Origin of the sequence: Pseudomonas koreensis, from assembly GCF_025447595.1 — a bacterium.
Lineage (GTDB): Bacteria > Pseudomonadota > Gammaproteobacteria > Pseudomonadales > Pseudomonadaceae > Aquipseudomonas > Aquipseudomonas koreensis_H.
The window spans coordinates 1-54859 of the sequence record NZ_JAOEJU010000021.1; the positions used below are offsets into that span (position 1 = coordinate 1).

Genomic DNA, 54859 nt, shown 5'->3' on the forward strand with positions numbered 1-54859 from the left:
GTGGATCAGTCGCCATCACCGCTAATTGACACACCGCCTTCGCGAGCAAGCTCGCTCCCGCAAAAAAAGCTTCATCTGCACCGGTCAGTCCATCACCAAGGAGCCTCACATGAACACCCCCTTCAACGCCCCGACCCCGAACACCAAAATCCCGGTCACCATCCTCACCGGGTTCCTCGGTGCCGGCAAAACCACCCTGCTCAATTACATCCTCAAGGAAAACCACGGCCGCAAGATCGCGGTGATCGAAAACGAGTTCGGCGAAGTCGGCATCGACGGCGATCTGGTGCTCAGCTCCGAGACCGAAGAAATCTACGAAATGGTCAACGGCTGCGTCTGCTGCACCGCCGAAGTCCGCGAGGACCTGGTGCGGATCGTCCGCGAACTGGTGGCGCGCCCGGTGCGGCTCGACCACATCCTGATCGAGACCAGCGGCCTGGCCGACCCGTACCCGGTGGCCCAGAGCTTTTTCATCAACGACCCGATTGCCGAAGAAGTCGAACTCGACGCCATCGTGACCATGGTCGATGCCAAGCACATCGCCCAGCACCTGGAAGACCTGCAACTGGACGGCGTCGACAATCAGGCGGTGGATCAGATCGTCTGCGCCGACCGCATCGTCATCAACAAGGTCGATCTGGTCAGCGCTGAAGAGGTGGAAACCCTGCGCGGCAAGATCCGTGGATTGAATGCCACGGCGGATCTGGTGACCTCGACCCACGCACAGATCGACCTGTCGAAGATCATCGGCATCGGTGCCTTCGAATGCACGCAGAAGCTGATGGAAATCGGCGCGGATCAGCACGATCACGATCACCACGACCACGACCATGACCATCACACTGAAGAGCCCGACCACGAGCACGACCCGAGCGTTTCGTCTGTGGGAATCGCCGTGGACGGCGCCGTCAACCTGATGGCGTTCCACCGCTGGATCAGCGAGTTGCGCAGTGCTCAGGCCGACAACCTGTACCGCATGAAAGGCGTGCTGGCGGTGGCCAACGAAGACCAGCGCTACGTGCTGCAAGGCGTGCACAGCCTGGTGGAGTTCCGCGCCTCGACCGCGTGGGGTTCCGAGCCGCGCTCGAGCAAGATCGTGTTCATTGGCCGCGACCTGGATCGGGCGGCGCTGAATCAGGGCTTCGCCGCCTGCCTGGCCGGCTGAAACCCGGCATCGGAGCCGGTGGATGGCGGTTCCGGGCACACAGAACGAATGACTGATGCACGCCATGGGAATAACACAAAACCCTGTGGGAGCGAGCTTGCTCGCGAAGAGGTCGGCACACTCAACCCCTCAGTTGACTGACCTGCCGCTTTCGCGAGCAAGCTCGCTCCCACAAGGTTCCACAGTGTTCTCGAGCCAAGCGGCATCAGACGAATACCCCTCTGTACCAATTAACAACAGCTAGAGGTGATTCCCCATGTCGTCAGCCAGTTCCTCCTCCACCGTCCACCCTGTCGACCGCGTCTTGCCGGTGCGACAGATGCTCACCCTCGGCCTGCAGCACATGGCCGTCTCGTACATCGGCGCCATCGCCGTGCCGTTGATTGTCGCCAGTGCCCTGAAGATGTCCCACGCCGACACGGTGGTGCTGATCAGCACCACGCTGTTCTGCTCCGGCATCGCCACCCTGTTGCAGACCGTCGGTTTCTGGAAGTTCGGCGTGCGCCTGCCGATCCTGCAAGGCGTGGCGTTCAGCAGCGTCGGGCCGGTGATCGCCATCGGCAGCAACCCGGAGGTGGGATTTGCCGGGGTGTGCGGGGCGGTGATCGGCGCGGGGATTTTCACCATGCTCATCGCCCCGTTCGTGGGCCGCTTGCGACGGTTTTTCCCGCCGGTGGTGACCGGCTGCATCGTCACGGTGATCGGTCTGCAGCTGTTCCCGATTGCCTATGAGTGGGTCGGCGGCGGGCGCAACGCGAGCAACTTCGGTGCGCCGGCGTTTCTCGCCGTGGCCGTGGTGGTGTTGCTGACCATCCTGCTGGTCAACCGCTATGGCAGCCCGTTGCTGCGCAACATGGCGGTGCTGGTGGGGATGCTGGTGGGTGCCGGTCTGGCTTACGGCCTGGGCATGGGCAACTTTCACAGCGTCGAGGACGCGCCGTGGCTGACCGTGCCCTACCCGTTCTATTTCGGTTTGCCGACCTTCAGCCTGATCCCCATCGCCACCATGGTGGTGGTGATGATCGTGCAGATGGTGGAGTCCATGGGGCTGTTCGTGGCCATTGGCGATATCGTCGACAAACCGGTGGAAGACAAACAAGTCATCAATGGCCTGCGCGCCAATGGCCTGGCCAGCACCATCGCCGGGATGTTCGCCGCGTTTCCGTTCATTGCCTTCATGGAGAACGTCGGGCTGGTGATCCTGACTGGCGTGCGCAGCCGCTGGGTGGTGGCGATCAGCGGTCTGCTGATGTGCTCGATTGCGCTGGTGCCCAAGGCCGGGGCGATCATTGCCTCGATGCCGACCGCCGCGCTGGGCGGTGCCGGCATCGCCATGTTCGGCGTGGTTGCGGCGGCCGGGATCCAGACCCTGGCCAAAGTCGATTACGAGCGCAATCGCTACAACGTGCTGATCGTCGGTTTCACCATCGCCGCCGCCCTGGTGCCGGTGCTCGCCCCGACCCTGTTCAAACAATTGCCCGAGTGGTCACAGCCGTTCCTGCACAGCAGCGTGGTCATCGCCTGCCTGGTGTCGGTGCTGCTCAACGCGGCGCTCAATGGCGTCAGCGTGCCAGAAACCACACCCGGCAAATCCGCCTCGCACATCCTCTGACTGGAGCTGCCCATGACTCAACTTCAAAACATCCTGATCAAGCACCCGGTGGCGGTGATGACCGGCCTGCGCGGCCCCCGTGCCCGGGCCGGCGCCGTGGACATCCGCGTGGTCAACGGCCGGATCGCGGAGATGGCCGCCAACCTTGAGCCGCAACCCGGTGAGCGGGTGATCGACGCCCGCAATTCGGTGGTCTATCCGGGCTGGATCAACACCCACCATCACCTGTTCCAGAACCTGCTCAAAGCGGTGCCCGAAGGCTTGAATCAGGACTTGCAAGGCTGGCTGGCGAGCGTGCCCTACCCGCGCCTGAACCGCTTCACCCCGCAACTGGCACGGATCGCCGCACGGTTGGGGATGGTCGAGCTGCTGCTGTCCGGCGTCACCACCTGCGCCGATCACCATTACCTCTACCACGCCCACGGCAGCACCGAGACCGGCGACTTGCTGTTCGACCTCGCCGAGGAATTCGGCCTGCGTTTCGTGCTCTGCCGTGGCGGTGCGCTGGAGTCTGCCAGCGCACATCCGGGCTTCTCGAAAACCGCGCTGCAACCGGAATCCCTGGAGCAAATGGTCGGTGACATCGAACGGCTGAAATCGCGCTACCACCAGGACACCCCAGATGCGCTGCGCCGGGTGGTCGTGGCGCCAACCACGCCGACCTTCTCGCTGCCGCCAACCCTGCTGCGCGAACTGGCGCACACCGCCCGAGGCATGGGGTTGCGCCTGCACACGCACCTGTCGGAGACCCAGAACTACGTGAATTTCTGCCGCGACAAATACAACTGCCTGCCGGTGGAATTCGTCGCCGAACACGAATGGCTCGGCTCCGACGTGTGGTTCGCCCACGCCGTGCACCTGCAACCGGGAGAAATCCGCATGCTCGCCCAGACCGGTACCGGCGTCTCCCACTGCCCGGTGAGCAACGCCCGGCTGGGCAGCGGCGTCGCACCGATTCCGCAAATGTACGAGGCCGGCGTGCCGATCTCCCTCGGCGTCGACGGCGTGGCCTCCAACGAATCCGGAAGCATGGTCGGCGAAGCCAACACCGCCTGGCTGATCCACCGCGCCGAACAAGGCGCCTCGGCCACCACCGCCGAAGACGTCATTCACTGGGGCACGGCCGGCGGCGCACAAGTACTCGGCCTCGGCGCGGTCGGCACGCTGGAAATCGGACAGGCAGCGGATCTGGTGATCTACAGCCTCGACCATCCACGGTTCTACGGCTTCCACGACAGCGCTGTCGCACCGGTCGTCGCGGGTGAGCCGATTGCCGTGAAGTACAGCCTGGTGGGTGGGCGGATCGTCGTCGACAACGGGGTGATTCCGGGGCTGGATGTCGAGCGGATGCGGGCCGAGGCCTGGGAGGGTGTGCAGGCGATGATGAAGGTCGACGATTGACTCGCTGGCGAGAAAAAAATTGTGGGAGCGAGCCTGCTCGCGAAAGCGGAGTATCAGACACAGATTTGTTGACTGATCCACTTCGTTCGCGAGCAGGCTCGCTCCCACAGGAATCGCGGTGCATTGGCGAACTCGGAAGCTGTCGACTAACGTTAGTACCTCATCGGATTGAGCCCCTGCCAGCAACACCGGGCTCTTGATCAAGGAGAGACTGATGACATCCAACCGCCTCATCGAACAGACCTATCGCACCTGGTCCAGCCCCATCCTGCTGGAGCTGAAAAAGCGCGAGCACGAGATGGCGCCGGCCGAACGCCAGGCGCTTGAAAAGGTACTGGTGGAAAGACGATTGCTGGACGTTGGCAACCCGAACGGCAGTGACCGCCGCAAAGGTTCGGCGAACATCAACGAAAGACCTGGGTAGTCGCAAGCCAATGTACAGAAACTGTGGGAGCAAGCTCGCTCCCACAGGTAAAACTTTGCCTGGCAATAGAATGTTTTGCCGACTCATCCAGCTCTGTCCCTGTTCACGCCGCCCGTTGCCCTCCCGCCACCGCCGCCGAAGCCGCCAGCATTGCCCGCAACAACACCGCACAGCCAGCCGCCAGATCATCCGGCGCGGCGTTTTCGATTTCGTTGTGGCTGATGCCGCCTTCGCACGGTACGAAGATCATCCCGGCCGGGCCGAGTTCGGCGAGGAAGATTGCGTCATGACCGGCGCCGCTGACGATGTCCATGTGCGACAGGCCCAGACCTTTGGCGGCGCCGCGCACGGCTTCGACGCAGCCTTTTTCAAAGTACAGCGGCGGGAAGTCGGCGGTCGGGGTCAGTTCATAGGTCAGGCCGTGTTCTTCGCAGGTCGCTTCGATGACTTGCTTGACCTCGGCGATCATCGCGTCGAGGCGTGCCGGTTCAAGATGCCGAAAGTCGAGGGTCATGCGCACTTCGCCGGGGATGACGTTGCGCGAGCCGGGATAGGCTTGCAGGCAACCGACGGTGCCGCAGGCGTGGGGTTGATGACCGAGCGCCGCGCGATTGACCGCGCCGACGATCACCGAGGCGCCGACCAGAGCATCCTTGCGCAGGTGCATCGGGGTCGGGCCGGCGTGGGCTTCGACGCCGCGCAGTTTCAGGTCGAACCACTTCTGCCCCAGAGCGCCGAGTACCACGCCGATGATTTTCTGTTCGTCCTCAAGGATCGGGCCTTGTTCGATGTGCGCCTCGAAATAGGCGCCGACCTTGTGCCCGCTGACTTTGCGCGGTCCGGCGTAGCCGATGGCGTTCAGTGCTTCGCCGACCGTGACGCCATCGGCATCGACCTTGGCCAGGGTTTCTTCGAGGGTGAATTTTTCCGCGAACACGCCGGAGCCCATCATGCACGGGGCGAAGCGCGAGCCTTCTTCGTTGGTCCAGACCACCACTTCCAGCGGCGCCTCGGTTTCCACGCCCAGGTCGTTGAGGGTGCGCAGCACTTCGACCCCGGCCAGCACGCCGAAGCAGCCGTCGAACTTGCCGCCGGTGGGCTGGGTGTCGATGTGGCTGCCGGTCATCACCGGCGGCAGGTTCGGATTGCGGCCGGGACGGCGAGCGAAGATGTTGCCGACTTCATCGACCGTGACGCTGCAACCGGCGTCCTTGCACCACTGCACAAACAGGTCGCGGGCCTGGCGGTCGAGATCGGTCAGGGCCAGGCGACAGACCCCGCCCTTGACCGTGGCGCCGAGTTTCGCCAGTTCCATGAGCGACGCCCACAAGCGGTCGCGGTTGATGTGCTGGTGGGTCGATTGCAGAACGTCTACGGCTGCGTTCATGGGGATCTCCTCAGGCAGTTCTTATGGATATTGCTGCGGTGACTGTCTGGCCGCCATCGCTGGCAAGCCAGCTCCCACAGGGAATGCAGTCGTACACAAATGCTGTGTCCACCGGAAAACCTGTGGGAGCGAGCCTGCTCGCGATGAGGCCCTCCTCTACACCGGTGATTTCACGGCAGAAGGCTGCGCACGCATCGCGCACAACCCGTAATAGATCAACCCGCCCAGCGCCGAGCCGGTGAACCAGCCATAGCTGTAGAACCAGCTGAATGCGCTGCTGCCCAGGGACAGCAATGTCAGCACCACCGGCACGCCGAACGCGATGAACCCGGACCAGTTCCACGCCGGGTACACGTCGTCCCGGTAGAGGCCGGCCAGGTCCAGTTGCTGTTTTTTGATCAGGAAATAGTCCACCACCATGATCCCGGCAATCGGCCCGAGCAGGCTGGAATAGCCCAGCAACCAGTTCGAATACACGGTTTCCAGGCTGACATCGGAGACGATCAGCCCGAGCTTCTTCAGCAGCTCATGGCCCATCAGCGCCAGACCGACGAACCCGGTGAGGATCACCGCCTTGGTGCGGTTGATCACCTTGGGCGCGATGTTCTGGAAGTCGTTGGTCGGCGAGACGATGTTGGCGGCGGTGTTGGTCGACAGCGTGGCGATGATGATCAGCGCCATGGCCACCGCGACCCACACCGGGCTCTGAATGTGGCCGATCAAAGTCACCGGATCGGAAACGCTGACACCCACCAGTTTCACCGACGCGGCGGTCATCACCACGCCCAGTGCGGCGAACAGGAACATGGTCAGCGGCAGGCCGAAAATCTGCCCGAGGATCTGATCCTTCTGGCTGCGGGCATAACGGCTGAAGTCGGGAATGTTCAGCGACAGCGTGGCCCAGAAGCCGACCATCGCCGTCAGCCCGGCGGCGAAGTAACTGACCACGCTTGCGCCCTCGGGACGCTTCGGCGGAATCGCCAGCAGTTCGGTCATCGACACATTGGGCATGGCCCACACCAGCAGCCCGATGCCGACCGCCACCAGCAGCGGCGCCGACAGGGTTTCCAGCCATTTGATCGACTCGGCGCCACGGATCACCACCCACAGGTTGAGCGCCCAGAAGATCATGAAACCGATCACCTCCCCCGTCCCGCCGAGGGATTTCCAGCCCTCGAACACAGAGCCGAGAAACAGGTGAATCGCCAGCCCGCCGAACATGGTCTGGATGCCGAACCAGCCGCACGCCACCAGCGCGCGGATCAGGCACGGCACGTTGGAGCCGAGAATCCCGAACGACGAGCGCAGCAGCACCGGAAACGGAATCCCGTACTTGGTGCCAGGAAACGCGTTGAGTGTGAGGGGAATCAGGACGATGACGTTGGCAAACAGAATCGCCAGCAAGGCCTCGCCGACGCTCAGGCCAAAATACGCGGTGAGGACGCCACCGAGGGTGTAGGTCGGCACGCAGATCGACATGCCGACCCACAGCGCGGTGATGTGCCATTTGTTCCAGGTTCGTTCGCGCACCTTGGTCGGTGCCATGTCGTGGTTGTAACGGGGACTGTCGAGGACGTCGCTGCCGGCTTCGAGTTCGAACAAGCCGTCGCGCTCGGTCACTTGCGATCTGTTCTGTTGCATGGCCGCTCCACTGTTCTTCTGATTATTTTTTGCTCATCAGGCGGCTGCACACGCAGGTGCGAGCCGGACGATGGCCGGAGGAACTGACAACTTTCTTGCACCGGCCATGGTGTCAGCGGCGGCATCAATAAACGTGCCGGGTGCCCCGCTTGCGCATCGGGCCGTGCTTTTAAAGCTTTGTAACTGACTGATGTTGATCAGCTTTAATTATTCACCTGGTGAGGCCGCGAAAACTTGACTGAACACTCAGGCTAAATGCCAGGCAAGTTGTTCGAATTGTCAGGACTCAATCTGGTGCACTGCATTATTTTTCTTTAGAACGCATCACCCGCAGCTCAACTTCAAGCGGCTGATTTCACATAGGAAATCTTGCTCATATTTCCAACCTGTCAAGTGCGTCAAAATGGTGAAGCGCCTCACCATTTTGGTGATTTTGTATTTTTATCTATATTTATCAGCTACTTAAAACAGTCATAAGCTTATAAAAAATAATCTTGATCAATTGCAGAACTGCGACTAGCGTCTATTCCTGACAGCGCTGACAAGATTATGCATTTGGCGCTGCAAACAATAAAACACTAGAACCGGCACAAGTCGGTCATGCCTGCGAGGAACTCGGAATGTCTCTGTTGATCCGTGGCGCCACCGTTGTTACCCATGATGAAAGTTACCGCGCCGATGTCTATTGCGCTGACGGCGTGATCAAAGCCATTGGTGAAAACCTGGATGTTCCCGCCGGCGCCGAAGTGCTCGACGGCAGCGGCCAATATCTGATGCCCGGCGGCATCGATCCACACACCCACATGCAACTCCCGTTCATGGGCACCGTGGCCAGCGAAGACTTCTACAGCGGCACCGCCGCAGGCCTGGCCGGCGGCACCACCTCGATCATCGATTTCGTGATTCCCAACCCGCAGCAATCGCTGCTCGAAGCCTTTCACCAGTGGCGTGGCTGGGCAGAAAAGTCCGCGTCGGACTACGGCTTCCACGTCGCGATCACCTGGTGGAGTGAACAGGTGCGCGAGGAAATGGCCGAGCTGGTCAGCCATCACGGGATCAACAGCTTCAAGCATTTCATGGCCTACAAAAACGCGATCATGGCCGCCGACGACACGCTGGTGGCGAGCTTCGAGCGCTGCCTGGAACTCGGCGCGGTACCGACCGTGCACGCGGAAAACGGCGAGCTGGTCTATCACCTGCAACGCAAGTTGATGGCCCAGGGCATCACCGGGCCGGAAGCACATCCGCTGTCGAGGCCCTCACAGGTTGAAGGCGAAGCCGCGAGCCGGGCGATCCGTATCGCTGAAACCATCGGCACGCCGCTGTACCTGGTGCACGTCTCGACCAAGGAGGCCCTCGACGAAATCACCTACGCCCGCAGCAAGGGCCAACCGGTCTACGGCGAAGTGCTGGCCGGGCATCTGCTGCTGGACGACAGCGTCTACCAGCACCCGGACTGGCAGACCGCCGCCGGTTACGTGATGAGCCCGCCGTTCCGTCCGCGCGGGCATCAGGAGGCGCTGTGGCATGGCTTGCAAAGCGGCAATCTGCACACCACCGCCACCGACCATTGCTGCTTCTGCGCCGAGCAGAAAGCCGCGGGGCGCGACGACTTCAGCAAGATCCCCAACGGCACCGCCGGCATCGAAGACCGCATGGCGGTGTTGTGGGATGAAGGTGTTAACTCGGGACGCTTGTCGATGCAGGACTTCGTCGCCCTCACCTCCACCAACACCGCGAAGATCTTCAACCTCTACCCGCGCAAGGGCGCGATCCGTGTCGGCGCCGATGCCGACCTGGTGCTGTGGGACCCGCAAGGCACCCGCACCATCTCCGCCAAGACCCACCATCAGCAGGTGGACTTCAACATCTTCGAAGGCAAGACCGTGACCGGCGTACCGAGTCATACCGTCAGCCAGGGCCGGGTGGTCTGGGCTGATGGCGACCTGCGCGCCGAACGTGGGGCGGGCCGCTATATCGAACGGCCAGCGTATCCGGCGGTGTTTGATTTGCTGAGCAAGCGGGCTGAGTTGCACAGGCCAGTTGCGGTTAAACGCTGAAATCCAGGCCTTCGGCCTTCGCTAGCAAGCTAGCTCCCACAGGGAAGTGCATTCCAAATGTGGGAGCGAGCTTGCTCGCGAAGAGGTCCGCATAGACACCACAAAAAACCACTGCCCGACAGAGGCAGAAAACCTCAATTAACCGTGAGGCAAAAAACCGTGATCGAGACCCTGAACCATCTCCCGCACCCGCACGAAAGTGCGGCCGCCCTCGCCGGCCATTTCACCGATCTGGCGCCGCCACTCAACGACCGTCAGGCGCATCTGGAAGCCTCGCGCTGCCTGTATTGCTACGACGCGCCGTGCGTGAATGCGTGCCCGAGCGAGATCGACATTCCGTCGTTCATCCGCAATATCCATCAGGACAACGTGCCCGGTGCGGCGCAGAAAATCCTCTCGGCGAATATCCTCGGCGGCAGTTGCGCTCGAGTCTGTCCGACCGAAATCCTTTGCCAGCAAGCCTGCGTGCGCAACAACGCCCACGAATGCGCGCCGGTGCTGATCGGCCTGCTGCAACGCTACGCCGTGGACAACGCGCACTTCAGCGAGCACCCGTTCCAGCGCGCCGCCGCCACCGGCAAACGCATCGCGGTGGTCGGTGCCGGCCCGGCGGGATTGTCCTGTGCCCATCGCAGTGCGATGCACGGGCATGATGTGGTGATTTTCGAAGCGCGGGAAAAGGCTGGCGGGCTCAACGAATACGGGATCGCCAAGTACAAACTGGTCGACGACTACGCGCAGAAGGAACTGGATTTCCTCCTGCAAATCGGCGGCATCGAAATCCGTCACGGCCAGAAACTCGGTGAGAATCTGACCCTCAGCGAACTGCATCAACAGTTCGACGCAGTGTTCCTCGGCCTCGGCCTGAACGCCAGCAAGCAACTCGGCCTGGCCCACGAAGACGCGCCCGGCCTGCTCGCCGCCACCGACTACATCCGCGAACTGCGCCAGGCCGATGACCTGTCGCAACTGCCGCTGGCCGAACACTGCATCGTCCTCGGCGCCGGCAACACCGCCATCGACATGGCCGTGCAAATGGCCCGCCTCGGTGCCCGCGACGTCAATCTGGTCTATCGCCGTGGTGCGGCGGACATGGGTGCCACCGGCCACGAACAGGACATCGCCAAGGCCAATCAAGTGCGGCTGCTGACCTGGGCGCAACCGGATGAAGTGCTGCTCGACGCTCAAGGCAAGGTGCGCGGCATGCGCTTCGCCCGCACGCATCTGGTGGAAGGTCGCCTGCAAACCACTGGCGAAACGTTCGAGCTGGCCGCCGATGCGATCTTCAAAGCCATCGGCCAGGCCTTCGACGGCAGCGCCCTCGCCGACCCGCTGGCCCGCGAGCTGAAGCGTCAGGGCGAACGCATCCAGGTCGATGAAAACCTGCGCACCAGCATCCCCGGCGTGTATGCCGGCGGTGACTGCACCAGCCTCGATCAGGACCTGACCGTGCAAGCGGTGCAACACGGCAAACGCGCCGCCGAGGCGATCAACGCTCAACTGATGCTCAACGTGGAGGCTGCGTAAATGGCCGATCTCTCGATTGTCTTCGCCGGCATCAAAGCCCCCAACCCGTTCTGGCTGGCCTCCGCGCCGCCGACCGACAAGGCCTACAACGTGGTGCGCGCCTTTGAGGCTGGTTGGGGCGGCGTGGTCTGGAAAACCCTGGGTGAAGACCCGGCGGCGGTCAACGTGTCGTCGCGCTACTCGGCGCACTACGGCAACAACCGCGAAGTGCTGGGTATCAACAACATCGAACTGATCACCGACCGCTCGCTGGAGATCAACCTGCGGGAAATCACTCAGGTGAAGAAGGACTGGCCGGATCGCGCGCTGATCGTGTCGCTGATGGTGCCGTGCGTCGAAGAGTCGTGGAAACACATCCTGCCGCTGGTGGAAGCCACCGGCGCTGACGGCATCGAGCTGAATTTCGGCTGCCCCCACGGCATGCCCGAGCGCGGTATGGGCGCGGCGGTCGGTCAGGTGCCGGAGTACGTCGAACAGGTCACGCGCTGGTGCAAGACCTATTGCTCGCTGCCGGTGATCGTCAAACTGACGCCGAACATCACCGACATCCGCGTCGCTGCCCGCGCTGCTCACCGGGGCGGCGCCGATGCGGTGTCGCTGATCAACACCATCAACTCGATCACCAGCGTCGACCTCGAACACATGGTCGCCCTGCCCACCGTCGGCAGCAAAAGCACCCACGGCGGTTATTGCGGTTCGGCGGTCAAGCCGATCGCGCTGAACATGGTCGCGGAAATCGCCCGTGATCCGCAGACCCAGGGCCTGCCGATCTGCGGCATCGGCGGCATTGGCAGCTGGCGTGATGCGGCGGAGTTCATCGCACTGGGCAGCGGCGCGGTGCAGGTGTGCACGGCGGCGATGCTCCACGGTTTCAGGATTGTCGATGAGATGAAGGATGGTTTGTCGCGGTGGATGGACAGTCAGGGTTACGCCAGCATCGCCGAGTTTTCCGGGCGCGCGGTGGGCAACACCACCGACTGGAAGTACCTGGACATCAACTATCAGGTGATTGCGAAGATCGATCAGGAAGCGTGTATCGGTTGCGGGCGTTGCCACATTGCCTGCGAGGACACCTCACATCAGGCGATCAGCAGTCTGAAACAGGCCGATGGCACGCATCAATATGAAGTGATCGACGATGAGTGTGTGGGGTGCAATCTGTGTCAGATCACCTGCCCGGTGGCGGATTGCATCGAGATGGTGCCGATGGAAACGGGCAAGCCGTTTCTGGACTGGAATCATGATCCGAGGAATCCGTATCACGTCTCACCTTGAGGCATGCGGCGTCTGAGCTGACGCTTTCGCGGGCAAGCCCGCTCCCACAGGGTTCTCTGGTGTACATGACACTTGAGGACAACTCGAAAACCTGTGGGAGCGGGCTGCCCGCGAAGGCGTCGGCAGTCACAACACATGGCTCAAGGTTCTAATCCAATCCCCCGCAAAATCACGCTAGTCACCGTCTGCACCGCCCGCTCGAACTGCATGTCCGACAGCGGCTGGTGCTCATTCAAAATATTCACCTGATGATCGAAGTCCGCATAGTGCTGCGTCGACGCCCAGATCATATACAGCAGGCTAGACGGCTCCACCGGCAAAATCCGCTTGTCCTCGACCCACTGCCGGATCTTCGCCTCCTTCATCTTGGCCCAGTCATACAGGCTCACATCCAGCGCCTCACCGAGGGTCGGCGCGCCGTGGATGATTTCGTTGGCCCAGACTTTCGAACCGTAGGGCCGGCTGCGCGAGTGGTTCATCTTGGCGCGGATGTAGCTGCTGAGCACCACGCGCGGATCGTCGAACATCTCGAAGCACAGCGCGTCCTGCTTCCATACTTCCAGCAGGTCGAACAGCACCGCGCTGTACAGCTCGCTCTTGGTTGAAAAGTAGTAATGCAGGTTGGATCGGGGCAACTGAACTTCAGCGGCAATGTCCGCCATGGCGGTGCCGCCGAAGCCTTTTTCGGCGAAGACTTTTTCCGCCGCCAGCAGGATCTTGTCGACGTTGGTGCGGCGGATTTCGATCTTGTGATTGCCCATGAGGGCTCCCTGAAGACAACGTTGTTGAAGACTAGCATCCGCTCTGGGCAAGGGGCGACAGTCAAGAACGATTCTTCACACACTTGGGCTTTTTTCTGGTTTAGGATCGCCCTCCTTCTCCCCGCCAGACACTGAAGGCTCTTGTCCATGACCATTCGAAAGCGCATCGCTGCGGATGATCCGCAGCTCGCCGCATTGTGGGAGCGCTCGGTCCGCGCCACCCACGATTTTCTTCCGGAAGACGACATTCACCGACTGTTCCCGCTGGTGCGTGACACCTACCTGCCCGCGCTGAATGTGCAGGTCTTCGAGAACCCCGACCACTCCCCGGCAGGCTTCATCGCCACCGACGACGACACCGTGCAGATGCTGTTCATCGACCCGGCCCGGCGTGGCCAGGGCATCGGCCGGCGCCTGCTCGACCACGTCCGCCGTCCGTTGCTGAAGGTCGACGTCAACGAACAGAACCCGCAGGCACACGGTTTCTACCGACACTACGGATTCGAAGACATCGGCCGCTCGGCACTCGACGGCGAAGGCCGGCCCTTTCCGGTCATTCACATGCGCCTGAAAGCCCTGTGATGCACGTTCTATACTCAGCCCGCCATTTCACTGAAAGGAATCTTTCCATGCCGATGAAAAAACTGTTCACCGCTGGCGCGCTGCTGGCTTCGCTGGTCGTCACTTCCCAGGCGTTCGCCCACGCCCATCTGAAAAGCCAGACCCCGGCTGCCGACAGCACCGTTGCCGCGCCGGCCGATCTGCGCCTGGTGTTTTCCGAAGGCGTCGAAGCCAGCTTCACCAAAGTCACCGTGACCCGCGATGGTGCCCCGGTGGCGGTCAAACCGCTGACCACCGAAGGTGACAAGAAAACCCTGATCGTCACCCCCGAAGCCCCGCTGACCGCTGGCGAATACAAGGTCGAATGGCACGCGGTGTCGGTCGATACGCACAAAAGCGAAGGCGCTTATCAGTTCAAGGTTGGCCAGTAATTCATGAGTGAAGCGCTGGTGCTGTGCCGGTTCCTGCATTTCATCGTGGTGTTGATGCTGTTCGGGGCCTGGCTGTTCAGGCCACTGCTGCTCAAGGGTGAAGCGCCGCTTCTGGATCGGCACCTCGCGCGACTGACCCGCTGGCTGGCGGCGATTGCCTTGGCCAGCGGCGTCATCTGGGCTTTGTTGATCACCGCCAGCATGGCCGGTTCGGCGGCGGCCGCGTTTGATCCGGCCACCGTCGAGCTGGTACTCGGCCATACGTTTTTCGGCCAGGTCTGGCGCTGGCATCTGCTGATCAATGCCCTGTTGCTGGCGTTGCTGCTTACGCCGTTGCGTTCGAACCGGCCATTGCGGCTGGGCCTGAGCGCGTTGTTGCTGATGACGCTGGCGCCGGTCGGTCACGGCGCAATGCTCGATGGCTTCAGCGGGCAGATGCTGATCCTCAATCAGGTCATTCATCTGACTTGCGTCGGCGCGTGGCTCGGTGGGTTGCTGATGCTGGTGATGATCCTGCGACAACCTGACCAGACCGTACGCGAAATCTTGCAGCGATTCAGCGGGCTCGGTTACGGGCTGGTCGCCGGCCTGCTGGTCACCGGTTTGATCAACGTCCGCGTGCTCACCGGCCAGTGGTGGCCGACTCCATTGTTCTCGGGGTTTGCCCTGATCCTGTTGATCAAGGCGCTGCTGGTGTTCGGCATGCTTGCACTGGCGCTGTTCAATCGCCTGCGGATCAACGATTGCGAACAGCGAATCGACACCCTCAAACGCAGCGTGATGCTCGAATGGCTGCTGGGGATCGGCGCCGTGGCGGCGGTTTCCGTGCTCGGCACCCTGCCGCCAATGATCGCCGCCTGAAGGATCACCACACATCCGAGTGGGAGCGAGCCTGCTCGCGATGAGGTCAACATTTGCGGCATTGTGCTGACCGACACTCCGCAATCGCGAGCAGGCTCGCTCCCACAAAATATTGGCAGGCATCAGTGGGGTTGCGTATCACCCGCCGCCGTATCAATGCTGACCACCACCGACATCCCCGGCCGCAGGCGTTCGCTTTCTTGCTGATCCGGGTCAATGGTGACGCGCACCGGCACCCGCTGGGCGATTTTCACGAAGTTGCCGGTCGCGTTGTCAGCCTGCAATAACGCGAATTCGGAACCGGTGCCCGGCGAGATGTGCTGCACACGTCCGGTAAACTTGCGATGGTTCAGGCTATCGACAGTGAAGCTCACTGGTTGCCCGACGCGCACGTTATCCATCTGGGTTTCTTTCATGTTGGCGATCACCCATTTCTGGTCCGGCACCAGCGCCATCAACTGCGCCCCGGAATTGACGTAAGCGCCCAGGCGCACACCGATCTGCCCGAGCTGACCGTCACGAGGGGCGATGATCCGGGTGTTGGACAGATCGATCCGCGCCAGTTGTACCGCCGCCTCGGCACTGGCCACCGCTGCCTCAAGCGAACCGCGATTGACGATCACCGTTTGCAGATCCTGCCGGGCGATTTCCAGGTTGGCCCTGGCCTGCGCCACCGCCGCAATGCCTTGCGCGTTGGCGGCCAGCGCCACGTCCACCTCGCGCAGGGACACGGAGCCGTCATTGACCAGCGCCTTGTTGCGCCGCAGGTCTGCCTCGCTCTTGCGTAACTGCGCTTCGCTGTCGGCCACCACCGCCTGCCGCAACTTGATCGTCGCTTCGGCGCTGTTGCGCTGCTGCACGACGTTGGCCAACGAGGCCTTTTGCACCGCCAGTTGCGCCAGCGACTGGTCGAGGCGTTGCTGATAAATGCGGTCATCGAGGCGCACCAGCAAATCGCCCGCCTTCACAAACTGGAAGTCCTGCACCGGCACCTCGAACACGTAACCACTGAGCTGCGGCCCGATGATCGTCACCTGCCCGCGCACCAAGGCGTTTTCGGTGGTTTCGACCGCGCTGCTGAACGGCGGCAACTGCCAGGCGTAAAGCACGATCAAAACGCCGACGATGGCAATCGCAGCAAATCCCAGCGACGAGATGATCCGCACCCGCAGCGAGCGCGGTTCGGTGTTCGGCGATGACGGCGGTGCGACACCTTCGGGGGTGGCGGCGATGGCATTGGTAGTCGTGGTAGTCGGTTCGGTCATGAAGAAGTGGCACCGCTGGAAGGTACGGAAGGTGTCGGGGCGACAGTTTTGGTCGTGCTGATCAGCCACAACGTACGGATGGAAATCCAGATCATGGTCAGGATCGCGATCACTGTGATCAGCATGAACACATCGTTATAGGCCAGCACATTGGCTTCGCGGGTGGCGGCGTTGGCCAGGCTGCGAATGCCTTGCAGATTGCGCAGGCTCGGGTCCGCTATCAGGGAACCGACCGCCGAACCGCCGTTCTGCACCCGGGCCGCCACCAATGGGTCGGACAACACCAGTTGCTCGACGATGTGACTGGAATGAAACTTCTCGCGCACGATCTGGAACGTCCCCAGCAACGCCGCACCGATCAGGCCGCCAAGGTTGTTGCAGATCCCGAACAACACCGAAAAACTCACCAGGTTTCGCGGGTTGGTCAGCACGTTACGAGTGCCCAGCACCATGGTCGGGCCGAGGAAAAAAGTACTGCCGAACGCCAGCAGGAACTGGCTGAAATACAGATTCTGCGGGCGGGTCAGGTTGTTCGAGTAACTGTCCATCACCGACCCGGTCGCCATCATTGCCAGAGAAATGATCAACGGCATGATCAGGTGTTTCGGGTCGATGGTCAGCGCACTGGTCAGCAGCCCGGCGACGCTGCCGATCAGCATCACCACGTACAGACTGTGCAACTGCTGGCTGCTCATGTTGAGGTTTTGCATGAAGCCCACGGCGCCAGTGGATTGCTCCGAAGTCACCATGCGAATCAGGATCACCGCCAGCGCCAGGCGGATCATCACCCCGCTGCCGAGCCAGCGGGTCATCAGCATCGGGTTGCTGCGGTTGTGTTCGATGGCCAGACCCGCGAGGATCAGGACAATCGAGGCGGCCAGGGCGATGCCGATCCAGTCAGCCTCCAGCCACCAGTCGATGCGTCCCAGCGACAGCACCGCGCACAACAGCGCCACACCGCTGGCAAGAATAGCGAAGGTCAGAAAATCGAGGGGTTCGAAGGTCTTGAAGCGGTCACCGGGCGGCAGCTTCAGCATGAGCACGCAGCCCAGCGACAGCAGCGCCATGCCCAACTCGAACAGGTACAGACCGCGCCATTCAGCGATCTGCAACAAGTCCTCGGAAAACAATCGAGCCAACGGTAACGCGAGTTGCGAAGCGCCGAGCCCCAGCACCAACGCTTTCATCCGCCACTTGGCCGGGAACGCCTGCACCATGTAATACAGGCCCAGCGAACTCAACGCCGCGCCGACCATGCCGTGGGCCGCACGCACCGCTATCGCCGAACTCAGATCGTTGACGAACAAGTGGCCGAACGTCACCAGCGCATACAGCACCAGAAACACTTCAGTGAATGCGCGCAAACCGAACTGCTGGCGAAACTTCACCAGCAACAGGTTCATCGATACGTTGGTCATCACATACGCCGCCGGCAGCCAGGCCATCTCCGCCGTCGTCGCCCCCAACGCACCTTGCAGGTAGGGCAGGTTCGCGACCACCAGCGAGTTACCCAGTCCACCGGTCACCGCCACCAGCAACCCTACCAGCGCATAAGCCAGGCGCCGGGGATTGGAGTGCAGCGGTGTCGAGGGGGAGCCCGGAAGACTGGGTTTTTCGTGCGGCAGCCAGTTGCGCGGGGCGTATTGATCCATGGAAAAGCCTTGTACGAAGGTTACTGAAGTTTGCCGTAAATCCAGGCGTTACACACGTGTCCCCTCGAACACCGAGTCATCACATAACCGTCATCCAGCCTGAAAGGCCTGGGAGGAACACCCTCCGTCACTTTCAACAAAAGTCGCGTTGACAAGACCACAAATCCCTACCGATACTTCTGCGCAGTCATACGACAACCTACAACAATCACAAAACAATAAGTGCAGGGATTGCCATGACGACCACCTCTACCGCTCCAGCGACCTTCAACCGCCTGTTGCTCACCGGTGCCGCCGGCGGCCTCGGCAAAGTTCTGCGCGAACGCCTGCGCCCCTTCACCCGTATTTTGCGTCTGTCCGATATCGCCGCCCTCGCCCCGGCCATGGATGAGCGCGAGGAAGTCGTGCTCTGCGATCTGGCAGACAAAGACGCCGTGCACCAACTGGTCGAGGGCGTGGATGCCATTCTGCATTTTGGCGGTGTCTCCGTGGAGCGACCGTTCGAAGAGATCCTCGGCGCCAATATCTGTGGCGTATTCCACATTTACGAAGCCGCGCGCCGACATGGCGTGAAGCGAGTGATCTTCGCCAGTTCCAACCACGTCATCGGTTTCTACAAGCAGGACCAACAACTCGACGCCAGCTCTGCTCGCCGCCCCGATGGCTACTACGGACTGTCCAAATCCTACGGCGAAGACATGGCCAGTTTTTACTTCGATCGCTACGGTATCGAGACCGTCAGCATCCGTATCGGTTCCTCGTTCCCCGAGCCGCAAAACCGCCGGATGATGCACACCTGGCTGAGCTTCGACGATCTCACCCGCTTGCTCGAACGCGCCCTCGTCACCCCGAACGTCGGCCACACCGTGGTCTATGGCATGTCCGACAACAAGGACGTGTGGTGGGACAACCGCTTCGCCAGTCACCTGGATTTCGCCGCCAGAGACACTTCCGAAGTGTTCCGCGACAAGGTCGAAGCGCAGCCAATGCCGGCGGCCGATGACCCGGCGCGGATCTATCAGGGTGGCGCTTTCGTCGCGGCCGGCCCGTTCGGCGACTGAGCAGCACTCCGCGGACTTGATCGCTTTTCTGACAATACCAAGGGAATGAGTATGCAAGCCGAACTGATCGTCGACGCTCGTAACGCCGTGGGTGAGAGCCCGGTGTGGGTGGCGCAGGAAAACACTTTGTACTGGGTGGACATCGCCAATGGCGGCTTGCAGCGCTGGAGTGCCGACAGCGGTCAGGTTCGCACCTGGCAAGCCCCGGAAATGCTCGGCTGCATCGCCCGTCACAGCCATGGTGGCTGGGTAGCCGGGATGGAAAGCGGCTTCTTCCACTTGCGTGCCAATGATGACGGCAGCCTCGACAGCCAGCCGCTCGCGCACGTGGAGCACAGTCGCCAGGACATGCGCCTGAATGATGGTCGTTGCGACCGCCAGGGGCGTTTCTGGGCCGGCAGCATGGTGCTGGACATGAGCCTGCGCGCACCTGAGGGTCGGTTGTATCGCTATGGCGCCGGGCAGTCAGGCCCGGTCGAGGCGCAACTGGGCGGTTTGATCGTGCCCAACGGGCTCGCTTTCAGTCCCGACGGTAGAACCCTGTATCTGTCCGATTCGCACCCGGACGTGCAACTGATCTGGGCGTTCGACTACGACACCGAGAGCGGCACGCCGTCGAATCGCCGGGTATTCGTGGACATGAATCACTATTACGGCCGCCCCGACGGCGCCGCCGTAGATGCCGACGGCTGCTACTGGATCTGCGCCAACGATGTCGGGCTCGTTCACCGTTTTACCCCCGAAGGTCGCCTCGACCGCTCATTGCCGGTGCCCGTGAAGAAACCAACCATGTGCGCCTTTGGCGGCAGCGCAATGGACACCCTGTTCGTGACCTCGATCCGCCCCGCCGACGATGAGGATCCGCTGTCTCTGGCCGGCGGCGTATTCGCCCTCAACCCCGGCGTCAAAGGCCTGCCGGAGCCGCTGTTCAACGATTTGCTTTAACCCCCTGCCCCCGCTGCATCGCTGTGCCTTGAAAAGAAAAATAACAAGACTGGAGATTCGCCCCATGGACTTCAAACGCACGTTGCTCGCCGCTTCACTCCCGCTACTGTTTACCTTCGCCGGCGCCGTTCAGGCCCTGGAAATCAAGTTCGCCGACATCCACCCGGCCGGCTATCCGACCGTGATCGCCGAAGAACAACTGGGCAAGACCCTGGTCGCCGACAGCGACGGCAAACTGACCTTCAAGATGTTTGCCGGGGGTGTACTCGGCTCGGAGAAGGAAGTGGTCGAGCAGGCCCAGGTCGGCGCGATCCAGATGGCCCGGGTCAGCCTCGGCATCGTAGGTCCGGTGGTGCCGGACGTGAATGTGTTCAATATGCCGTTCGTGTTCCGAGATCAGGCGCACATGCGCAAGATCATCGACGGCGAAATCGGTGACGAGATCCTCGACAAAATCACCCAGTCCGAATTCAACCTGGTCGCCCTCGCCTGGATGGACGGCGGCACGCGCAACATCTACACCAAGAAACCGGTGCGCAATCTGGCGGACCTCAAGGGCATGAAGATTCGCGTGCAGGGCAACCCGCTGTTCATCGAAACCATCAACGCCATGGGCGGCAACGGCATCGCCATGGACACCGGTGAAATCTTCAGCGCCCTGCAGACCGGGGTCATCGACGGTGCGGAAAACAACCCGCCGACCCTGCTCGAACACAACCATTACCAGAACGCCAAGTTCTACAGCCTGACCGGGCACCTGATCCTGCCCGAGCCTATCGTGATGTCGAAAATCACCTGGGAAAAACTCACCCCCGATCAGCAGACCCTCGTGCGCAAGGCCGCCAAGGCTGCGCAGGCCCAGGAGCGCACGCTGTGGGACGCCAAATCCGCCAGCAGTGAAGAAAAACTCAAGGCCGCCGGTGTCGAGTTCATCACCGTTGATAAACAGCCTTTCTACGAGGCCACCGCCTCGATCCGCGAGAAATATGGCGCGCCTTACGCCGACCTGCTCAAACGCATCGAAGCCGTTCAGTAACCCTCCCTGCCCTCGCACAAAGGCCCGGCAGCGCTGACGTCGCCTGATGTCGGCGGCTGCCCGGTTACGGTGGAACCCGATGAAGAATCTGCTGCTGCGCTTCAACGACACGTTGTACATGACCTGCATCTGGGTCGCCGGCCTGTCGGTACTGACCATTTCCCTGATCATTCCCTGGGGTGTGTTCGCCCGTTACGTACTCGGTACCGGCTCGAGCTGGCCGGAGCCCACCGCGATCCTGCTGATGATGGTCTTTACCTTCATCGGCGCTGCTGCCAGTTATCGCGCCGGTGCACATATGGCGGTGGCAATGCTCACTGATCGCATGCCGCCACCTCTGCGTAAAACCATGAGCATCGTCTCTCAGCTGCTAATGGCAACCATCTGCCTGTTCATGACCATTTGGGGCAGCAAGCTCTGTCTGTCGACCTGGAACCAGTTCATGAGTGCGATGCCGACGTTACGGGTCGGTATTACTTACATGCCGATACCGCTCGGCGGCGCGCTGACGCTGGTGTTCGTCCTTGAGAAGCTCTTGCTCGGTGATCAGAGCAACCGGCGCGTCGTGCGTTTCGATCTGGTCGAAGAAAGCGAAGGAGCTGCCTGATGGACGCACTGATTCTGCTGGGCAGTTTTATCGTTCTGATCCTGATCGGCATGCCGGTCGCCTACGCCTTGGGCCTGTCAGCCCTGATCGGTGCATGGTGGATCGACATCCCGTTCCAGGCCCTGATGATTCAGGTTGCTGGCGGGGTGAACAAATTTTCGCTGCTGGCGATCCCGTTCTTCGTCCTGGCCGGGGCGATCATGGCCGAGGGCGGCATGTCGCGCCGACTGGTGGCGTTTGCCGGGGTACTGGTGGGTTTCGTGCGTGGCGGCCTGTCGCTGGTCAATATCATGGCCTCGACATTCTTCGGTGCGATTTCCGGATCCTCGGTGGCCGACACGGCTTCGGTGGGTTCGGTGCTGATCCCGGAAATGGAACGCAAGGGTTACCCACGGGAGTTCTCTACCGCGGTAACTGTCAGCGGTTCAGTGCAGGCGCTGCTCACGCCGCCAAGCCACAACTCGGTGCTGTATTCACTGGCGGCCGGCGGCACGGTGTCCATTGCCTCGCTGTTCATGGCCGGCGTGGTTCCGGGCCTGCTGATGAGCGCGTGCCTGATGGTGTTGTGCCTGATCTTCGCGCGCAAACGCGATTACCCCAAAGGTGAAGTCATTCCCATGCGTCAGGCACTGAAGATCTGCGGCGAAGCGCTGTGGGGCCTGATGGCGATGGTGATCATTCTTGGCGGCATCCTTTCCGGAATTTTCACCGCGACCGAGTCAGCGGCCATCGCCGTGCTCTGGGCATTCTTCGTCACCATGTTCATCTACCGCGACTACAAGTGGAGTGAACTGCCGAAACTGATGCACCGTACGGTGCGTACGATTTCGATTGTGATGATTCTGATCGGTTTCGCCGCGAGCTTCGGCTACATCATGACCCTGATGCAGATCCCGGCGAAGATAACCACGCTGTTCCTGACCCTGTCCGATAACCGCTACGTGATCCTGATGTGCATCAACGTCATGCTGCTGTTGCTGGGCACGGTGATGGACATGGCGCCGCTGATCCTGATCCTGACGCCGATCCTGATGCCGGTGATCCTCGGCATTGGTGTCGACCCGGTGCAGTTCGGCATGATCATGCTGGTCAACCTCGGAATCGGGCTGATAACGCCGCCAGTGGGAGCTGTATTGTTTGTCGGTTCGGCGGTGGGCAAGGTCAGTATCGAAAGCACGGTCAAGGCCTTGTTGCCGTTTTACGCAGTGCTGTTCCTGGTTTTGATGCTGGTGACTTATGTTCCGGCGCTGTCGCTGTGGCTGCCGCATCTGGTGTTGTAACGACCTCGCCACGGGCAAAAAAAGGCTCCCGAAAACGGAGCCTTTTTCATTGCCGGGTACACCTCAGGCGCGCAGCAGCATGTAACCCGCCACCACCAGACACACACTGGCAAACCCTACCTGCAACGTCCGCGCGGGCACCCGTGCGCAGAGCTTGCGGCCGAGGATCATGCCGACGATGCTCGCCACGATGAACGCCGCGCCCAAGTGATCGATCCGCACTCCGGCATGGAACGCGCCGACCACGCCAATGGCGGAAATCAGGCTGATGACCATCAACGAGGTGGCGACGATGCCGCGCATCTGCACATCGGTCAGTTGCTTGAACGCCGGCACGATCAGAAACCCGCCGCCAACCCCCAGCAACCCGGACACCACACCAGTGACTGCGCCCAGTGCAGCGAGGGTCGCGGTGCATTTGGCGGTCCAGTCGAAACGGCCGGTCTGCTCATTGAGCATGCAGTTCTTCTGGCCCCAACTGGCGTGGCCATGGTCGCTCGGGCCCTCTTGCTGGCGTTCGCGGCGCAGCATGCGCCAGGCCACCATCACCATCAGGAGGCTGAAGAGGATCATCAGGACCTTCTCCGGCAACTGATGCGCGAAGTAGATGCCCAACGGCGAAAACACGGCGCCAAGGGCGGCGATCAACAGCGCCGCGCGATAGCGCACCAGACCGTGACGCAAGCCATCAATTGCGCCGACCGCCGCCGCACTGCCCACGGCGAACAGCGCGACCGGCGCCGCCTGCGTCATCGTCCAGCCCAGACCGAGCACCAACGCCGGCACCGCGAGTATCCCGCCGCCAGCCCCGGTCAGACCGAGGATCAATCCCATCACCACGCCAAACAGACTTGCCAGCAACATAGAGTGTTCTCAGTCGACTTTCGACAGGCTCGTCAGCCATTCGCGGCCCTTGAGCATGCCGTTCCAGTAGAACCACGGCAGCAGCGTCGCCTTCAGCCACCACGCGGAACGGCGCGGAACGGTCGGGTCGAGTGGAAAGGTCGGGAGCAATTTTCCGCCATAGCCGAACTCTGCGAGGATCACCTTGCCCTTCTCCACCGTCAGCGGGCAGGAACCGTAGCCGTCGTACTTCAGTGGCAACGCCAGTTCCTTGCGCACGGCCAGCAGGTTTTCCGCCACTACCACGACCTGCTTGCGCACTGCCGCAGCGGTTTTCGCATGGGTGGTGCCGCAGATATCGCCCAGGGCAAACACTTCGGGATAGCGCGGATGTTGCAGCGTGTGCGGGTTGACCTCGCACCAGCCGGCAGCATCGGCCAGCGGACTTTGCGCGATGAAATCCGGCGAAACCTGCGGCGGGACAACGTGCAGCAGATCGAAAGTCCTGGCCTGACGGGTGACATTTCCGTCCGCGTCCTTGATGTCGAACCAGGCGGTTTTTGCCGGGCCGTCGACCTTCACCAGATTCGAATTGAACGCCAGCCGCGCATTGTATTTCTCGATGTACTTCATCAGCGGCGGCACGAAGGTCGGCACACCGAACAACGCGGCGCCGGCCAGATTGAATTCCACGTCGATGTTGCTCAGCACGTTGCCCTTCAGCCAGTGATCGCAGGACAGGTACAGTGCCTTTTGCGGCGCGCCAGCGCATTTGATCGGGATCGGCGGCTGGGTGAACAGGGCTCTGCCACCGCGCAGTTTCTGCACCTGATCCCAGGTGTATTGCGCGTGCTGATAGCTGTAGTTGGAGGTGACACCGTGCTGACCGAGACTTTCCTGCAAGCCTTCGATCTTCTCCCACGCCAGGCGCAGACCCGGGCAGACGATCAGGTTCTGATAGGTGACGGAGCGTTGATCGTTGAGGGTGAGACGGCGCTGGTCGGGGTCGATGCCGGTCACAGCCGCCTGAATCCAGGTGGCCTGACGCGGCATCACCTTGTTCATTGATCGGGCGGTGTCTTTGGCATCAAAGGCGCCACCGCCGACCAGCGTCCACGCCGGCTGGTAGTAATGCAGGGTGCTCGGCTCGATGACCGTGACCTTCAGGCCGGGATCGCGCTTGAGCAGGCTCGCGACAAAACCGATGCCGGCAGTGCCGCCGCCGATGACCACGATGTCCGCACTGATGGTTGGGCCCCAGTGTTGATCGTTCATTGTTTGTTCCTTATGGCTGCACGCAAGGATAGCCGGGTCTATTGCGCCCAGCTTTTGAGCACGGCTCCGCAGTAGAGTCCGGAGAGGGTTTTCATCACCTGGATCACTTCGTGACTGGCGAGACCGTAAAAAATGTACTTGCCTTCACGACGGGTCGCGACCAGCCCTTCATCGCGCAGGATGCCCAGTTGCTGGGACAGGGTCGGCTGACGCACACCGGTCATTTTCTCCAGCTCGCCGACGTTGCGCTCGCCTTGGGTCAACTGGCACAGGATCAACAGTCGGTCTTCGTTGGCCAAGGCCTTGAGCAGCGAGCAGGCCTTGGAGGCCGAGGCGCGCAGTTGGGCGACTTCACATTCGGTCAGACTGGATTGCATTTGCAGGATGCCTTCAACGTCACTTAAGCTGCGGACATTATGTGTTTACATAAAGTGTTGCAACCCTGACTTCCCATCTTCCCGCACAGGACCGTGTTCATGCCCGCGCTGATTGAAGCTTTCCTCGACCCCGCCTCTTCGACCTACAGCTATGTGGTCTACGAGACCGATGGCGGGCAGTGCGCAATCGTCGATCCGGTGCTTGATTACGATGGTGCTGCCGGCCGCACCTGCACGGCTCAGGCCGACAGGATCATCGCCTTCGTTCGTGCCCACAACTTGCAAGTACAGTGGCTGCTGGAAACCCACGCCCACGCCGACCACCTGTCCGCCGCACCCTATCTGCGCCGGGAACTGGGCGGGAAAATCGCGATTGGCGAATCGATCAGCAAGGTGCAGGACGTGTTCAAGGCGCTGTTCAACCTGGAACCGGAATTCCGTGTCGATGGCTCGCAGTTTGATCACCTGTTTGCGCCGAACGAGTCGTTCCGAATCGGCAACCTCAAGGCCACTGCCCTGCACGTCCCCGGTCATACCCCGGCCGACATGGCTTACCTGATCGATGGCGAGCAGATTCTCGTCGGCGACACGCTGTTCATGCCGGACGTTGGCACCGCCCGTTGCGACTTTCCCGGTGGCAACGCGCATCAATTGTTCAATTCGATTCACAAGCTGCTGGCCTTCCCGGCGAGCGTGAGGCTCTACGTCTGCCACGACTACCCGCCCGAAAGCCGACAGGCGCAATGCCAGACCACCGTTGGCGAACAACGCAAAAACAATATCCATGTGCATGACGGTATCGACGAAGCCACGTTCGTTGAAATGCGCACGCGACGAGATGCCGGGTTGGGCATGCCTACGCTGTTGCTGCCGGCGATTCAGGTGAATGTGCGAGCGGGCAATTTGCCCCCGGCTGAAGCCAATGGCGTGACCTACCTGAAGATTCCGATCAACTCGCTATAGGAATCAACCGCGCGAGTCGTGATGGCGGAAGCTTTTCCCACATCACGCGTCGATAGCCATGAACTGGCGTATTTCCAGCAAGCAGGCAGAATTCATTGGGCAATCAACCAATGGAGTGTGTGCAATATGGATATTCGCCGTAACCACCGGGATCTGTCGTCGCAACAGAAATCCGCTTTTATCGAAGCGGTTCTGAGGTTGAAAAACAACGTCAACAGCGTGCTGCGCCCTGGGCAGCAAAGTCGCTACGATGACTTTGTGCAAATCCACAAGAACTCGATGGGGCGTGGCAATCCGCTCGTTCCCAACCCGCATCGAAGCCCTCTGTTCTACCCGTGGCACCGGATACTGATCCGCCAGTTCGAACTGGCACTGCAAGCCGCCGTCGACGACCCTCGCATCACCCTGCCCTACTGGAACTGGCAACTCGGCGGCGCCGACAACCCGTTCACCTCGGACTTCATGGGCGGTAACGGCGATAACACCCAGAACCAGCTTGTCACAACCGGACCTTTTTCCAACGGACAGTCGCGATTCATTGTTTCGGTATGGGACGAGGGCGTCGGCAGCGCCGGCCTGCGCCGCAATCTCGGGGCGAACGGGGCGTTGGCATCCCCTGAAGGGGTCATCTCGGCTCTGAACCGTAGCGGCAACTGGGGGGAGCCAGACGGATGGGGCAATTTTTCAGAGCGTGAACTACACAATCCCGTGCACGCCTGGATTGGAGGCAACATGATGGAGGCCTCCTCTCCCAATGACCCGATATTTTTCCTGCATCACTGTTATCTGGATCTGTTGTGGGAGCGCTGGAAATACCAGCACCCAAACGTTGCGTTCCTTCCCGCCGCAGGCCCGGACGTCGGGGAGTTGAGCGCCTCAACGCTGGTCTTCCACCCGATAAACGAACCTGCCCCCTGGACCGAGAACTTTTTGGTTGAACAGGCTCTTTCCACGGAGGATCTGGGTTATCGATATGAGTACATCTGATTCCCGTGTGAAAATCAGCTACCCAGCGTCAACCCGTTCGCCGGCAACGGCAGCGCCGTCTTGTAGCGCACCTGCTTGAGCGCAAAACTTGACCGGATGTTCGCCACGCCCGGCACCTTGGTCAAAAAGTCCATCATGAACCGTTCGAGCGACTGAATGGTCGGCACCAGCACCCGGATCAGATAGTCCGGGTCACCGGCCATCAGGTAGCACTCCATGACTTCGGGGCGGTCGGAAATCGCCTCTTCGAAATGCTGCAGCGCTTCCTCTACCTGCTTCTCGAGACTGACGTGGATGAACACGTTGACGTGCAGGCCCAGCAGATCGGCATCAAGCAGCGTCACCTGCTCGCGAATCAACCCAAGTTCTTCCATCGCCTTGACCCGGTTGAAGCATGGCGTCGGCGACAAATTCACCGAACGGGCCAGGTCGGCGTTGGTGATGCGCGCATTCTCCTGAAGGCTGTTGAGAATGCCGATGTCGGTACGGTCCAGTTTGCGCATGAGACAAAACCACCTGTTTTTTTATGTTTATGCAGATTTTCTATCTGCAAATGATCTCCAGCGCAACGAAACAGAGAGAAATATTCTTCTTGCCCGGGCCTATGATTGTTGTAGGACAAGATTTCTTTTATCGAAGAATGACTGCCAGCTCACTACAAGAAATTCACAAGATCGAGCGTAGAAGCCATGACCCAAGCGTATGAACCGCTGCGTCTGCACGTCCCTGAACCCTCGGGCCGCCCAGGCTGCAAAACCGACTTCTCCTACCTGCATCTGACCGATGCCGGCACGGTGCGCAAACCTTCCATCGACGTAGAACCGGCAGACACCGCCGACCTGGCCCGTGGCCTGATCCGCGTGCTCGACGACCAGGGCAATGCCCTCGGCCCATGGGCTGAAAACGTGCCGGTCGACATCCTGCGCAAAGGCATGCGCGCCATGCTCAAGACCCGGATCTACGACAACCGCATGGTGGTCGCCCAGCGTCAGAAAAAAATGTCGTTCTACATGCAAAGCCTCGGCGAAGAAGCCATCGGCAGCGCCCAGGCCCTGGCCTTGAACATCGACGACATGTGCTTCCCGACCTACCGCCAGCAAAGCATCCTGATGGCCCGCGACGTACCGCTGGTCGACCTGATCTGCCAACTGCTGTCCAACGAGCGCGATCCGCTCAAGGGCCGTCAGTTGCCGATCATGTACTCGGTCAAGGACGCCGGTTTCTTCACCATTTCCGGCAACCTCGCCACCCAGTTCATTCAGGGTGTGGGCTGGGGCATGGCCTCGGCGATCAAGGGCGACACCAAAATCGCCTCGGCCTGGATCGGCGACGGCGCCACCGCCGAATCGGACTTCCACACCGCCCTCACCTTCGCCCACGTTTACCGTGCGCCGGTGATCCTCAACGTGGTCAACAACCAGTGGGCGATCTCGACCTTCCAGGCCATCGCCGGTGGTGAAGCCACCACCTTCGCCGGACGCGGCGTCGGTTGCGGCATCGCCTCGCTGCGCGTTGACGGCAACGATTTCTACGCGGTCTATGCCGCTTCCGCATGGGCTGCCGAACGCGCCCGTCGCGGCCTCGGCCCGACCATGATCGAATGGGTCACCTACCGCGCCGGCCCGCACTCGACCTCCGACGATCCGTCCAAATACCGTCCTGCCGACGATTGGAGTCACTTCCCGCTGGGCGACCCGATTGCCCGCCTGAAACAGCACCTGATCAAGGTCGGCCATTGGTCGGAAGAAGAGCACGCCGCCGTCAGCGCCGAGCTCGAAGCCGAAGTGATCGCCGCACAGAAACAGGCCGAACAGTACGGCACCCTTGCCGGCGGCCAGATTCCAAGCGCCGCGACCATGTTCGAAGACGTCTACAAAGAGATGCCGGAGCACTTGAAGCGCCAGCGTCAGCAGTTGGGGATCTGACATGAACGATCACAACAACAATATTCAGTTGGAAACCGCCATGACCACGACCACCATGACCATGATCCAGGCCCTGCGCTCGGCCATGGATGTGATGCTTGAGCGTGATGACAACGTTGTGGTGTTCGGCCAGGACGTCGGCTACTTCGGCGGCGTGTTCCGTTGCACCGAAGGCCTGCAGACCAAATACGGCACCTCGCGGGTGTTCGACGCACCGATCTCCGAGAGCGGTATCGTCGGTGTCGCCGTGGGCATGGGCGCTTATGGCCTTCGCCCTGTCGCCGAGATTCAGTTCGCCGACTACGTATACCCGGCGTCCGACCAGATCATTTCCGAAGCCGCCCGCCTGCGTTATCGCTCGGCCGGCGAGTTCACCGCGCCGATGACCCTGCGCATGCCTTGCGGCGGCGGCATCTACGGCGGCCAGACCCACAGCCAGAGCATCGAGGCGATGTTCACTCAGGTCTGCGGACTGCGCACCGTCATGCCGTCCAATCCGTATGACGCCAAAGGCCTGCTGATCGCCTCCATCGAAAACGATGATCCGGTGATCTTCCTTGAGCCAAAACGCCTGTACAACGGTCCGTTCGACGGCCACCACGACCGCCCGGTAACCCCGTGGTCGAAACACCCGGCCGCCCAAGTGCCGGACGGTTACTACACTGTGCCGCTGGACGTTGCCGCCATCACTCGGCCGGGCAAGGACGTGACCGTGCTGACCTACGGCACCACCGTGTATGTGTCGCAGGTCGCCGCCGAAGAATCCGGCGTCGATGCTGAAGTCATCGACCTGCGCAGTCTGTGGCCGCTGGACCTGGAAACCATCGTCAAATCCGTGAAGAAAACCGGCCGTTGCGTCGTGGTTCATGAAGCCACCCGCACCTGCGGTTTCGGCGCCGAACTGGTGTCGCTGGTGCAAGAGCATTGCTTCCACCACCTGGAAGCGCCGATCGAACGCGTCACCGGTTGGGACACCCCCTACCCGCACGCGCAGGAGTGGGCGTATTTCCCTGGGCCGTCCCGAGTGGGCGCGGCGCTGAAACGGGTCATGGAGGTCTGAATGGGCACGCACGTTATCAAGATGCCGGACATCGGCGAAGGCATCGCAGAAGTAGAACTGTCGCAGTGGCACGTCAAGGTTGGCGATCTGGTCGTTGAAGACCAGGTGCTGGCGGATGTGATGACCGACAAGGCGATGGTGGATATTCCGTCGCCGGTTCACGGCAAGGTGATTGCCCTTGGCGGCCAGCCGGGCGAAGTGATGGCAGTCGGCAGCATCCTGATCAGCATCGAAGTTGAAGGCGCAGGCAATCTGAAGGAGTCGGACAAACCGGCGCCTGTTGCGGCGAAAGAAGTACCTGTCGCACCGAAAGTTGAAGCGGCCGTTGAAAGCAAACCCGCCGCGCCGCGTACGGGTCCGGTTTGCCAGGGCCCGATGGTTGCCCGCGAAGCCGATGAGCGTCCGCTGGCCTCGCCGGCCGTGCGCAAACATGCGCTGGACCTGGGCATTCAATTGCGTCTGGTGCGCGGTTCCGGCCCGGCCGGTCGCGTGTTGCACGAAGACCTCGACGCCTATCTGGCGCAAGGTCAGTCGAACGCGTCGGCGCCGGTCGCCGCCGGGTACGCCCAACGTCACGATGAAGAACAGATTCAGGTTATCGGCATGCGCCGCAAGATTGCCCAGCGCATGCAGGACGCCACCCAACGCGCGGCACACTTCAGTTATGTCGAAGAAATCGACGTCACTGCGATCGAAGAACTGCGCGCCCACCTGAACGAAAAACACGGTGCGAGCCGTGGCAAGTTGACCTTGCTGCCGTTCCTCGTGCGCGCCTTGGTCGTCGCCCTGCGCGACTTCCCGCAGATGAACGCCCGTTACGACGACGAAGCCCAGGTCATCACCCGCCTCGGCGCGGTGCATGTCGGCGTCGCCACCCAAAGCGATGTCGGCCTGATGGTGCCGGTGGTGCGTCACGCCGAGGCGCGCAGCCTGTGGGACAGCGCGGCGGAAATCTCCCGCCTCGCCAACGCCGCACGCAATGGCAAGGCCAGCCGCGATGAACTGTCCGGCTCGACTATCACCCTGACCAGCCTCGGCGCCTTGGGCGGCATCGTCAGCACCCCGGTGCTGAACCTGCCGGAAGTAGCGATCGTCGGTGTAAACAAAATCGTCGAACGCCCGATGGTCGTCAAAGGCCAGGTGGTGATCCGCAAGATGATGAACCTCTCCAGCTCCTTCGATCACCGCGTGGTCGACGGCATGGACGCGGCGCTCTTCATCCAGGCCATTCGTGGTCTGCTCGAACAACCCGCGACCCTGTTTGTGGAGTGATGGCATGCAATCTCTGAACACCACGCTGCTGATCATCGGCGGCGGCCCCGGCGGTTACGTGACGGCCATTCGCGCCGGGCAACTGGGCATTTCGACCATCTTGGTCGAAGGCGAATCGCTGGGCGGCACCTGCCTGAACATCGGCTGCATTCCGTCGAAAGCGCTGATTCATGTGGCCGAGCAGTTTCACCAGACTCAACATCACAATCAGCATTCGGCACTGGGCATCAGCGTTTCGGCGCCGACCCTCGACATCACCAAGAGCGTCGAGTGGAAGGACGGCATCGTCGATCGCCTGACCACCGGCGTCGCCGCGTTGCTGAAGAAGAACAAGGTTCAGGTCATCAACGGCTGGGCCAAGGTCATCGACGGCAAGACCGTGGAAGTCGGCGATACCCGCATCCAGTGCGAACACCTGGTACTGGCCACCGGCTCGAAAAGCGTCAACCTGCCAATCCTGCCGATTGGCGGGCCGATCATTTCGTCCACCGAGGCGCTGGCACCGAAGTCGGTTCCGAAGCGCCTGATCGTGGTCGGCGGTGGTTACATCGGTCTGGAACTGGGCATTGCCTATCGCAAGCTCGGCGCCGAAGTCAGCGTGGTCGAGGCACAGGATCGGATTCTGCCGGCCTACGACGCCGAACTGACCCAACCAGTGCACGATGCGCTGAAGCAACTGGGCGTGAAGCTGTACCTGAAGCACAGCGTGCTGGGTTTCGACGGTACGTTGCAGGTGCGCGATCCGAACGGCGACACCCTGAATCTGGAAACCGATCAGGTGCTGGTGGCCGTCGGTCGCAAACCCAACACCCAGGGCTGGAACCTCGAAGCGCTGAACCTGGACATGAACGGCTCGGCGATCAAGATCGACAGCCGTTGCCAGACCAGCATGCGCAACGTCTACGCCATCGGCGACCTGAGCGGCGAGCCGATGCTGGCCCACCGCGCCATGGCTCAAGGCGAGATGGTTGCCGAACTGATCAGCGGCAAGACCCGCGAATTCAACCCGACCGCCATCGCCGCCGTGTGCTTTACCGACCCGGAACTGGTCGTTGTCGGCCAGACGCCGGACGAAGCCAAGGCTGCGGGACTGGACTGCATCGTGTCGAACTTCCCGTTCGCCGCCAATGGCCGGGCGATGACCCTGGAATCAAAAACCGGCTTCGTGCGGGTGGTCGCTCGTCGGGATAATCATGTGATCGTCGGCTGGCAGGCGGTGGGTGTCGGGGTGTCGGAGCTGTCGACCGCGTTTGCGCAAAGCCTGGAAATGGGCGCGCGACTGGAAGACATCGGCGGCACCATCCATGCGCACCCGACCCTGGGTGAAGCGGTGCAGGAAGCTGCATTGCGTGCGCTTGGGCACGCGTTGCACCTGTAAAAAACCGACGCGGGGGAGTTTTTTCATAAGCAGGCTAATAAATCTGCTGCTCCCCCCATCGCCCGGGCTGCGAAACCGCTCAAGAATGAAGTATTGTTGTGCCCATCCAAAAAAACGTCAGAAGCCTTGAACCGCTTCGGCGGTTGTTCAGTGATAGAGGGTGTCATGGGTAACGAAAGCATCAACTGGGACAAGCTGGGTTTTGACTACATCAAGACCGACAAACGCTATCTGTCGTACTTTCGCAACGGCGAGTGGGACAAAGGCACCCTGACCGAAGACAACGTGCTGCACATCAGCGAAGGCTCCACTGCTCTTCACTATGGCCAGCAATGCTTCGAAGGCCTGAAGGCCTATCGTTGCAAGGACGGCTCGATCAACCTGTTCCGTCCGGACCAGAACGCCGCGCGCATGCAACGCAGCTGCGCCCGCCTGCTGATGCCGCATGTGTCCACCGAGCAGTTCATCGAAGCGTGCAAGGAAGTGGTTCGCGCCAACGAGCGTTTCATCCCGCCTTACGGCACCGGCGGCGCGCTGTACCTGCGCCCTTTCGTGATCGGCGTGGGTGACAACATCGGCGTGCGTACCGCGCCTGAGTTCATCTTCTCGGTGTTCGCGATCCCGGTCGGCGCCTACTTCAAGGGCGGCCTGACCCCGCACAACTTCCAGATCTCCACCTTCGACCGCGCCGCGCCACAAGGCACCGGTGCCGCCAAGGTCGGTGGCAACTACGCCGCCAGCCTGATGCCGGGCTCCCAGGCCAAGAAAGCGCACTTCGCTGACGCCATCTACCTGGATCCGCTGACCCACAAGAAGATCGAGGAAGTCGGTTCGGCCAACTTCTTCGGGATCACCCACGACAACAAGTTCGTGACCCCGAACTCGCCGTCGGTACTGCCGGGTATCACCCGTCTGTCCCTGATCGAACTGGCCAAGTCCCGTCTGGGCCTGGAAGTGGTCGAAGGCGACGTGTTCATCGACAAGTTGTCGGACTTCAAGGAAGCCGGTGCTTGCGGTACCGCTGCGGTGATCACCCCGATCGGTGGCATCAGCTACAACGACCACCTGCACGTGTTCCATAGCGAAACCGAAGTCGGCCCTGTGACCCAGAAGCTCTACAAAGAGCTGACCGGCGTACAGACCGGCGACGTCGAGGCGCCAGCAGGCTGGATCGTCAAGGTTTGATCTGACGGCCAGATGCACAAAAGCCCCCATCGAGTGATCGATGGGGGCTTTTTCATTCGCCTCGCTCGCTGGCCTTCATGGCAATCCGCTTGCCCGCGCGACCGGCAATCCCGCTCGCCTGCCCGTTCTGCTGCTTGCCCATGCGCGCCTGGGTAATCAATTCGGGAATCAGCTCCCCCTCCGGCAGGTTCTTCCAGAACCTCATGGGCAAATGTCCCTGCATGACCTTCTCGTTCAACCGTGCCGGATTGAAGATGTGGCTGTAGTACGTCAGCCACAAATCATCGTGGGGATCATCGACGTTCTGCGCCAGTTGCTGCCATTCCACCGGGCACTGGCGTTGATGGATCAGTTGTTCGCCATCGTAATAAACCCCGTCGCGGGGGGTGGCGATCAGCCAACGATGCCGGCCCATGCGCCCGATGAAGTGTTCGCTGGCGCTGTGCAGGATGTCGTGGGCCGGTTCATGCCACGCCACATATTGCGGGCCCGGCAACTCTGGCGGGCGCTCGATGAAACGCACGAACGCATGCAAATGATGGGCTTCACGTTGCACCTGCTTGATCCGCCGCTGCAACTCGCTGCCCAGTTTGTCGCCGGCCATCATTGCCGTGCGATCGCCATGGCTGACGCGCCAGAGCACTTCATAAAGCAGACTCCAGCGCTGATCGCCACGGTATCGCGACGCTTGTTCCAGCGTATCGAGCAACGCACGCGGAATCCGCGCCTGAAACGGTCCCTGCCCTTCAGGCACCGACACGTCACTGGCGAACAGGTCACTCACCCCTTCCGACGCCCAGCTCACCAGACTCGGATCGATTTCATGACTGAGCAGCCAGCGCGCCTGCTGGCGCCAGATGTCGAACAGGTCGTCGCAATCGAGGTTGATCATCCCCACAGCCCCATCTGCTGCGGCATCGGCCGGTCGCGCAGCTGTTGATAGAGCATCTGGCTGGTGACCTCGGCCTGCTGCGGGTGGTAATCACTGGTGATGATGAACGGCTTGGCCTTGGCCAGCACGCAACGCATTCGCGCCACGTCTTCGTAGCGAATGCGCCGCTGCCGACGAAGTTCCACCAGGCGCTCGGTGGTGCGCAGGCCGATGCCGGGAATGCGTGAGATCAGCGCCGGTTCGGCGCGATTGAGGTCCAGCGGAAACACCTCGCGATTTTGCAGCGCCCAGGCCAGTTTCGGATCGATGTCCAGCGCCAGATTGCCCGGCCCCGTGAGCAACTCACCAGCGGTATAGCCATAACCGCGCAGTAAAAAATCAGCCTGATACAAGCGATGCTCGCGCATCAGCGGCGGCGCGGCCAGCGGAACGCTTTTCGGGCTGTCGGGAATCGGGCTGAACGCCGAGTAATAGACCCGACGCAGGCGGAAGTTACCGTAGAGCGCCTGAGCGCTGTGCAGGATGGTGCTGTCGTCGGTGTCATCGGCACCGACGATCATTTGCGTGCTCTGCCCGGCCGGGGCGAACTTTGGTGCGCGGGGTTCGTTAAGCACGGTCTGCACACCGGTGTAGATGGTGTTCATCGCCTGCTTGATCGAACCGATGTGCTTCTCCGGCGCGAGGGTTTGCAGGCTGGCATCGGTGGGCAATTCGATGTTGACGCTCAAGCGGTCGGCGTAGCGCCCGGCCTCTTCGATCAGCGCGGGATCCGCATCAGGGATGGTCTTGAGATGAATGTAGCCACGGAACTCATGCTCTTCGCGCAACAGCTTCGCGACGCGCACAAGTTGCTCCATGGTGTAGTCCGCCGAACGGATGATCCCCGAGCTTAGGAACAACCCGCTGACGCAATTGCGCCGGTAGAAATCCAGCGTCAGCGTTACCACTTCCTCGGGCGTGAAGCGCGCACGGGGGACGTCGCTGGAGCGGCGGTTGACGCAGTATTGGCAGTCGTAAAGACAGAAATTGGTCAGCAGAACCTTGAGCAGCGACACGCAACGCCCGTCCGGCGTGTAGCTGTGGCAAATGCCCATGCCATCGGTCGAACCCAGCCCGCTCTTGCCCTCGGAACTGCGCTTGGGCGCGCCACTGCTCGCGCACGAGGCGTCGTACTTGGCGGCGTCGGCGAGGATGCTGAGCTTGTCGATGATTTGCATGGCACGGACTCGATACTGTTCGTATATACAGTATAGAGAGCGTTTGACTCATACAAGATGCAATACCGTTCTTCGTCGGATTATCGCGCCGCAGCAGTCAGGTCAATTTGACTCAATTGCAGTCAGATTGACTCGATATCACGAAGGTCATAATGACTATCAAATCTGCGCAGCCCTTGATATTCGAGGCTGCCCGGCATGGCCCGAAAATTGACTGACCCACGGTAGCCATTTGGCTGAAGACCAAAAACGGGAGTTGAACATGGATCATGTTTTTCAGGGCAAGCTTGCCGTCATCACCGGTGCCAGTTCAGGCATAGGCCTGGCCGTTACCGAACGCCTGCTGAATCAAGGCGCACGCGTGTTGGCCATGTCGCGAAAACTCGGCGCACTGGCCGAACTGCTTGAGCGGTATCCCCACCAACTAGTCTGGCATCCCGGCGATGTCACTCAAGCAACCGACCTTGCCGCTTTGGCCGATCAGGCTGCGAGCGTGGGCCAGGTAAGTTTCGTGGTACCCAACGCCGGTATCGCGGAACTCGCCGACGGGCTCGACAGTTCGGCGTTCGAGCGCCAATGGGCAGTGAACGGCGCCGGCGCCCTGAAAACCTTGGCCACCCTGCGCCCGCACCTTGCAGACAAGTCGTCAGTGGTGTTCATCGGTACTTTCCTGGCGCAAATCAGCTTCGCCGGACTGGCCGCCTACATCGCGTCAAAAGCAGCATTGATCACCCATGCCCGTACTCTCGCGGTCGAGCTGGCGCCCCATGGCGTGCGCATCAATTGCGTCTCCCCCGGCCCGACCGCAACGCCGATCTGGTCAACGCTGGGCCTGAGCGACGAAGCGCTCGGGAACGTAGCCCAAGGCGTCAACCAACGTCTGTTGAGCGGGCAGTTTCTCGAACCGTCGGCAGTGGCCGACGTCATTCTTTTCCAGTTGAGCAATGGCGCTCGCGGCGTCATTGGTCAGGATTGGGTGGTCGATAGCGGATATACCCTGAGCTAACGCGCATGGAGCGATCCGGGCGTGGAATCTGTCAGCTGGCGACCTGACGAATCCCGCCCGGACTCGGGCACAACCAGCCCCCATCGAGACGCCAGTTCTCGGCGCCCCTGCACCGTCAACGTCAGCGCCCGACTGTCCAGATCCTGCGTCACCCATTTGCGCTTCAACGCAGCCTGCAATAACGCCGCCCCGAGCGAACCGCCTAAGTGCGGCCGACGCATGCTCCAGTCCAGACACGGGCAAGCGAAGCGTCGACGCAACGTCGACAGATCCTTGACCTCAATGCCCAACCCTTCAAACAAAGCCTCGCCGCTTTCACTGAGGCGATAAACCTGCTCATCGGTTTCCACCAGCCATCCCGCCTCAAGCAACCGGTCATGCAGCAACACCGCCAGCGTCCCGGCCATGTGGTCATAACAGGTGCGAGCGAATTGCAGGCGATCCGGTGTGTGCGGTTTGAAGGTCGGTGCGGGGTTCTGACCGATCACCATCAGCGCTTCCAGCGCCTGGGCCACGCGTTTATCCGCGAGGCTGTAATAACGGTGGCGGCCCTGTACATGCAGGCGCACCAGCGCCAGATCCTTGAGTTTGGCCAGGTGCGCGCTGGCGGTCGAAGCGCTGACGTCGGCGAGGGTCGCCAGCTCCGTGGCGGTGCGGGCGTGGCCATCCATCAGCGAGCACAGCATTTTGGTCCGCGCCGGCTCCGCGATGGCGGCGGCCACTTGCGAGACACCGATGTCTTGATGTTCTGCGTGCATATTTCGCTCCCGGACGAATCATCGCCCTCAAGGACTGGAGATAGTAGCAACACTTTCCCCACCGACAAGGTTGCGATCCATGGACCCGATCATCGCTGCAACTCACGCCGATCCTTATCCCTACTACGCCGAACTGCGCGCATCGGGTGGGCTGACTTTTCATCACGGACTGAAACTGTGGGTCGCCAGCAGCGCCCGGGCGGTTTGCGCGGTGTTGGCGCATCCGGATTGCCGGGTGCGTCCGGTGCAGGAACCGGTGCCCAAGGCTATCGCCGATGGCATGGCGGGCAAGGTGTTCGGCCAGTTGATGCGTATGAATGACGGCGAAGCTCAGCGTTGCCCGCGCTCGGCCATCGAGCCGCCGTTGGGGCTGTTTGAGCGGGACGAAGTCAGCGCGCTGGTGTCCGCGCGGCTGATCACGAACGATTCCGACGGCCTCTATAAAGCAATGTTTCGCGGCCCGGTGTGCGTAGTTGCCTCGCTGCTCGGATTCACCCCGGCGCAGGCGCGGATAATCAGTGAACTGACGGCGGATTTCGCGGCGTGTCTATCGCCGTTGAGCAATGACTTGCAACTGGCGGCAGCCCATCGAGCGGCGGAGCAATTGCACGGGTACTTCATCGATTTGCTGGCGGATCCGAATCCGTTTCTCGCCGACATTCAACAGCGTTTTGCAGGCGAAGAGGAGGTGCTGATCGCCAACCTCATCGGCCTCTGCTCGCAGACATTCGAGGCCACCGCAGGGCTGATCGGCAATGCGCTGGTGGCTTTGCAGCGCCAGCCTGAATTACACGCGGCGTCAGTGGATTCGCTGCTGGCTGAAGTCCAGCGGCTCGATCCATCGGTACAGAATACCCGTCGTTTTGTGTCGAACAGCTGTGAAATCGACGGCATGCGACTGGAAGCGGGCGATGTGATTCTGGTGTTGCTGGCCTCAGCCAATCGCGACCCGGCCCTGAATGAAAATCCGGATCTGTTTCTGACGGATCGCCCGAACCGCCGCAGCTTCACGTTCGGCAGTGGTCGGCATCAATGTCCGGGGCAAAAGTTAGCGATGACGATTGCCAGCGCTACCGTTGGTGAAATCCTCGCCCACGACATAGACCTGAAGCGGTTCGCCTGGCATTACCGCCCTTCGCTGAACGGGCGAATTCCGCTGTTCAGCGAAGTACGGGCTTAGGCGCTGCGCAATTCGATCGTCAGGTGCGACAACTCATGCACCGGTGCCAGACGCTCGCGAATCGCTTCAGCAGTCACGCCAGCCGCCGCGACTACGCTGACAATCGCCGCCCGCGCCTGCGGGCCGACCTGCCAGACGTGCAGGTCGCTGATGCGCACGTCGTCGGAGGTTTCCAGCAGTTCGCGGATCTCCTCGGCCACCGGTTCATCGGTGGTATCGAGCAGCACGGCTGCGCTGTCGCGCATCAGGTTCCATGCCCATTTGGCGATGACGATGGAGCCGACGATGCCCATCACCGGGTCCATCCAGACCCAGCCCAGATAGCGCCCGGCAAGCAGCGCGGCGATCGCCAGCACCGACGTCAACGCGTCTGCCAGTACGTGCATGTAGGCGGAACGCAGGTTGTTGTCGTGATGGTGATGATGGCCATGATCGTGGCTATGGCCGTGGTCATGATGGCTGTGATGGCCGGCCAGCAGGAAGGCGCTGAGCAGGTTGACGCCCAGGCCGACCACGGCAATCAAGGTCGCTTCGCCGAACGCCACGCTGGTGGGTTCGAACAGACGGAAAACCGATTCCCCCGCAATGCCCAGCGACACCAGCCCCAGCACCATCGCCGAGGCAAAACCCGCCAAATCGCCGACCTTGCCGGTGCCGAAACTGTAGCGCCGGTTGTTGGCGTTGCGCCGGGCAAAACCATAGGCCGCCACCGCGATGCCCAAGGCACCGGCGTGAGTCGCCATGTGGAAACCGTCGGCCAGCAGCGCCATGGAGCCGGTGAGATAACCGGCGGCAATTTCGCCGATCATCATCACGAACGTCAGCGCCACCACCCACAAGGTTCGGCGGGCGTTGTCGTCGTGGGATGCACCGAGGAACTGGTGATCGTGGGAAAACGTTTCAGCCTTGAGTGTCATGGCGTGGTTGCTCACTTGGAATAACGGCGAATGGCCTGCAGCAACTCTTCCACGCCCTGGGCGCGGGCTTCATCGCTGAGGTCTGGATGGGCGACATGCTCGCGTGCGTGGGCCTCGATGAACTGCTCCATCAGGCCGTTGATTGCCCCGCGAACCGCCGCCATCAGGTGCAGCGTCTTGGCGCAATCTGCCTCGGACTCCAGCGCCCGTTCAACCGCCTGAACCTGCCCGGCAATGCGCCGGACCCGGTTAAGCAACTCGCCTTTGTGTTCGTGAGTGTGCGACATACCTATACCCCCTACCCCTATATGGCGAGCATAGTCGCTGTTCGGATTGAAAGGGGCAAGGTCTGTTTTCGACCGTCCGTCGCGGCCTGAAATTTTATGTGAATGGATTGAGACGACGCGTCAGATAGCGCCGCCTCTGAAAGGCTTTTCAGATGCAGGGTCGTTGGGAGCCCTCGTCTGTCAGGCCCATTGCAGCGGCGGGGACGACGAGAAACAGAGGTCTACGTCCAGTTTTGCAGCGGCCGACAAGTTGACCAGCGCATCCAGCGAGAACTTGTCGATTTTGCCGTTGAGTACGTCGTTGAGGCGCGGCTGAGTGATGCCAAGACGCTTGGCCGCCTCTTTCTGAGGGAGCTCCCACGCACGAATCGTTTCGCAAAGCGTGCGCATCAGCTTGGCCCGCAGACGCATGTTGGCCGCTTCCTGCGGCGTGTCTTCCAGTGCATCCCAGATGCTTGAGAAACGCTGGGGAGCGTTTTGATGATCCTTCATGGCTTAACCTATTTCCTGGTATCTGGCCCGTGCCAGCTCTATGTCTCGCGTCTCGGTTTTGCGCGTGGTCTTTTGCAAGGCGTGCAGCACATAAATCGCGTCAGGCCGGTTGACCACATAAAACACTCGAAACGCCCCTGAGTCTTCGGTGATTCTGATTTCATTGACGCCCCGTCCGACGGTTTTCATGGGGCGCCAGTCGAAGGGTTCGTCACCCTGCTGCAACAGATCCAATTGAAATCCTGCAGCTCTGCGAGCATCGAGGGGAAAAGCTCTCAGATCCTTGAGCGCACTCCCGACAAATACCACGTCCTTGTGTCTTGGCATTGGCATCTCCTGTGTTGGAAGGAAAAGCGTAATAGCCCGTACGGAATCGTGTCGCGGCGGTGTGTTGCAAGGAATGGCAGCGATCACATACCAGCAGATTATATCGAAACCGATATAAATCAAGTTTGAATTGGCTTATCTGACATTTGGTATCACAAAGCAGAAATTCGCGAGCCAGCACACCTGATAAGCCGACGCAGAACCCTTGTGGGAGCGAGCTTGCTCGCGATGGCGGACTGAAAAATGAAGCATCATTTTGCCGTCATCCGAGAGGCTACATCGCCTTGCGCCTTTGCCTACAACTACGCCAGAATCCGCCGGCTTGTGCAGTTTGGAGCCTGCCCGTAACTTGATTCGCATCACTGAATGGTCAGTGAACGGGTTTAGTCGCTCGGCGTTTTATCCAAGCTCGCAAGCTGTTTTTCAGTCAGGCATTCCCACGCCTGTACTCAATGGCGGCTGTGCGTAGGGCGCTCTAGGGCGCGCCAGTAGTGCTTGGATACTGGTCGACTAACCTGCGTACAGCTGCCACCTATTGTTTAGTCGCAAGAACGTGTCAGCCTCGATTGGAGGTTTCCAAGCAAATGATCAAGCCAACGCCTAATCCACCCGAAACAGACGTACCCAACGAGTCCGACCCAACTTCCCCCTACTCCACAACCGATTCAAAAAAACTCCACGAAGCCGCCGAGCGCGCCCTCGACCATTACCTGAAACCCTCCGCCCCGAAACAGCACTGCCCCGGCCGCATGTTCCTGGTCGCCCCCGACCTGGATCAACATGCCCTGCTGGCCCACGCCTGCGAATCGATGACTTCGGCCAGCGTGATGCTCAGCGACTTCGCCGCGCTGCTGGACCCGCCCTACCGCAGCACCGTGCTGGGCATCGCCCAAGTAGTGATGTGTGGCGAACTAGCCGTGAACCGGGCGCTGGACACTCTCGATGCCACGACCTGAGGAACACCCATGGAAAGCAAATCCGATGCACACATCGTCGCCGCCCTGATCTCCATCGGCCTCAACGAGAAAGACAGCCAATGGGCCCAAAAAGCCTGTCTGCTGCTGCTCGAGAGCGAACGAAAATCCATCGTCAGCGCCGCACTCACCGCCCTCGCCCAACTCGCCCGTGACCATGGCGAACTGGACCGCAGCCGCCTGCTGCCGGCACTCACCAGCGTAAAGCGCAGATTTCCAAGCCTGACCGGCACGGTTGCCGCGACGCTGGACGAGATGGCGATGGCTGCGTAACACCTGGGACATAAGGCAAGAAAAAACCCGCTGCCTCTCTTCACGGAGGCAGCGGGTTTTGTGTTTACAACTCATAAGAAATCGTTCCGCGAATCCTGTCGAGAACACCTTTTTGTAACAACCGCTTGAGCTTCAGAACCGTCCTACATCTTTCAAATGCTCATTCAGATAGCGTTCCCAACGCTTTAAAAGTTGGAACAAGGACGCTCATGGCTCGAAAATCAGAAATTCCCCGAATTCAAAATCCCCCTCAGGCGACGGGCACCACATCACTACCCGCTACATGACCTCTACCGAGCTGGCAGAGCAGGACGCCAGACAAAAAAAGTTCGAGGAGATGCAGGCCAGGCAACAAGCCTACGAAGATCGCTTTCTTCGGCAGTCCCAACAACCGAATCAACACAGCGCCCTAGGGTGTGTATTTACCAAGAGCTGCAAACTTCCCGACGGCGTCATCAACCATGAAAGCCCCACAGGGTTTATCCCGGTCGAACGACTGGCTGACTTTGGAGCTGTCACCTTGCTCGGCGGCCGCGAAATAGATGCCGCGGGGAATATCACCCTCAAAAGAATTGGTGGTGCCAGGTTTCGCAGACACTGTTCAGCAAAAAGCCGCTGTAGTTCGCTACAGCGGCTTTTTTATGGTTGGACCGTTTGTCGGGAAGGGGGGGTGACCTGTTATTTCTGACAGTAGGCATCAAGTCTCTATTGATGTGAAGTACCTATCCATTGCGCAACTCGACGCAATGTAACGGTAAAGCAAATGGAGAACTGCAATGAACACCAAACAGATTGCCGCACCTGTTATTGAGCGTATTAAGGAAAATAACGCTGCCGGCGCTGATATTCCCCATCTTGGAAGCACGAGCGCGAAGAAAATCTGGATTGCGGGGAGTGCATCGCCGTTGGTAGACGTTAACGTTTTTGGGCCTAGTCCTGATATTGCACAAACCAACGCTGACCAGTCTGGTAAATGGAGCACATCCATAGAGGTAGGAGTTTTTCCTGGCACCACTAAAGATACAAAGGCCGAAACTGGGGGGCAAACTTCACCAGGCTGGACTATCACCTACAAATAACAATCAATTCAGTGCGAGATCGAAAAGGTCTTGCCAGAAAAGAGCTGAAGCCCATGTAAGAGTACTCATGGGCTTTTACAATCAGTCTTGCCCTACGGCACAAACGGCATGACCCGCTTGTGATGGGTCTTTTTGTACGTGTGCAGGACGTTGTGATCAGGCTTCTCATCACAACGGGCTTTATGTGCAGACGCGATCACCGCCGAAAGTCAGACAGAATGAAAGGCGTGTGCCCCCTCAAGTAAGCCTCGACCTCCTCCAGCGAGTGCAGTCCGTCGCTCGAAGAAACAACGGAGCCTTGAACATCCTGTCGAGTCAGGGTCACGGTATAAGTCCCCTCTTCCTCCAGCAGAACGCCGGTGAATCTGACGTGTTGCCCGCCTTCTTCTGCAAAGGAAGTCGCGGTAAGGCTTCCAGACGCCAGCGTCGTCGTCACACGATCCTTGAGCACTTTGCGCTTTGCCATCAGCTCCCTGGCCACAACCCAAGTGCCAACCCCCACAGCAGCGTTGAGCACAGCCATATACCCGTAAGACCAGCGCCCGTGCGACGAGTGTTTCTCGCCCAACCACTGGGCAATCTGGGAAATCATGTGCCACACGTCCATGCGCTAATCCCTGAATGCGATCATCAATTCTGCACGCCGGATTCAATCCTCCCGCGTCAACACTTCCAGCAACTCAATCTCAAACACCAGATTCGAATTCGGCGGAATCTTGCCCATCGTCCGCTCGCCGTAACCCAGATGCGCCGGCACCAGCAGTTTGCGCTTGCCGCCAACCTGCATCCCCATAATTCCCTGATCCCAACCTTTGATCACCCGGCCCGTACCGATCACACACTGAAACGGCTTGCCCCGGCTCCAGGACGAATCAAATTCGGTGCCGTCTTCCAACCAACCGGTGTATTGGGTGGTGATCAACGCGCCTTTGACGGCGGCTTTTCCGTCACCAGGCTGAAGATCGATTATCTGCAGTTCATCATTCATAACATTCGCTCTATTGTTCCGCTGGCCGCCGTTTTCCCAGAAATGCCGGCCATTGGCAACCGTTTGACCCGAGGTTGCCGCTGTTTCCGGCGTTGGCCGTGAATTAAGATAGCGACACGCCATCACTCCCGGATCGATACGCCATGACAGCGACGCTTGAATGACTCAACTCTGGATCAGCTTCGCCATTGTCGTTGTGCTGATGGTCGTGATCGCCGTTCTGATCCGCCGAGTACGCGAGCTTCGTCAGCAACTCGCCGAATATCGCGAACTGCTCACCCGTGCGGCCGAGGGCCAGAACATCCGTCAGGATGGTGACGCCGACCGTTTCAAGCGCAGCCAGTATTTCGCCCGGATCGGCACGTGGGACTGGGAGGTCGACACCGACCGGCTCTACTGGTCGGATGCGATCTTCGGCATGTTCGGGTTCAAGATCGGCGAAGTGACACCCTCCTACGCCCTGTTTTGCTCGTGCGTGCACCCCGACGACCGCGCCAAGGTGCGCGCCGGAGAATTGCGCTGTCTGGAAACCGGTGAAAACCACGATGAGGAATACCGCGTCGTCTGGCCCGACGGCACGATTCGCTGGCTGCGGGAAACCGGCAATGTGGTGCGCAACGATCACGACGCGGTGATCAAGATGATGGGCGTGGTGCGCGACATCACCGAAGAAAAGGCCTCGGCCAGCTACCTCCAGCACCTTGCTCATTTCGACCCGTTGACCGGTCTGCCGAATCGACTGGTGCTGGAAGAGCGGCTATCGGAAGCACTCGAACATGCCCGCGTGACCGAAACGCGTGTGGCACTGGTGTTCATCGATCTCAACGGCTTCAAAGCGATCAACGACCGCTACGGTCACGCCGCCGGCGACCGCGTTCTGATCACCACCGCCACGCGCCTGAAACGCATCCTGCGGGTCAGCGACACGGTCGCACGGATCGGCGGTGACGAATTCGTGGTCATCCTGCAAGGCCTCGCCCCCGGCCTGAACCTGCAGGACGAAGCCCGCAGCATCTGTCAGAAAATCTTCATCGAACTGTCCCCGCCAATCCCCATCGGCAACGAACAACGCCACATCGGCACCAGCCTCGGCGTCGCCGTCTTCCCCGACCATGCCCCGACCATGGACCGGCTGCTGCACATTGCGGATCTGGCGATGTACGAGGCCAAACGCAGCGGGAATAATCAGTATCGATTGGGTGGCGGGCAGACGCTGAGTCATAGCCGGGCTGATTGAATTTCAGCGCTCGGGCGTACCGAATACAACGCCATTGAAGGTATGCGTGCAGCACTGGCAGCTGGGAGTCATGTCTTCGGCTTTCAGTTCGGGATTGACGATTTGCAGGCGCTTGTTCTCATCGACGTATAACCCACTGTAGATGCTGGACTCACCCACCCCCACCACATCCCTTCGCTCATGTTCATGCAGAGCGACCATCCAGAACACCGGCTCTTGCCGATCCAGCCGCGACACGGCTTCACTGAAAATCTCGTCCCAATCACCGCCGACACGCGACAACAGAAAGCGAAACAACGGCGTGTAATCGTAGCCATGGTGTTTGACGCCATGCATCGAACCGCGTTTAGCCTCGCTGTGGATTTCAGCCTTGGTGTTTCGTTGATGCCGGTAATGCCCGCCCGGGTTGTTGCGCCAAACGTTGTGGGCGGTGGTGTTTTCTTTGCGATAAAGGGGTTTCTTGTTCAACGAACTGCTCCTGACATCCAGTCACTCGAAACGCCCCTCGCGTTTTACCGGAACGGCGCTCGAATGCAATCAACCGTCCATGGCCAATTGTTGCTTGAGGTCAGCGCTCCACCGGCTGAATCGCCACAATCGTCCCGTTGGTAATCATCACCATCACGTACTTGTCATTGATCTGCACCCACTGCGCCTGCGGCTCCGGCTGCTTGAGGCCTTTTTGTTTCCAGTTGGTCAGGGCTTTTTCACTGCGCTGATAAATGTCCGGGGCGCGGTCGTTGACTTGCAGTTCGCGGCCGTCGACGGGGGAATGTTCGACGGTAGAGGTCGAGGTTTGCGCCGCTTGAACGAGGGGGCTGATCCCGGCGATGCCGGCGACGAGGGCCAGGCTGGCGATTAGGGTCTTGTTGTTCATCGGTGAACCTCCTGAAATGTGTGATACCTGAACTCCGACTGCGGGGTTCTGGAATCATTCCTTGTTTTTTGATGGTGCTGAACCGGAGATTGTAGCCGTGCCCCGGAACGCGATCCGGGCTCGCCAGCCACCGGGCGAATACAGTCAACGGCATCCATTTGCGATAAGATCGCGCGCCCCCACAGAGTGAACAAGGACATCACCGTGAAAATCTATCTCATCGTCAATCTGGTGTTGCTGGCGCTTTTGGGGCTCTACGCTGTCAGTCTTTTCAACAAACTTGTTGCCCGGCGCAACGAGATCAAGAACGCATTTGCCCAGGTCGAAGTGCAGCTCAAACGCCGCTATGACCTGATCCCCAATCTGGTCAGCATCGCCAAGGGTTATCTGGCTCATGAGCGCGAAACCCTTGAAGCGGTGATCGCCGCGCGCAATGCCGCCGTGGCCGGACTTGAAGCTGCACAGGCGAAACCGGGCAGCGCCCAGAACATCGCGCAATTGGGGCTGGCGGACAGCGCACTCAGCAGCGCCGTGGGTCGATTGAACCTGACGCTGGAGGCTTATCCGGAACTCAAGGCCTCGCAGAACATGCAACAACTGAGCGAAGAGCTGAGCAGCACCGAAAACAAGGTGAGCTTCGCGCGCCAGGCGTTCAACGATGCGGTGATGGCCTACAACACGCTCAAGCAGAGCTTTCCGGCGGTGCTGCTGGCGGCCAGTTTTGGTCATCGCGAGGATGCGGTTCCGTTGAAGTTTGCCGATACGCTGGCCATCAAGACCGCGCCCAACGTTTCTTTCTGACTTCTTCTCTCCATGGATGGCCCGATGAACTTTTTTGAACGACAGACCCAGGCCCGAAACCAGACGCAACGGCTGGTGTTCATGATGATTCTGGCGATTGTCATGCTGATCGGGATGACCAGCCTGCCCTTCGTCTTCAATGGTTTTGAGGATTACCTGAGCGGGACCGGCACGCTGGCGGATGCGTTTCTGGCAATGGCCGTTATCGCATCGTTCATCAGCAGCATCGTGGTGATTGGCGGTCTGCTGAAATATCGGCAGCTGCGCGCGGGCGGCAAAGTCGTCGCGGAGAAACTGGGTGGCCGCCTGCTCAATGGCAATGTGCGAACCCTGGACGAGCAGCGGTTGATGAACGTCGTCGAAGAAATGGCGATTGCCTCCGGCACCTGCCTGCCAGCGGTGTATCTGTTACCGGACGAAAGCATCAACGCCTTCGCGGCCGGATTCAAACCGGAGGACGCGGCCATTGGTGTGACCCGGGGCGCAGTGACGCTGCTGACCCGGGAAGAACTGCAAGGGGTGATCGCCCACGAATTCAGCCACATCTTCAACGGTGACATGCGCCTCAACACGCAATTGGTGGCATTGGTGCACGGCCTGTTGGTGTTGGGGCTGGCTGGCACTTACATAATGGCCAGCCTGCTCAAGCGCGACAAACGCGACGTGCGGTTGATGCTGGTGGTTTTTGCGCTCGGTTTCGCACTGTGCGTGGCCGGATTTGTCGGGAATCTCTATGGCAATTTGATCAAGGCGGCTGTCAGTCGCCAGCGTGAATTCCTCGCCGATGCGAGCGCGGTGCAATACACGCGCAATCCGCAAAGCATTGTCGGCGCACTGAAAAAAATCGGCGCCCATAAACAAGGCTCCGTCATCAACTCCCCCCGTGCCGCCGAGTTCAGCCATTTGTTTTTCAGCACGGGCGGATCAGGTTGGCTGAGCCGGATGTTTGCGACCCACCCCCATTTGAGCGTGCGGATTCGTCGGATCGATCCGCAGTGGGACGGCAGTTTTACGACGGCTGTCGCAGCGGGCAAACCGGTGCCAGATCAGGTGGCGGCAACGGCGGATTGATTCAGACTCCACGTCCACGGATGGTCAGATGAATTTCTTTGAACAACAGCGCCAGGCTCAGCGCCGCTCGGTGCAGCTCGTGATTTTGATGTTTTTTGCCGTACTCGGCTTGATTCTTGTGTCCTTCATGCTCCTGATTCTGCCGATCTCGTACGGCAAAACGCTCGAGGATCTGGCGGAAAACTGGCAGTTTTTCGCGATCATTGCAGCGCTGGTAACGGCTGTTGTGCTGCTCGGCGGACTGTTCAAATACGTCGAACTGACAGGCGGCGGCAAAGTGGTCGCGCGCCGCTTGGGTGGTCGTCTGATCAACCATGACGCGCGGACTCTGGAAGAGCGCCGCCTGGTCAACGTGGTTGAGGAAATGGCCTTGGCGTCTGGCACCGCCGTTCCTTGCGTGTATCTGCTGCCAGATCCGGGAATCAATGCATTTGCCGCCGGCCTCACGCCTCAGGATGCAGTGATCGGCGTCACTCAAGGTGCGATAAGCCTGTTGTCACGCGATGAACTGCAAGGCGTGATCGCCCACGAATTCAGCCATATCTACAACGGCGACATGCGCCTGAACACCCAACTGGTCGCGATCGTCCACGGGATCATGGTGATCGGGCTGGCGGGAAACCATCTCTTGCGCGGTCTTGAAGACGCACCACACTCATCTGCCAATCGTAAGCAGCCGACCATCCTGGTCAGCATGTTTGGCACTGCGCTGTGCATTGTCGGATTCTCCGGGACGTTCTTCGGCAACCTGATCAAGGCTGCGGTCAACCGGCAACGCGAATTCCTGGCCGATGCGACCGCCGTGCAATACACCCGCAACCCCGACAGTATCGCCGGGGCACTGAAGAAAATCGGCGGGTACAAAATGGGCTCGACCCTGAGGGCCGCCCGCGCTGCCGAATTCAGTCACCTGTTTTTCGGCCCTGTCACTTCCAGCGCTCATCTGCTCTCGGGCCATCCGGATCTGCGTGAACGCATTCGCAGAATAGACCCTGACTGGGACGGGACTTTTGTGAGCATCGCCGCACCAGCGCAAGACTCGATGGTAGCCAGAACCGTACTGGCAGCGACGCCGAAACAGCTGCCATAGCACGCCATTGATCTGCATAGCGCATCAATCCATGCCAACTATGCAATTAACAGATCGATCCCCCTGCGCCACTATCCGCCCCAATAAAAACCGTGCGCCGCCTCCCCGTCGCGCACGTCATAAAAGCGGTGGAGTATTTTTCGATGACAGCCTCAATCCCACACGGCGGCTCGCGGGCCGGCGCCATTTTCCGGGTGACCTCGGGTAACTTCCTCGAACAGTTCGACTTCTTTCTGTTCGGTTTCTACGCCACGCAGATCGCGGCGGTGTTCTTTCCGGCGAGCAGTGAGTTCGCGTCCCTGATGATGACTTTTGCGGTGTTCGGCGCAGGCTTTTTGATGCGTCCGCTGGGGGCTATCGTGCTCGGCGCGTACATCGATGACGTCGGTCGGCGCAAAGGTCTGATCGTGACCCTGTCGATCATGGCCAGCGGCACGATCCTGATTGTGCTGGTGCCCGGATATGAAACCATCGGCCTGTTTGCGCCGGCGCTGGTGTTGATCGGGCGGCTGCTACAGGGATTCTCCGCCGGTGCGGAACTGGGCGGGGTTTCGGTGTATCTCTCGGAGATTGCCACGCCGGGCCGCAAAGGTTTTTTCACAGCCTGGCAGTCGGCCAGTCAGCAGGTGGCAATCGTCGTCGCAGCCGCGCTGGGTTATGGCTTGAACCAGTGGATGGCGCCGGACGTGGTCGCGGATTGGGGCTGGCGGATTCCGTTTTTCGTCGGCTGCATGATCGTGCCGTTCATCTTTATCCTGCGTCGTAACCTGGCGGAAACCGAAGAGTTCGCCGCCCGCAAACATCGCCCGAGCATGAAGGAAGTGTTCCGCACCCTCGGCCAGAACTGGGTCGTGGTGCTGGGCGGGATGTTGATGGTTGCCCTGACCACCACCGCGTTTTACCTGATCACCGTGTACGCGCCGACCTTCGGCAAAACCGTGCTGCACCTGAGCACGTCGGATGCGTTGCTGGTGACGTTGCTGGTGGGCGTTTCCAACTTCTTCTGGCTGCCGATTGGTGGCGCGTTGTCCGATCGCATCGGCCGTCGTCCGGTGTTGATCGCCATGTCGCTGCTGGCCCTGGCCACGACTTATCCGGCGCTGTCGTATCTGGTGCAGGCGCCGAGCTTCAGTCACATGCTGCTGTCGTTGCTATGGCTGTCGTTTATCTATGGCCTGTACAACGGCGCGATGATTCCGGCGCTGACCGAGATCATGCCGGTAGAAGTGCGCGTAGCCGGTTTCTCCCTTGCCTATAGCCTGGCGACGGCGGTGTTTGGCGGCTTCACCCCGGCGATGTCGACCTTCCTGATTCAGTACACCGGTGACAAGGCTGCACCGGGTTACTGGATGAGCGTCGGCGCGCTGTGTGCGTTGTGCGCGACGCTGTATCTGTATCGCCGCGCGGGCGGTCGTCTGCAACCTGTCGCTGCCTGAGGAGAGCACCATGAAAAAACTGATGACCGTTACCGCCCTGCTCGCCGGCCTTGCGCTCAACGTTGCGGCCCACGCCGAAGAGCTGCGGGTGATGACCTCCGGCGGCTTCACTGCCGCCTACAAAATCCTCGGGCCGAAATTCGCTGCGAACAGCGGCAACACCCTCGACACCATCCTCGGCCCGTCGATGGGCAAGGCACCGGAAGCGATCCCCAATCGCCTGGCGCGGGGCGAACAGGCTGACGTGGTGATCATGGTCGGCTACGCCCTTGATGACTTGATCAAACAAGGCAAGGTCGACCCGGCCTCGCGTGTGGAACTGGCAGATTCGCGGATCGGCCTGGTGGTGCGCGAAGGCGCGCCGAAACCGGACATCAGCAACGTCGACGCTCTAAAGAAAACCCTGCTCGACGCCCAGTCGGTGGCCTACTCCGACAGCGCCAGCGGCGTGTACATCGAGCAGCAACTGTTCAAGAAACTCGGCATCGAAGATCAGCTGAAACCCAAGGCGAAGATGATCCCGAAAATCCCGGTGGGCTCGGTGGTCGCCACCGGCGACTATCAACTGGGCTTCCAGCAGGTCAGCGAGTTGCTGCCGGTGCCGGGCGTGAGTTTTGTGGCGAAGATTCCGGAATCGGTGCAGTCGGTGACGCGATTTGCAGCGGGGATTCCGGTGGGTGCGCAGAATCCGCAGGAAGCAAAAGCGTTGCTCGCCTACCTCGCGGCACCTGCCGCCCAGGCTGACGTGCAGGCCACCGGGCTCGATTCGGTCAAGCGCTGACCGTCGGCGGCTGGACTTTCATTTCCACCACCAGCCGCTCCAGTTCCAGTGCCGCCGGGGTCAGCGTACGACCCCGGCGTTTGATGATGCCGACGCTGCGCATCACTTGCGGGTCAGTCAGCGGCACCCGCGTCAGGATCGGATGATCCGCCGCCGGCATCGCCATCAACGGCACCGCCGCCACGCCCAACCCCGCTTCCACCAGACCGATCATGGTCGTCACATGCCGCGTCTCGCAGATGCTCGGGCGTTGCGGCACCACTTTGGCCAGGGCCTGATCCAGCAGAAAACGGTTGCCCGAAGTCTTGTCGAGCGAGATGTAATCCTGCCGGTAGAATTCATCCCAGGTCACGCTGCTGCGCCCGGCCAGCGGATGATCGCGGCGACAGGCGACCACGTAGCTTTCCTGCACCAGCGGCTCGAAATCCACGCCCACCTCCTGGGTGCCCATGAAACTCAGACCGAAATCCGCCTCGCCGTTGACCACCGCGCTCAGCACGTCGTGGGCACTGGAATCGAGGACTTTGACTTTGATTCGCGGGAACTGCCGGTGATAGCGGGCGACCACGCTCGGCATGAAGTAATACGCCGCCGACGGCACGCAGGCCACCGTGACATGCCCGAGCCGGTTCGAGGCGACTTCGCTGATGCCCAGCAACGCCACGTCCAGATCGTCGAGCAAACGCTCGACGCTGGGCATGAAACCGCGTCCGGCCTGGGTCAGGCTGACCTTGCGCGTGGTGCGTTCGAACAGCTTCACGCCGAGGGCGTCTTCGAGCTTCTCGATGCGCCGGCTCAGGGCCGGTTGCGACAGGCGCACGGTGTCGGCGGCCTTGCGGAAACTGCCCTGTTCGACCACGGCGCGAAAGGCTTGCAGGTCGTTGAGGTCGAAGTTGATGGCCATGGAAGACTCGGGGGGATTGATTCGCTGAGGCTATAAATGTAACCAATTGATGCAAATTATTACAGAAGCACATCTGCTCAAGCATGGGCTGCCCTAGAGTGTTCACATAGCCTGAGACCGTCCGAGCCCCTTGTGGGAGCGAGCTTGCTCGCGAAAGCGGTGTGTCATTCAGCAAACAGGCGTCTGACACGCCCTTTTCGCGAGCAAGCTCGCTCCCACAGTTGGATCGTCAGTGGATCTTGAATCGTTGCAACCTTTATCCTTGTCGCCCCCCCGCCGTACCGCGTTACTGGAGTTCCGCTCATGCCCCATGAAGGCAATCTGTTGCAAGCCGCTGTCGTCTTTCTTCTGGCCGCCGTGCTCACCGTTCCCCTGGCCAAGCGCCTGCAACTGGGCGCAGTGCTCGGTTATCTGTTTGCCGGGGTGATCATCGGCCCGTCGGTACTGGGTCTGATCGGCAATCCGCAAAGTGTCAGCCATATCTCGGAACTGGGCGTGGTGCTGCTGTTGTTCATCATCGGCCTTGAGCTGTCGCCGCGACGTTTGTGGGTGATGCGCAAATCGGTGTTCGGCGTCGGTCTGGCGCAGGTGCTGCTGACCGGTTCAGTGATCGGTGTGCTGGCGTTGTCGGTGTTCGGCCAGCCGCTGAACAGCGCGATTGTTTTGGGCCTGGGCCTGGCGCTGTCGTCCACCGCGTTCGGCTTGCAAAGCCTCGCCGAGCGCAAGGAGCTGACCAGCCCTCACGGGCGACTGGCGTTCGCCATTCTGTTGTTCCAGGACATCGCCGCGATCCCGTTGATCGCGCTGGTGCCGATGCTCGCGGGCGTCGATCACCACACCAGCACCGCCGACGACGTGCGCCACAGTTTGCAGGTGCTCGGCGGTATTGCGGTGGTGGTGGTCGGCGGACGTTATCTGTTGCGCCCGGTGTTCCGCGTGGTGGCGAAAACCGGTCTGCCGGAAGTCTCTACCGCCACCGCGTTGCTGGTGGTGATCGGCACGGCGTGGCTGATGGACATGGTCGGTGTGTCGATGGCGCTGGGTGCGTTTCTCGCCGGGCTGCTGCTGGCGGACTCGGAATATCGTCATGAGCTGGAAGCGCAGATCGAGCCGTTCAAGGGCCTGCTGCTGGGGCTGTTTTTCATCAGCGTCGGCATGGGCGCCAATCTAAGCCTGCTGCTCAGCGCACCGATCACGGTGCTGGGGCTGACGCTGCTGCTGATCGCCTTGAAGTTGCCGTTGCTGTTTGTGGTCGGGCGTCTGGCCGGTGGATTGAACAAGGTCAGTGCGATTCGCCTCGGCATCGTGCTGGCGGCGGGCGGTGAATTCGCGTTTGTGGTGTTCAAGATCGGTCGCGATCAGGGCCTGTTCGAACCGCGTCTGTATGACCTGCTGGTGCTGACCATCACCCTGTCGATGGCGGTCACGCCGCTGTTGCTGTTGATCTGCGCACGGCTGGTCAGCCCGAAGGTGCAGCCGGTGGAAGTACCGGAGAAATTCCGTCAGATCGAAACCGAAACCCCACGGGTGGTGATCGCCGGCATGGGCCGGATGGGCCAGATCGTGGCGCGGATCCTGCGGGCGCAGAACATCAAGTTCGTGGCGCTGGATACTTCGGTGGAAACCATCGAACTGTCGCGCAGTTTTGGTGGTGTGCCGGTGTTCTACGGTGACCCGATGCGGCCGGAAATCCTCAGCGCGGCCAAGGTCGGGGAAGCGGAATATTTCGTGATCGCCACGGACGATCCGGAGACCAACATCAAGACCGCCGAGATCGTGCGCAAGCTCTACCCGCACATGAAGATCATTGCCCGGGCGCGTAACCGGCAGCACGTTCACCGCTTGGTGGATGTGGGGGCCGATCCGATCCGGGAGACCTATTATTCAAGTCTGGAAATGAGCCGCCGCACCCTGGTTGGCCTCGGTTTGACCCAGGCCCAGGCCGATGCGCGGATCAAGCGCTTCAAGCACCATGACGAACAGGTGCTCGAGGCTCAACACGCGGTGTATGACGACGCGGCCAAAGTGCTGCAGACCGCTCAGGAAGCGCGGGCG

Annotated in this window: 55 protein-coding genes (1 of these 55 cut by a window edge); 34 read left to right on the forward strand and 21 right to left on the reverse strand. The window is 60.7% G+C overall.

The features are described from left to right. Positions 1–109: 109 nt before the first annotated feature. From N8H71_RS21900 to N8H71_RS21915, 4 genes are all read left to right on the forward strand, one after another. On the forward strand, positions 110–1165 hold the full coding sequence (locus tag N8H71_RS21900; RefSeq protein ID WP_262195641.1) for a CobW family GTP-binding protein: 1056 nt from the start codon (positions 110–112) through the stop codon (positions 1163–1165). A 256-nt stretch (positions 1166–1421) separates the two neighbouring features. After that, positions 1422–2777 (forward strand): nucleobase:cation symporter-2 family protein, encoded by a 1356-nt coding sequence (locus tag N8H71_RS21905; protein WP_007952866.1) that lies wholly within the window; start codon positions 1422–1424, stop codon positions 2775–2777. A 12-nt stretch (positions 2778–2789) separates the two neighbouring features. Continuing rightward, positions 2790–4178, forward strand: a complete 1389-nt coding sequence (locus tag N8H71_RS21910; protein ID WP_262195642.1) for an amidohydrolase family protein — start codon at positions 2790–2792, stop codon at positions 4176–4178. A 214-nt stretch (positions 4179–4392) separates the two neighbouring features. After that, positions 4393–4602 carry a hypothetical protein gene (locus tag N8H71_RS21915; RefSeq protein ID WP_262195643.1) on the forward strand — a complete coding sequence of 70 codons (210 nt, stop codon included), beginning with the start codon at positions 4393–4395 and terminating at the stop codon, positions 4600–4602. A 103-nt stretch (positions 4603–4705) separates the two neighbouring features. Here N8H71_RS21915 and N8H71_RS21920 read toward each other — a convergent pair whose 3' ends face one another. After that, on the reverse strand, positions 4706–5989 hold the full coding sequence (locus N8H71_RS21920; RefSeq protein WP_262195644.1) for a Zn-dependent hydrolase: 1284 nt from the start codon (positions 5987–5989) through the stop codon (positions 4706–4708). A gap of 156 nt (positions 5990–6145) precedes the next feature. Then, the gene (locus N8H71_RS21925) at positions 6146–7630 is read right to left on the reverse strand and encodes an NCS1 family nucleobase:cation symporter-1 (protein WP_262195645.1); all 1485 of its coding nucleotides are present in this window, start codon (positions 7628–7630) and stop codon (positions 6146–6148) included. Between the two features lie 620 nt (positions 7631–8250). On the opposite strand from N8H71_RS21925, the gene hydA reads away from it, so the two are divergent. The 3 genes from hydA to preA all read left to right on the forward strand — a co-directional run bounded on the left by hydA (position 8251) and on the right by preA (position 12492). After that, positions 8251–9690: a dihydropyrimidinase gene (hydA, locus tag N8H71_RS21930; RefSeq protein ID WP_262195646.1), complete on the forward strand. Its 1440-nt coding sequence runs from the start codon at positions 8251–8253 to the stop codon at positions 9688–9690. 159 nt (positions 9691–9849) lie between these two features. Then, complete coding sequence (locus N8H71_RS21935) at positions 9850–11217, forward strand: NAD(P)-dependent oxidoreductase (RefSeq protein WP_262195647.1); 1368 nt, start codon at positions 9850–9852, stop codon at positions 11215–11217. Continuing rightward, a complete protein-coding gene (preA, locus tag N8H71_RS21940) occupies positions 11218–12492 on the forward strand; it encodes an NAD-dependent dihydropyrimidine dehydrogenase subunit PreA (protein ID WP_262195648.1) in 1275 nt (424 codons plus the stop codon). Positions 12493–12632: 140 nt separating this feature from the next. Here preA and N8H71_RS21945 read toward each other — a convergent pair whose 3' ends face one another. Further along, complete coding sequence (locus N8H71_RS21945; RefSeq protein ID WP_007952885.1) at positions 12633–13253, reverse strand: TetR/AcrR family transcriptional regulator; 621 nt, start codon at positions 13251–13253, stop codon at positions 12633–12635. 147 nt (positions 13254–13400) lie between these two features. Between N8H71_RS21945 and N8H71_RS21950 the strand changes: the two genes are divergently transcribed. Genes N8H71_RS21950 through copD form a run of 3 tightly spaced genes read left to right on the forward strand, consistent with a single transcriptional unit; the run spans position 13401 to position 15106 of the window. Further along, positions 13401–13835 carry a GNAT family N-acetyltransferase gene (locus N8H71_RS21950; protein WP_262195649.1) on the forward strand — a complete coding sequence of 145 codons (435 nt, stop codon included), beginning with the start codon at positions 13401–13403 and terminating at the stop codon, positions 13833–13835. Positions 13836–13882: 47 nt separating this feature from the next. Next, positions 13883–14245, forward strand: a complete 363-nt coding sequence (gene copC / locus N8H71_RS21955; protein ID WP_262195650.1) for a copper homeostasis periplasmic binding protein CopC — start codon at positions 13883–13885, stop codon at positions 14243–14245. A 3-nt stretch (positions 14246–14248) separates the two neighbouring features. Then, entirely contained in the window at positions 14249–15106 is an 858-nt protein-coding gene (gene copD / locus N8H71_RS21960; RefSeq protein WP_262195651.1) for a copper homeostasis membrane protein CopD, read from the forward strand. A gap of 122 nt (positions 15107–15228) precedes the next feature. On the opposite strand, the gene N8H71_RS21965 is transcribed toward copD, so the two are convergent. Continuing rightward, positions 15229–16371: an HlyD family secretion protein gene (locus N8H71_RS21965; RefSeq protein ID WP_262195652.1), complete on the reverse strand. Its 1143-nt coding sequence runs from the start codon at positions 16369–16371 to the stop codon at positions 15229–15231. Beyond that, positions 16368–18023, reverse strand: coding sequence for an MFS transporter (locus tag N8H71_RS21970; protein WP_262195653.1), 1656 nt, complete (start codon positions 18021–18023; stop codon positions 16368–16370). Before N8H71_RS21970 ends, N8H71_RS21965 begins: the two co-directional genes overlap by 4 nt. A gap of 236 nt (positions 18024–18259) precedes the next feature. On the opposite strand from N8H71_RS21970, the gene N8H71_RS21975 reads away from it, so the two are divergent. The 5 genes from N8H71_RS21975 (at position 18260) to N8H71_RS21995 (ending at position 22952) form a co-directional block, all read left to right on the forward strand. Beyond that, on the forward strand, positions 18260–19084 hold the full coding sequence (locus tag N8H71_RS21975; protein ID WP_262195654.1) for an NAD-dependent epimerase/dehydratase family protein: 825 nt from the start codon (positions 18260–18262) through the stop codon (positions 19082–19084). A gap of 51 nt (positions 19085–19135) precedes the next feature. Further along, entirely contained in the window at positions 19136–20029 is an 894-nt protein-coding gene (locus N8H71_RS21980; RefSeq protein WP_262195655.1) for an SMP-30/gluconolactonase/LRE family protein, read from the forward strand. Positions 20030–20093: 64 nt separating this feature from the next. Then, positions 20094–21065 carry a TRAP transporter substrate-binding protein gene (locus N8H71_RS21985; protein ID WP_262195656.1) on the forward strand — a complete coding sequence of 324 codons (972 nt, stop codon included), beginning with the start codon at positions 20094–20096 and terminating at the stop codon, positions 21063–21065. Between the two features lie 79 nt (positions 21066–21144). After that, positions 21145–21672, forward strand: a complete 528-nt coding sequence (locus N8H71_RS21990; RefSeq protein WP_262195657.1) for a TRAP transporter small permease — start codon at positions 21145–21147, stop codon at positions 21670–21672. Next, positions 21672–22952, forward strand: a complete 1281-nt coding sequence (locus N8H71_RS21995) for a TRAP transporter large permease (protein ID WP_262195658.1) — start codon at positions 21672–21674, stop codon at positions 22950–22952. The genes N8H71_RS21990 and N8H71_RS21995 overlap by 1 nt, the downstream gene beginning before the upstream one ends. 63 nt (positions 22953–23015) lie before the next feature. Here N8H71_RS21995 and N8H71_RS22000 read toward each other — a convergent pair whose 3' ends face one another. The 3 genes from N8H71_RS22000 to N8H71_RS22010 are packed head-to-tail and all read right to left on the reverse strand — an operon-like array spanning position 23016 to position 25447. Then, complete coding sequence (locus tag N8H71_RS22000) at positions 23016–23816, reverse strand: sulfite exporter TauE/SafE family protein (RefSeq protein WP_262195659.1); 801 nt, start codon at positions 23814–23816, stop codon at positions 23016–23018. Between the two features lie 9 nt (positions 23817–23825). Next, positions 23826–25070, reverse strand: a complete 1245-nt coding sequence (locus N8H71_RS22005; protein WP_262195660.1) for an NAD(P)/FAD-dependent oxidoreductase — start codon at positions 25068–25070, stop codon at positions 23826–23828. A gap of 38 nt (positions 25071–25108) precedes the next feature. Beyond that, positions 25109–25447, reverse strand: coding sequence for an ArsR/SmtB family transcription factor (locus tag N8H71_RS22010; protein ID WP_007952897.1), 339 nt, complete (start codon positions 25445–25447; stop codon positions 25109–25111). A gap of 99 nt (positions 25448–25546) precedes the next feature. Between N8H71_RS22010 and N8H71_RS22015 the strand changes: the two genes are divergently transcribed. Both N8H71_RS22015 and N8H71_RS22020 read left to right on the forward strand, forming a co-directional pair. Continuing rightward, positions 25547–26410 (forward strand): MBL fold metallo-hydrolase, encoded by an 864-nt coding sequence (locus N8H71_RS22015; protein WP_262195661.1) that lies wholly within the window; start codon positions 25547–25549, stop codon positions 26408–26410. A 126-nt stretch (positions 26411–26536) separates the two neighbouring features. Then, positions 26537–27397, forward strand: coding sequence for a tyrosinase family protein (locus N8H71_RS22020; RefSeq protein ID WP_262195662.1), 861 nt, complete (start codon positions 26537–26539; stop codon positions 27395–27397). Between the two features lie 14 nt (positions 27398–27411). Here the strand turns inward: N8H71_RS22020 and bkdR are convergent, their stop codons facing one another. Further along, complete coding sequence (bkdR, locus tag N8H71_RS22025; RefSeq protein ID WP_016985245.1) at positions 27412–27900, reverse strand: Bkd operon transcriptional regulator BkdR; 489 nt, start codon at positions 27898–27900, stop codon at positions 27412–27414. Between the two features lie 186 nt (positions 27901–28086). On the opposite strand from bkdR, the gene N8H71_RS22030 reads away from it, so the two are divergent. The 5 genes from N8H71_RS22030 (at position 28087) to N8H71_RS22050 (ending at position 34217) form a co-directional block, all read left to right on the forward strand. Further along, complete coding sequence (locus tag N8H71_RS22030; RefSeq protein WP_262195663.1) at positions 28087–29322, forward strand: 3-methyl-2-oxobutanoate dehydrogenase (2-methylpropanoyl-transferring) subunit alpha; 1236 nt, start codon at positions 28087–28089, stop codon at positions 29320–29322. A gap of 1 nt (position 29323) precedes the next feature. Further along, complete coding sequence (locus N8H71_RS22035) at positions 29324–30382, forward strand: alpha-ketoacid dehydrogenase subunit beta (protein WP_007952909.1); 1059 nt, start codon at positions 29324–29326, stop codon at positions 30380–30382. After that, on the forward strand, positions 30383–31654 hold the full coding sequence (locus tag N8H71_RS22040) for a dihydrolipoamide acetyltransferase family protein (RefSeq protein WP_262195664.1): 1272 nt from the start codon (positions 30383–30385) through the stop codon (positions 31652–31654). It begins immediately after the preceding gene. A gap of 4 nt (positions 31655–31658) precedes the next feature. Then, positions 31659–33032, forward strand: a complete 1374-nt coding sequence (lpdA, locus tag N8H71_RS22045; RefSeq protein ID WP_262195665.1) for a dihydrolipoyl dehydrogenase — start codon at positions 31659–31661, stop codon at positions 33030–33032. A gap of 165 nt (positions 33033–33197) precedes the next feature. Then, a complete protein-coding gene (locus tag N8H71_RS22050) occupies positions 33198–34217 on the forward strand; it encodes a branched-chain amino acid aminotransferase (RefSeq protein ID WP_011334831.1) in 1020 nt (339 codons plus the stop codon). A 52-nt stretch (positions 34218–34269) separates the two neighbouring features. Here N8H71_RS22050 and N8H71_RS22055 read toward each other — a convergent pair whose 3' ends face one another. Beyond that, the gene (locus tag N8H71_RS22055) at positions 34270–35109 is read right to left on the reverse strand and encodes a TIGR03915 family putative DNA repair protein (RefSeq protein ID WP_262195666.1); all 840 of its coding nucleotides are present in this window, start codon (positions 35107–35109) and stop codon (positions 34270–34272) included. Then, a complete protein-coding gene (locus N8H71_RS22060; RefSeq protein WP_085602681.1) occupies positions 35106–36326 on the reverse strand; it encodes a putative DNA modification/repair radical SAM protein in 1221 nt (406 codons plus the stop codon). The genes N8H71_RS22055 and N8H71_RS22060 overlap by 4 nt, the downstream gene beginning before the upstream one ends. A gap of 262 nt (positions 36327–36588) precedes the next feature. Here N8H71_RS22060 and N8H71_RS22065 point away from each other — a divergent pair, with 262 nt between their 5' ends. Next, positions 36589–37332 (forward strand): SDR family NAD(P)-dependent oxidoreductase, encoded by a 744-nt coding sequence (locus tag N8H71_RS22065; RefSeq protein WP_262195667.1) that lies wholly within the window; start codon positions 36589–36591, stop codon positions 37330–37332. Here the strand turns inward: N8H71_RS22065 and N8H71_RS22070 are convergent. Continuing rightward, positions 37329–38090, reverse strand: a complete 762-nt coding sequence (locus N8H71_RS22070; protein ID WP_262195668.1) for an ArsR/SmtB family transcription factor — start codon at positions 38088–38090, stop codon at positions 37329–37331. The genes N8H71_RS22065 and N8H71_RS22070 overlap by 4 nt on opposite strands. Before the next feature lie 79 nt (positions 38091–38169). Here N8H71_RS22070 and N8H71_RS22075 point away from each other — a divergent pair, with 79 nt between their 5' ends. Further along, positions 38170–39270, forward strand: coding sequence for a cytochrome P450 (locus N8H71_RS22075; RefSeq protein ID WP_262195669.1), 1101 nt, complete (start codon positions 38170–38172; stop codon positions 39268–39270). Here the strand turns inward: N8H71_RS22075 and dmeF are convergent. From dmeF to N8H71_RS22095, 4 genes are all read right to left on the reverse strand, one after another. Then, a complete protein-coding gene (gene dmeF / locus N8H71_RS22080) occupies positions 39267–40187 on the reverse strand; it encodes a CDF family Co(II)/Ni(II) efflux transporter DmeF (protein ID WP_262195670.1) in 921 nt (306 codons plus the stop codon). The genes N8H71_RS22075 and dmeF overlap by 4 nt on opposite strands. A gap of 11 nt (positions 40188–40198) precedes the next feature. Then, entirely contained in the window at positions 40199–40474 is a 276-nt protein-coding gene (locus tag N8H71_RS22085) for a metal/formaldehyde-sensitive transcriptional repressor (protein WP_085687529.1), read from the reverse strand. Between the two features lie 180 nt (positions 40475–40654). Beyond that, positions 40655–40966, reverse strand: coding sequence for a helix-turn-helix domain-containing protein (locus N8H71_RS22090; protein ID WP_262195671.1), 312 nt, complete (start codon positions 40964–40966; stop codon positions 40655–40657). A 3-nt stretch (positions 40967–40969) separates the two neighbouring features. After that, complete coding sequence (locus tag N8H71_RS22095; protein ID WP_065258430.1) at positions 40970–41293, reverse strand: type II toxin-antitoxin system RelE/ParE family toxin; 324 nt, start codon at positions 41291–41293, stop codon at positions 40970–40972. Positions 41294–41877: 584 nt separating this feature from the next. Between N8H71_RS22095 and N8H71_RS22100 the strand changes: the two genes are divergently transcribed. The 3 genes from N8H71_RS22100 to N8H71_RS22110 all read left to right on the forward strand — a co-directional run bounded on the left by N8H71_RS22100 (position 41878) and on the right by N8H71_RS22110 (position 43619). Next, on the forward strand, positions 41878–42249 hold the full coding sequence (locus tag N8H71_RS22100; RefSeq protein WP_262195672.1) for a DUF6124 family protein: 372 nt from the start codon (positions 41878–41880) through the stop codon (positions 42247–42249). Between the two features lie 9 nt (positions 42250–42258). Further along, positions 42259–42540, forward strand: a complete 282-nt coding sequence (locus tag N8H71_RS22105; RefSeq protein ID WP_262195673.1) for a hypothetical protein — start codon at positions 42259–42261, stop codon at positions 42538–42540. 776 nt (positions 42541–43316) lie between these two features. After that, entirely contained in the window at positions 43317–43619 is a 303-nt protein-coding gene (locus tag N8H71_RS22110) for a hypothetical protein (RefSeq protein WP_262195674.1), read from the forward strand. A gap of 196 nt (positions 43620–43815) precedes the next feature. Here the strand turns inward: N8H71_RS22110 and N8H71_RS22115 are convergent, their stop codons facing one another. Together N8H71_RS22115 and N8H71_RS22120 are read right to left on the reverse strand one after the other, a co-directional pair. Continuing rightward, positions 43816–44226, reverse strand: a complete 411-nt coding sequence (locus tag N8H71_RS22115; RefSeq protein ID WP_262195675.1) for a hypothetical protein — start codon at positions 44224–44226, stop codon at positions 43816–43818. Between the two features lie 42 nt (positions 44227–44268). Then, positions 44269–44607 (reverse strand): FKBP-type peptidyl-prolyl cis-trans isomerase, encoded by a 339-nt coding sequence (locus N8H71_RS22120; RefSeq protein WP_007952931.1) that lies wholly within the window; start codon positions 44605–44607, stop codon positions 44269–44271. 160 nt (positions 44608–44767) lie between these two features. Between N8H71_RS22120 and N8H71_RS22125 the strand changes: the two genes are divergently transcribed. After that, positions 44768–45844, forward strand: coding sequence for a sensor domain-containing diguanylate cyclase (locus N8H71_RS22125; RefSeq protein ID WP_262195676.1), 1077 nt, complete (start codon positions 44768–44770; stop codon positions 45842–45844). Positions 45845–45847: 3 nt separating this feature from the next. On the opposite strand, the gene N8H71_RS22130 is transcribed toward N8H71_RS22125, so the two are convergent. Both N8H71_RS22130 and N8H71_RS22135 read right to left on the reverse strand, forming a co-directional pair. Next, positions 45848–46312, reverse strand: coding sequence for a hypothetical protein (locus tag N8H71_RS22130; protein WP_262195677.1), 465 nt, complete (start codon positions 46310–46312; stop codon positions 45848–45850). A gap of 100 nt (positions 46313–46412) precedes the next feature. Further along, positions 46413–46721 carry an RcnB family protein gene (locus N8H71_RS22135; RefSeq protein ID WP_115078403.1) on the reverse strand — a complete coding sequence of 103 codons (309 nt, stop codon included), beginning with the start codon at positions 46719–46721 and terminating at the stop codon, positions 46413–46415. A gap of 204 nt (positions 46722–46925) precedes the next feature. On the opposite strand from N8H71_RS22135, the gene N8H71_RS22140 reads away from it, so the two are divergent. From N8H71_RS22140 to N8H71_RS22160, 5 genes are all read left to right on the forward strand, one after another. Beyond that, positions 46926–47522, forward strand: a complete 597-nt coding sequence (locus N8H71_RS22140) for a LemA family protein (protein ID WP_039767265.1) — start codon at positions 46926–46928, stop codon at positions 47520–47522. A 24-nt stretch (positions 47523–47546) separates the two neighbouring features. Next, positions 47547–48593 carry a M48 family metallopeptidase gene (locus tag N8H71_RS22145; protein ID WP_262195678.1) on the forward strand — a complete coding sequence of 349 codons (1047 nt, stop codon included), beginning with the start codon at positions 47547–47549 and terminating at the stop codon, positions 48591–48593. Positions 48594–48621: 28 nt separating this feature from the next. Continuing rightward, the gene (locus tag N8H71_RS22150) at positions 48622–49683 is read left to right on the forward strand and encodes a M48 family metallopeptidase (protein WP_262195679.1); all 1062 of its coding nucleotides are present in this window, start codon (positions 48622–48624) and stop codon (positions 49681–49683) included. Between the two features lie 143 nt (positions 49684–49826). Beyond that, positions 49827–51119, forward strand: a complete 1293-nt coding sequence (locus N8H71_RS22155; RefSeq protein WP_207983167.1) for an MFS transporter — start codon at positions 49827–49829, stop codon at positions 51117–51119. A gap of 10 nt (positions 51120–51129) precedes the next feature. Continuing rightward, a complete protein-coding gene (locus N8H71_RS22160; protein WP_262195680.1) occupies positions 51130–51900 on the forward strand; it encodes a substrate-binding domain-containing protein in 771 nt (256 codons plus the stop codon). Here N8H71_RS22160 and N8H71_RS22165 read toward each other — a convergent pair. Continuing rightward, on the reverse strand, positions 51890–52804 hold the full coding sequence (locus tag N8H71_RS22165; RefSeq protein WP_262195681.1) for a LysR family transcriptional regulator: 915 nt from the start codon (positions 52802–52804) through the stop codon (positions 51890–51892). The two genes, N8H71_RS22160 and N8H71_RS22165, sit on opposite strands and share 11 nt — an antisense overlap. Before the next feature lie 303 nt (positions 52805–53107). On the opposite strand from N8H71_RS22165, the gene N8H71_RS22170 reads away from it, so the two are divergent. Continuing rightward, positions 53108–54859 carry the 5' portion of a monovalent cation:proton antiporter-2 (CPA2) family protein gene (locus tag N8H71_RS22170; protein WP_007952948.1) on the forward strand. Its footprint extends 57 nt past the window's final position, so the window shows 1752 of its 1809 coding nt (coding positions 1–1752); it begins with the start codon at positions 53108–53110; its stop codon lies off the right edge, out of view.

What these genes read in the sequence shown, in the direction of transcription:
- N8H71_RS21995 (WP_262195658.1), top strand. Translation starts at nt 21,672, where the DNA reads ATGGACGCACTGATTCTGCTGGGCAGTTTTATCGTTCTGATCCTGATC.
- N8H71_RS22110 (WP_262195674.1), top strand. Translation starts at nt 43,317, where the DNA reads ATGAACACCAAACAGATTGCCGCACCTGTTATTGAGCGTATTAAGGAA.
- dmeF (WP_262195670.1), bottom strand. Translation starts at nt 40,187, where the DNA reads ATGACACTCAAGGCTGAAACGTTTTCCCACGATCACCAGTTCCTCGGT.
- N8H71_RS22160 (WP_262195680.1), top strand. Translation starts at nt 51,130, where the DNA reads ATGAAAAAACTGATGACCGTTACCGCCCTGCTCGCCGGCCTTGCGCTC.
- N8H71_RS22115 (WP_262195675.1), bottom strand. Translation starts at nt 44,226, where the DNA reads ATGGACGTGTGGCACATGATTTCCCAGATTGCCCAGTGGTTGGGCGAG.
- N8H71_RS22125 (WP_262195676.1), top strand. Translation starts at nt 44,768, where the DNA reads ATGACTCAACTCTGGATCAGCTTCGCCATTGTCGTTGTGCTGATGGTC.
- lpdA (WP_262195665.1), top strand. Translation starts at nt 31,659, where the DNA reads ATGCAATCTCTGAACACCACGCTGCTGATCATCGGCGGCGGCCCCGGC.
- N8H71_RS22020 (WP_262195662.1), top strand. Translation starts at nt 26,537, where the DNA reads ATGGATATTCGCCGTAACCACCGGGATCTGTCGTCGCAACAGAAATCC.
- N8H71_RS22060 (WP_085602681.1), bottom strand. Translation starts at nt 36,326, where the DNA reads ATGCAAATCATCGACAAGCTCAGCATCCTCGCCGACGCCGCCAAGTAC.
- N8H71_RS22035 (WP_007952909.1), top strand. Translation starts at nt 29,324, where the DNA reads ATGAACGATCACAACAACAATATTCAGTTGGAAACCGCCATGACCACG.
- N8H71_RS21945 (WP_007952885.1), bottom strand. Translation starts at nt 13,253, where the DNA reads ATGGGCAATCACAAGATCGAAATCCGCCGCACCAACGTCGACAAGATC.
- N8H71_RS22065 (WP_262195667.1), top strand. Translation starts at nt 36,589, where the DNA reads ATGGATCATGTTTTTCAGGGCAAGCTTGCCGTCATCACCGGTGCCAGT.
- N8H71_RS21900 (WP_262195641.1), top strand. Translation starts at nt 110, where the DNA reads ATGAACACCCCCTTCAACGCCCCGACCCCGAACACCAAAATCCCGGTC.
- N8H71_RS22150 (WP_262195679.1), top strand. Translation starts at nt 48,622, where the DNA reads ATGAATTTCTTTGAACAACAGCGCCAGGCTCAGCGCCGCTCGGTGCAG.
- N8H71_RS22005 (WP_262195660.1), bottom strand. Translation starts at nt 25,070, where the DNA reads ATGAACGATCAACACTGGGGCCCAACCATCAGTGCGGACATCGTGGTC.
- N8H71_RS21975 (WP_262195654.1), top strand. Translation starts at nt 18,260, where the DNA reads ATGACGACCACCTCTACCGCTCCAGCGACCTTCAACCGCCTGTTGCTC.
- N8H71_RS22040 (WP_262195664.1), top strand. Translation starts at nt 30,383, where the DNA reads ATGGGCACGCACGTTATCAAGATGCCGGACATCGGCGAAGGCATCGCA.
- bkdR (WP_016985245.1), bottom strand. Translation starts at nt 27,900, where the DNA reads ATGCGCAAACTGGACCGTACCGACATCGGCATTCTCAACAGCCTTCAG.
- N8H71_RS21980 (WP_262195655.1), top strand. Translation starts at nt 19,136, where the DNA reads ATGCAAGCCGAACTGATCGTCGACGCTCGTAACGCCGTGGGTGAGAGC.
- N8H71_RS22090 (WP_262195671.1), bottom strand. Translation starts at nt 40,966, where the DNA reads ATGAAGGATCATCAAAACGCTCCCCAGCGTTTCTCAAGCATCTGGGAT.
- N8H71_RS22165 (WP_262195681.1), bottom strand. Translation starts at nt 52,804, where the DNA reads ATGGCCATCAACTTCGACCTCAACGACCTGCAAGCCTTTCGCGCCGTG.
- N8H71_RS22075 (WP_262195669.1), top strand. Translation starts at nt 38,170, where the DNA reads ATGGACCCGATCATCGCTGCAACTCACGCCGATCCTTATCCCTACTAC.
- N8H71_RS22105 (WP_262195673.1), top strand. Translation starts at nt 42,259, where the DNA reads ATGGAAAGCAAATCCGATGCACACATCGTCGCCGCCCTGATCTCCATC.
- N8H71_RS22085 (WP_085687529.1), bottom strand. Translation starts at nt 40,474, where the DNA reads ATGTCGCACACTCACGAACACAAAGGCGAGTTGCTTAACCGGGTCCGG.
- N8H71_RS22015 (WP_262195661.1), top strand. Translation starts at nt 25,547, where the DNA reads ATGCCCGCGCTGATTGAAGCTTTCCTCGACCCCGCCTCTTCGACCTAC.
- N8H71_RS22120 (WP_007952931.1), bottom strand. Translation starts at nt 44,607, where the DNA reads ATGAATGATGAACTGCAGATAATCGATCTTCAGCCTGGTGACGGAAAA.
- N8H71_RS22100 (WP_262195672.1), top strand. Translation starts at nt 41,878, where the DNA reads ATGATCAAGCCAACGCCTAATCCACCCGAAACAGACGTACCCAACGAG.
- N8H71_RS21925 (WP_262195645.1), bottom strand. Translation starts at nt 7,630, where the DNA reads ATGCAACAGAACAGATCGCAAGTGACCGAGCGCGACGGCTTGTTCGAA.
- N8H71_RS22030 (WP_262195663.1), top strand. Translation starts at nt 28,087, where the DNA reads ATGACCCAAGCGTATGAACCGCTGCGTCTGCACGTCCCTGAACCCTCG.
- N8H71_RS22070 (WP_262195668.1), bottom strand. Translation starts at nt 38,090, where the DNA reads ATGCACGCAGAACATCAAGACATCGGTGTCTCGCAAGTGGCCGCCGCC.
- N8H71_RS21965 (WP_262195652.1), bottom strand. Translation starts at nt 16,371, where the DNA reads ATGACCGAACCGACTACCACGACTACCAATGCCATCGCCGCCACCCCC.
- N8H71_RS22010 (WP_007952897.1), bottom strand. Translation starts at nt 25,447, where the DNA reads ATGCAATCCAGTCTGACCGAATGTGAAGTCGCCCAACTGCGCGCCTCG.
- N8H71_RS22095 (WP_065258430.1), bottom strand. Translation starts at nt 41,293, where the DNA reads ATGCCAAGACACAAGGACGTGGTATTTGTCGGGAGTGCGCTCAAGGAT.
- N8H71_RS22050 (WP_011334831.1), top strand. Translation starts at nt 33,198, where the DNA reads ATGGGTAACGAAAGCATCAACTGGGACAAGCTGGGTTTTGACTACATC.
- copC (WP_262195650.1), top strand. Translation starts at nt 13,883, where the DNA reads ATGCCGATGAAAAAACTGTTCACCGCTGGCGCGCTGCTGGCTTCGCTG.
- preA (WP_262195648.1), top strand. Translation starts at nt 11,218, where the DNA reads ATGGCCGATCTCTCGATTGTCTTCGCCGGCATCAAAGCCCCCAACCCG.
- N8H71_RS21990 (WP_262195657.1), top strand. Translation starts at nt 21,145, where the DNA reads ATGAAGAATCTGCTGCTGCGCTTCAACGACACGTTGTACATGACCTGC.
- copD (WP_262195651.1), top strand. Translation starts at nt 14,249, where the DNA reads ATGAGTGAAGCGCTGGTGCTGTGCCGGTTCCTGCATTTCATCGTGGTG.
- N8H71_RS21920 (WP_262195644.1), bottom strand. Translation starts at nt 5,989, where the DNA reads ATGAACGCAGCCGTAGACGTTCTGCAATCGACCCACCAGCACATCAAC.
- N8H71_RS22155 (WP_207983167.1), top strand. Translation starts at nt 49,827, where the DNA reads ATGACAGCCTCAATCCCACACGGCGGCTCGCGGGCCGGCGCCATTTTC.
- N8H71_RS21950 (WP_262195649.1), top strand. Translation starts at nt 13,401, where the DNA reads ATGACCATTCGAAAGCGCATCGCTGCGGATGATCCGCAGCTCGCCGCA.
- N8H71_RS22000 (WP_262195659.1), bottom strand. Translation starts at nt 23,816, where the DNA reads ATGTTGCTGGCAAGTCTGTTTGGCGTGGTGATGGGATTGATCCTCGGT.
- N8H71_RS21985 (WP_262195656.1), top strand. Translation starts at nt 20,094, where the DNA reads ATGGACTTCAAACGCACGTTGCTCGCCGCTTCACTCCCGCTACTGTTT.
- N8H71_RS21970 (WP_262195653.1), bottom strand. Translation starts at nt 18,023, where the DNA reads ATGGATCAATACGCCCCGCGCAACTGGCTGCCGCACGAAAAACCCAGT.
- N8H71_RS22145 (WP_262195678.1), top strand. Translation starts at nt 47,547, where the DNA reads ATGAACTTTTTTGAACGACAGACCCAGGCCCGAAACCAGACGCAACGG.
- N8H71_RS21910 (WP_262195642.1), top strand. Translation starts at nt 2,790, where the DNA reads ATGACTCAACTTCAAAACATCCTGATCAAGCACCCGGTGGCGGTGATG.
- hydA (WP_262195646.1), top strand. Translation starts at nt 8,251, where the DNA reads ATGTCTCTGTTGATCCGTGGCGCCACCGTTGTTACCCATGATGAAAGT.
- N8H71_RS22135 (WP_115078403.1), bottom strand. Translation starts at nt 46,721, where the DNA reads ATGAACAACAAGACCCTAATCGCCAGCCTGGCCCTCGTCGCCGGCATC.
- N8H71_RS21905 (WP_007952866.1), top strand. Translation starts at nt 1,422, where the DNA reads ATGTCGTCAGCCAGTTCCTCCTCCACCGTCCACCCTGTCGACCGCGTC.
- N8H71_RS22055 (WP_262195666.1), bottom strand. Translation starts at nt 35,109, where the DNA reads ATGATCAACCTCGATTGCGACGACCTGTTCGACATCTGGCGCCAGCAG.
- N8H71_RS21915 (WP_262195643.1), top strand. Translation starts at nt 4,393, where the DNA reads ATGACATCCAACCGCCTCATCGAACAGACCTATCGCACCTGGTCCAGC.